The 54565-nt window shown below is 39.5% G+C and carries 67 protein-coding genes and 1 riboswitch (2 of these 68 only partly in view); of the genes, 42 read left to right on the top strand and 25 right to left on the bottom strand.

Features of this window, described 5'->3' with window-relative positions; genetic code table 11:
• On the bottom strand, positions 1-327 hold the 5' portion of the coding sequence (locus ACRPLQ_RS03215) for a winged helix-turn-helix transcriptional regulator (protein ID WP_013084552.1). Its footprint begins 42 nt before the window's first position; the window shows 327 of its 369 coding nt (coding positions 1-327); the start codon lies at positions 325-327; the stop codon falls past the left edge of the window.
• A 242-nt stretch (positions 328-569) separates the two neighbouring features.
• Here ACRPLQ_RS03215 and ACRPLQ_RS03220 point away from each other — a divergent pair, with 242 nt between their 5' ends.
• The 4 genes from ACRPLQ_RS03220 (at position 570) to ACRPLQ_RS03235 (ending at position 4898) form a co-directional block, all read left to right on the top strand.
• The gene (locus ACRPLQ_RS03220; RefSeq protein WP_224980486.1) at positions 570-1085 is read left to right on the top strand and encodes an enoyl-CoA hydratase/isomerase family protein; all 516 of its coding nucleotides are present in this window, start codon (positions 570-572) and stop codon (positions 1083-1085) included.
• Between the two features lie 139 nt (positions 1086-1224).
• Positions 1225-1350: a hypothetical protein gene (locus ACRPLQ_RS03225; RefSeq protein WP_016765178.1), complete on the top strand. Its 126-nt coding sequence runs from the start codon at positions 1225-1227 to the stop codon at positions 1348-1350.
• A gap of 243 nt (positions 1351-1593) precedes the next feature.
• A complete protein-coding gene (gene helD / locus ACRPLQ_RS03230) occupies positions 1594-3912 on the top strand; it encodes an RNA polymerase recycling motor HelD (protein ID WP_049166018.1) in 2319 nt (772 codons plus the stop codon).
• 395 nt (positions 3913-4307) lie between these two features.
• The gene (locus ACRPLQ_RS03235) at positions 4308-4898 is read left to right on the top strand and encodes a CPBP family intramembrane glutamic endopeptidase (protein WP_028414990.1); all 591 of its coding nucleotides are present in this window, start codon (positions 4308-4310) and stop codon (positions 4896-4898) included.
• Positions 4899-4999: 101 nt separating this feature from the next.
• On the opposite strand, the gene comJ is transcribed toward ACRPLQ_RS03235, so the two are convergent.
• Both comJ and ACRPLQ_RS03245 read right to left on the bottom strand, forming a co-directional pair.
• Positions 5000-5407 carry a competence protein ComJ gene (gene comJ / locus ACRPLQ_RS03240; protein WP_224980481.1) on the bottom strand — a complete coding sequence of 136 codons (408 nt, stop codon included), beginning with the start codon at positions 5405-5407 and terminating at the stop codon, positions 5000-5002.
• A 35-nt stretch (positions 5408-5442) separates the two neighbouring features.
• Positions 5443-5883, bottom strand: coding sequence for a NucA/NucB deoxyribonuclease domain-containing protein (locus tag ACRPLQ_RS03245; protein ID WP_028414988.1), 441 nt, complete (start codon positions 5881-5883; stop codon positions 5443-5445).
• 378 nt (positions 5884-6261) lie between these two features.
• On the opposite strand from ACRPLQ_RS03245, the gene ACRPLQ_RS03250 reads away from it, so the two are divergent.
• Positions 6262-6522 carry a metal-sensitive transcriptional regulator gene (locus ACRPLQ_RS03250; RefSeq protein WP_013058561.1) on the top strand — a complete coding sequence of 87 codons (261 nt, stop codon included), beginning with the start codon at positions 6262-6264 and terminating at the stop codon, positions 6520-6522.
• A 156-nt stretch (positions 6523-6678) separates the two neighbouring features.
• On the top strand, positions 6679-8628 hold the full coding sequence (locus ACRPLQ_RS03255) for an FUSC family protein (RefSeq protein WP_367076886.1): 1950 nt from the start codon (positions 6679-6681) through the stop codon (positions 8626-8628).
• 35 nt (positions 8629-8663) lie between these two features.
• Here the strand turns inward: ACRPLQ_RS03255 and ACRPLQ_RS03260 are convergent, their stop codons facing one another.
• Positions 8664-9482: a squalene/phytoene synthase family protein gene (locus ACRPLQ_RS03260; protein WP_033579942.1), complete on the bottom strand. Its 819-nt coding sequence runs from the start codon at positions 9480-9482 to the stop codon at positions 8664-8666.
• Between the two features lie 325 nt (positions 9483-9807).
• On the opposite strand from ACRPLQ_RS03260, the gene ACRPLQ_RS03265 reads away from it, so the two are divergent.
• The 6 genes from ACRPLQ_RS03265 to ACRPLQ_RS03290 all read left to right on the top strand — a co-directional run bounded on the left by ACRPLQ_RS03265 (position 9808) and on the right by ACRPLQ_RS03290 (position 15681).
• Complete coding sequence (locus tag ACRPLQ_RS03265) at positions 9808-10479, top strand: response regulator transcription factor (RefSeq protein WP_034263850.1); 672 nt, start codon at positions 9808-9810, stop codon at positions 10477-10479.
• Between the two features lies 1 nt (position 10480).
• A complete protein-coding gene (locus ACRPLQ_RS03270) occupies positions 10481-11515 on the top strand; it encodes a sensor histidine kinase (protein WP_033579944.1) in 1035 nt (344 codons plus the stop codon).
• Between the two features lie 87 nt (positions 11516-11602).
• Positions 11603-11959, top strand: coding sequence for a YxeA family protein (locus tag ACRPLQ_RS03275; protein WP_034263848.1), 357 nt, complete (start codon positions 11603-11605; stop codon positions 11957-11959).
• Positions 11956-12723, top strand: a complete 768-nt coding sequence (locus ACRPLQ_RS03280; protein WP_165636157.1) for an ABC transporter ATP-binding protein — start codon at positions 11956-11958, stop codon at positions 12721-12723. The genes ACRPLQ_RS03275 and ACRPLQ_RS03280 overlap by 4 nt, the downstream gene beginning before the upstream one ends.
• Positions 12710-14620 carry an ABC transporter permease gene (locus tag ACRPLQ_RS03285; protein ID WP_165636158.1) on the top strand — a complete coding sequence of 637 codons (1911 nt, stop codon included), beginning with the start codon at positions 12710-12712 and terminating at the stop codon, positions 14618-14620. The genes ACRPLQ_RS03280 and ACRPLQ_RS03285 overlap by 14 nt, the downstream gene beginning before the upstream one ends.
• A 128-nt stretch (positions 14621-14748) precedes the next feature.
• Positions 14749-15681: a patatin-like phospholipase family protein gene (locus tag ACRPLQ_RS03290; RefSeq protein WP_116739290.1), complete on the top strand. Its 933-nt coding sequence runs from the start codon at positions 14749-14751 to the stop codon at positions 15679-15681.
• Positions 15682-15692: 11 nt separating this feature from the next.
• On the opposite strand, the gene ACRPLQ_RS03295 is transcribed toward ACRPLQ_RS03290, so the two are convergent.
• On the bottom strand, positions 15693-16058 hold the full coding sequence (locus ACRPLQ_RS03295) for a DUF3221 domain-containing protein (protein WP_432235665.1): 366 nt from the start codon (positions 16056-16058) through the stop codon (positions 15693-15695).
• A 173-nt stretch (positions 16059-16231) separates the two neighbouring features.
• On the opposite strand from ACRPLQ_RS03295, the gene ACRPLQ_RS03300 reads away from it, so the two are divergent.
• The 3 genes from ACRPLQ_RS03300 (at position 16232) to ACRPLQ_RS03310 (ending at position 17823) form a co-directional block, all read left to right on the top strand.
• Positions 16232-16840 (top strand): hypothetical protein, encoded by a 609-nt coding sequence (locus ACRPLQ_RS03300; protein ID WP_115654713.1) that lies wholly within the window; start codon positions 16232-16234, stop codon positions 16838-16840.
• Positions 16841-16976: 136 nt separating this feature from the next.
• Positions 16977-17237: a hypothetical protein gene (locus tag ACRPLQ_RS03305; protein WP_165636159.1), complete on the top strand. Its 261-nt coding sequence runs from the start codon at positions 16977-16979 to the stop codon at positions 17235-17237.
• Between the two features lie 247 nt (positions 17238-17484).
• The gene (locus ACRPLQ_RS03310; protein WP_042991966.1) at positions 17485-17823 is read left to right on the top strand and encodes a hypothetical protein; all 339 of its coding nucleotides are present in this window, start codon (positions 17485-17487) and stop codon (positions 17821-17823) included.
• 43 nt (positions 17824-17866) lie between these two features.
• On the opposite strand, the gene ACRPLQ_RS03315 is transcribed toward ACRPLQ_RS03310, so the two are convergent.
• The gene (locus ACRPLQ_RS03315; RefSeq protein ID WP_013058548.1) at positions 17867-18340 is read right to left on the bottom strand and encodes a YtxH domain-containing protein; all 474 of its coding nucleotides are present in this window, start codon (positions 18338-18340) and stop codon (positions 17867-17869) included.
• A gap of 327 nt (positions 18341-18667) precedes the next feature.
• On the opposite strand from ACRPLQ_RS03315, the gene ACRPLQ_RS03320 reads away from it, so the two are divergent.
• Positions 18668-20143, top strand: a complete 1476-nt coding sequence (locus ACRPLQ_RS03320; RefSeq protein ID WP_432235666.1) for a glycoside hydrolase family 32 protein — start codon at positions 18668-18670, stop codon at positions 20141-20143.
• Between the two features lie 50 nt (positions 20144-20193).
• Here ACRPLQ_RS03320 and ACRPLQ_RS03325 read toward each other — a convergent pair whose 3' ends face one another.
• The 3 genes from ACRPLQ_RS03325 to ACRPLQ_RS03335 form a co-directional block, all read right to left on the bottom strand.
• Positions 20194-20475 carry a hypothetical protein gene (locus tag ACRPLQ_RS03325; protein WP_028414975.1) on the bottom strand — a complete coding sequence of 94 codons (282 nt, stop codon included), beginning with the start codon at positions 20473-20475 and terminating at the stop codon, positions 20194-20196.
• A gap of 199 nt (positions 20476-20674) precedes the next feature.
• On the bottom strand, positions 20675-21919 hold the full coding sequence (locus ACRPLQ_RS03330) for an MFS transporter (RefSeq protein WP_321201979.1): 1245 nt from the start codon (positions 21917-21919) through the stop codon (positions 20675-20677).
• Positions 21916-22653, bottom strand: a complete 738-nt coding sequence (locus ACRPLQ_RS03335; protein ID WP_328173300.1) for a MerR family transcriptional regulator — start codon at positions 22651-22653, stop codon at positions 21916-21918. Before ACRPLQ_RS03335 ends, ACRPLQ_RS03330 begins: the two co-directional genes overlap by 4 nt.
• 83 nt (positions 22654-22736) lie before the next feature.
• Here ACRPLQ_RS03335 and ACRPLQ_RS03340 point away from each other — a divergent pair, with 83 nt between their 5' ends.
• A complete protein-coding gene (locus tag ACRPLQ_RS03340; protein ID WP_098113599.1) occupies positions 22737-23417 on the top strand; it encodes a CPBP family intramembrane glutamic endopeptidase in 681 nt (226 codons plus the stop codon).
• Positions 23418-23644: 227 nt separating this feature from the next.
• On the top strand, positions 23645-24607 hold the full coding sequence (locus ACRPLQ_RS03345) for an aldo/keto reductase (RefSeq protein WP_432235667.1): 963 nt from the start codon (positions 23645-23647) through the stop codon (positions 24605-24607).
• Positions 24608-24643: 36 nt separating this feature from the next.
• Here the strand turns inward: ACRPLQ_RS03345 and ACRPLQ_RS03350 are convergent, their stop codons facing one another.
• Positions 24644-25030, bottom strand: a complete 387-nt coding sequence (locus tag ACRPLQ_RS03350) for a MerR family transcriptional regulator (RefSeq protein WP_033579956.1) — start codon at positions 25028-25030, stop codon at positions 24644-24646.
• Positions 25031-25216: 186 nt separating this feature from the next.
• Here ACRPLQ_RS03350 and ACRPLQ_RS03355 point away from each other — a divergent pair, with 186 nt between their 5' ends.
• Positions 25217-25387, top strand: a complete 171-nt coding sequence (locus ACRPLQ_RS03355; RefSeq protein ID WP_165573631.1) for a hypothetical protein — start codon at positions 25217-25219, stop codon at positions 25385-25387.
• 62 nt (positions 25388-25449) lie between these two features.
• Complete coding sequence (locus tag ACRPLQ_RS03360) at positions 25450-25608, top strand: hypothetical protein (RefSeq protein WP_162200723.1); 159 nt, start codon at positions 25450-25452, stop codon at positions 25606-25608.
• Between the two features lie 18 nt (positions 25609-25626).
• Here ACRPLQ_RS03360 and ACRPLQ_RS03365 read toward each other — a convergent pair whose 3' ends face one another.
• Complete coding sequence (locus tag ACRPLQ_RS03365) at positions 25627-25821, bottom strand: hypothetical protein (protein ID WP_367076887.1); 195 nt, start codon at positions 25819-25821, stop codon at positions 25627-25629.
• A gap of 250 nt (positions 25822-26071) precedes the next feature.
• On the opposite strand from ACRPLQ_RS03365, the gene ACRPLQ_RS03370 reads away from it, so the two are divergent.
• The 4 genes from ACRPLQ_RS03370 (at position 26072) to ACRPLQ_RS03385 (ending at position 27788) form a co-directional block, all read left to right on the top strand.
• On the top strand, positions 26072-26572 hold the full coding sequence (locus ACRPLQ_RS03370) for a hypothetical protein (RefSeq protein WP_432235842.1): 501 nt from the start codon (positions 26072-26074) through the stop codon (positions 26570-26572).
• A gap of 61 nt (positions 26573-26633) precedes the next feature.
• Entirely contained in the window at positions 26634-27152 is a 519-nt protein-coding gene (locus tag ACRPLQ_RS03375) for a GNAT family N-acetyltransferase (RefSeq protein WP_165636165.1), read from the top strand.
• A 2-nt stretch (positions 27153-27154) separates the two neighbouring features.
• Positions 27155-27637, top strand: a complete 483-nt coding sequence (locus ACRPLQ_RS03380; RefSeq protein ID WP_325075048.1) for a DinB family protein — start codon at positions 27155-27157, stop codon at positions 27635-27637.
• On the top strand, positions 27621-27788 hold the full coding sequence (locus ACRPLQ_RS03385) for a hypothetical protein (protein ID WP_432235668.1): 168 nt from the start codon (positions 27621-27623) through the stop codon (positions 27786-27788). Before ACRPLQ_RS03380 ends, ACRPLQ_RS03385 begins: the two co-directional genes overlap by 17 nt.
• An 11-nt stretch (positions 27789-27799) precedes the next feature.
• Here ACRPLQ_RS03385 and ACRPLQ_RS03390 read toward each other — a convergent pair whose 3' ends face one another.
• A complete protein-coding gene (locus tag ACRPLQ_RS03390) occupies positions 27800-28441 on the bottom strand; it encodes a pyridoxamine 5'-phosphate oxidase family protein (RefSeq protein WP_432235669.1) in 642 nt (213 codons plus the stop codon).
• A 123-nt stretch (positions 28442-28564) separates the two neighbouring features.
• Positions 28565-28810 (bottom strand): hypothetical protein, encoded by a 246-nt coding sequence (locus ACRPLQ_RS03395; RefSeq protein WP_014458723.1) that lies wholly within the window; start codon positions 28808-28810, stop codon positions 28565-28567.
• 286 nt (positions 28811-29096) lie between these two features.
• On the opposite strand from ACRPLQ_RS03395, the gene ACRPLQ_RS03400 reads away from it, so the two are divergent.
• From ACRPLQ_RS03400 to ACRPLQ_RS03410, 3 genes are all read left to right on the top strand, one after another.
• A complete protein-coding gene (locus tag ACRPLQ_RS03400) occupies positions 29097-30107 on the top strand; it encodes an aldo/keto reductase (protein ID WP_028414966.1) in 1011 nt (336 codons plus the stop codon).
• A gap of 199 nt (positions 30108-30306) precedes the next feature.
• Positions 30307-30474: a hypothetical protein gene (locus ACRPLQ_RS03405; protein WP_432235670.1), complete on the top strand. Its 168-nt coding sequence runs from the start codon at positions 30307-30309 to the stop codon at positions 30472-30474.
• 113 nt (positions 30475-30587) lie between these two features.
• A riboswitch (purine riboswitch) is annotated at positions 30588-30691 on the top strand.
• 156 nt (positions 30692-30847) lie between these two features.
• A complete protein-coding gene (locus tag ACRPLQ_RS03410) occupies positions 30848-31726 on the top strand; it encodes a 5'-methylthioadenosine/S-adenosylhomocysteine nucleosidase (RefSeq protein ID WP_049166003.1) in 879 nt (292 codons plus the stop codon).
• Between the two features lie 139 nt (positions 31727-31865).
• On the opposite strand, the gene ACRPLQ_RS03415 is transcribed toward ACRPLQ_RS03410, so the two are convergent.
• The 5 genes from ACRPLQ_RS03415 to ACRPLQ_RS03435 form a co-directional block, all read right to left on the bottom strand.
• Entirely contained in the window at positions 31866-32600 is a 735-nt protein-coding gene (locus ACRPLQ_RS03415) for a class I SAM-dependent DNA methyltransferase (protein WP_165636168.1), read from the bottom strand.
• Between the two features lie 249 nt (positions 32601-32849).
• Positions 32850-33575 (bottom strand): AbrB/MazE/SpoVT family DNA-binding domain-containing protein, encoded by a 726-nt coding sequence (locus ACRPLQ_RS03420; protein WP_165636169.1) that lies wholly within the window; start codon positions 33573-33575, stop codon positions 32850-32852.
• Between the two features lie 475 nt (positions 33576-34050).
• Positions 34051-34206 (bottom strand): hypothetical protein, encoded by a 156-nt coding sequence (locus ACRPLQ_RS03425; protein ID WP_014458731.1) that lies wholly within the window; start codon positions 34204-34206, stop codon positions 34051-34053.
• Positions 34207-34348: 142 nt separating this feature from the next.
• Positions 34349-34549, bottom strand: a complete 201-nt coding sequence (locus ACRPLQ_RS03430) for a hypothetical protein (protein WP_014458732.1) — start codon at positions 34547-34549, stop codon at positions 34349-34351.
• Positions 34550-34571: 22 nt separating this feature from the next.
• Positions 34572-35093, bottom strand: coding sequence for a ferritin (locus ACRPLQ_RS03435; protein WP_014458733.1), 522 nt, complete (start codon positions 35091-35093; stop codon positions 34572-34574).
• A 293-nt stretch (positions 35094-35386) separates the two neighbouring features.
• On the opposite strand from ACRPLQ_RS03435, the gene pgaC reads away from it, so the two are divergent.
• From pgaC to ACRPLQ_RS03455, 4 genes are all read left to right on the top strand, one after another.
• Positions 35387-36643, top strand: coding sequence for a poly-beta-1,6-N-acetyl-D-glucosamine synthase (pgaC, locus tag ACRPLQ_RS03440; protein WP_033579968.1), 1257 nt, complete (start codon positions 35387-35389; stop codon positions 36641-36643).
• Positions 36601-37062, top strand: coding sequence for a poly-beta-1,6-N-acetyl-D-glucosamine biosynthesis protein PgaD (gene pgaD, locus ACRPLQ_RS03445; protein WP_165636170.1), 462 nt, complete (start codon positions 36601-36603; stop codon positions 37060-37062). The genes pgaC and pgaD overlap by 43 nt, the downstream gene beginning before the upstream one ends.
• The gene (gene icaB / locus ACRPLQ_RS03450; RefSeq protein ID WP_028414957.1) at positions 37059-37925 is read left to right on the top strand and encodes an intercellular adhesin biosynthesis polysaccharide N-deacetylase; all 867 of its coding nucleotides are present in this window, start codon (positions 37059-37061) and stop codon (positions 37923-37925) included. Before pgaD ends, icaB begins: the two co-directional genes overlap by 4 nt.
• A 380-nt stretch (positions 37926-38305) precedes the next feature.
• Entirely contained in the window at positions 38306-40021 is a 1716-nt protein-coding gene (locus ACRPLQ_RS03455) for a putative bifunctional diguanylate cyclase/phosphodiesterase (protein WP_165636171.1), read from the top strand.
• A 256-nt stretch (positions 40022-40277) separates the two neighbouring features.
• Here ACRPLQ_RS03455 and spoIIP read toward each other — a convergent pair whose 3' ends face one another.
• Positions 40278-41462 carry a stage II sporulation protein P gene (gene spoIIP, locus ACRPLQ_RS03460; protein WP_034271278.1) on the bottom strand — a complete coding sequence of 395 codons (1185 nt, stop codon included), beginning with the start codon at positions 41460-41462 and terminating at the stop codon, positions 40278-40280.
• A 189-nt stretch (positions 41463-41651) separates the two neighbouring features.
• Between spoIIP and ACRPLQ_RS03465 the strand changes: the two genes are divergently transcribed.
• On the top strand, positions 41652-41804 hold the full coding sequence (locus ACRPLQ_RS03465; protein WP_165636172.1) for a hypothetical protein: 153 nt from the start codon (positions 41652-41654) through the stop codon (positions 41802-41804).
• A 26-nt stretch (positions 41805-41830) separates the two neighbouring features.
• Here the strand turns inward: ACRPLQ_RS03465 and ACRPLQ_RS03470 are convergent, their stop codons facing one another.
• A complete protein-coding gene (locus ACRPLQ_RS03470; RefSeq protein WP_165636173.1) occupies positions 41831-42217 on the bottom strand; it encodes a glyoxalase in 387 nt (128 codons plus the stop codon).
• A gap of 172 nt (positions 42218-42389) precedes the next feature.
• On the opposite strand from ACRPLQ_RS03470, the gene ACRPLQ_RS03475 reads away from it, so the two are divergent.
• Complete coding sequence (locus tag ACRPLQ_RS03475) at positions 42390-42917, top strand: YcxB family protein (protein WP_034271281.1); 528 nt, start codon at positions 42390-42392, stop codon at positions 42915-42917.
• Between the two features lie 62 nt (positions 42918-42979).
• Here the strand turns inward: ACRPLQ_RS03475 and ACRPLQ_RS03480 are convergent, their stop codons facing one another.
• The 3 genes from ACRPLQ_RS03480 to pruA all read right to left on the bottom strand — a co-directional run bounded on the left by ACRPLQ_RS03480 (position 42980) and on the right by pruA (position 46511).
• Entirely contained in the window at positions 42980-43783 is an 804-nt protein-coding gene (locus ACRPLQ_RS03480; RefSeq protein ID WP_165636175.1) for a YwqG family protein, read from the bottom strand.
• Between the two features lie 172 nt (positions 43784-43955).
• Positions 43956-44870, bottom strand: coding sequence for a proline dehydrogenase family protein (locus tag ACRPLQ_RS03485; RefSeq protein ID WP_033579975.1), 915 nt, complete (start codon positions 44868-44870; stop codon positions 43956-43958).
• 72 nt (positions 44871-44942) lie between these two features.
• Complete coding sequence (gene pruA, locus ACRPLQ_RS03490) at positions 44943-46511, bottom strand: L-glutamate gamma-semialdehyde dehydrogenase (RefSeq protein WP_165636176.1); 1569 nt, start codon at positions 46509-46511, stop codon at positions 44943-44945.
• Positions 46512-47039: 528 nt separating this feature from the next.
• On the opposite strand from pruA, the gene ACRPLQ_RS03495 reads away from it, so the two are divergent.
• From ACRPLQ_RS03495 to ACRPLQ_RS03505, 3 genes are all read left to right on the top strand, one after another.
• Positions 47040-48434: an amino acid permease gene (locus ACRPLQ_RS03495; protein WP_028414950.1), complete on the top strand. Its 1395-nt coding sequence runs from the start codon at positions 47040-47042 to the stop codon at positions 48432-48434.
• Between the two features lie 40 nt (positions 48435-48474).
• Entirely contained in the window at positions 48475-49863 is a 1389-nt protein-coding gene (locus ACRPLQ_RS03500; RefSeq protein ID WP_033579977.1) for an amino acid permease, read from the top strand.
• Positions 49864-50052: 189 nt separating this feature from the next.
• Entirely contained in the window at positions 50053-50166 is a 114-nt protein-coding gene (locus ACRPLQ_RS03505) for a YjcZ family sporulation protein (RefSeq protein WP_080754474.1), read from the top strand.
• A gap of 41 nt (positions 50167-50207) precedes the next feature.
• On the opposite strand, the gene ACRPLQ_RS03510 is transcribed toward ACRPLQ_RS03505, so the two are convergent.
• Positions 50208-50882 (bottom strand): hypothetical protein, encoded by a 675-nt coding sequence (locus ACRPLQ_RS03510; protein WP_165636177.1) that lies wholly within the window; start codon positions 50880-50882, stop codon positions 50208-50210.
• A 97-nt stretch (positions 50883-50979) separates the two neighbouring features.
• On the opposite strand from ACRPLQ_RS03510, the gene ACRPLQ_RS03515 reads away from it, so the two are divergent.
• The 5 genes from ACRPLQ_RS03515 to ACRPLQ_RS03535 all read left to right on the top strand — a co-directional run bounded on the left by ACRPLQ_RS03515 (position 50980) and on the right by ACRPLQ_RS03535 (position 53865).
• On the top strand, positions 50980-51540 hold the full coding sequence (locus ACRPLQ_RS03515) for a histidine phosphatase family protein (protein ID WP_034271290.1): 561 nt from the start codon (positions 50980-50982) through the stop codon (positions 51538-51540).
• Between the two features lie 327 nt (positions 51541-51867).
• Positions 51868-52068, top strand: coding sequence for a cold-shock protein (locus tag ACRPLQ_RS03520; protein WP_013058502.1), 201 nt, complete (start codon positions 51868-51870; stop codon positions 52066-52068).
• Positions 52069-52145: 77 nt separating this feature from the next.
• Positions 52146-52301: a DUF3934 family protein gene (locus ACRPLQ_RS03525; protein WP_162837669.1), complete on the top strand. Its 156-nt coding sequence runs from the start codon at positions 52146-52148 to the stop codon at positions 52299-52301.
• Between the two features lie 386 nt (positions 52302-52687).
• Positions 52688-53338 carry an RNA polymerase sporulation sigma factor SigH gene (gene sigH, locus ACRPLQ_RS03530; RefSeq protein WP_013058500.1) on the top strand — a complete coding sequence of 217 codons (651 nt, stop codon included), beginning with the start codon at positions 52688-52690 and terminating at the stop codon, positions 53336-53338.
• A gap of 149 nt (positions 53339-53487) precedes the next feature.
• Positions 53488-53865, top strand: coding sequence for a hypothetical protein (locus ACRPLQ_RS03535; protein ID WP_033579980.1), 378 nt, complete (start codon positions 53488-53490; stop codon positions 53863-53865).
• Between the two features lie 14 nt (positions 53866-53879).
• Here ACRPLQ_RS03535 and ACRPLQ_RS03540 read toward each other — a convergent pair whose 3' ends face one another.
• Positions 53880-54308, bottom strand: coding sequence for a hypothetical protein (locus tag ACRPLQ_RS03540; protein WP_432235671.1), 429 nt, complete (start codon positions 54306-54308; stop codon positions 53880-53882).
• Positions 54309-54561: 253 nt separating this feature from the next.
• Here ACRPLQ_RS03540 and ACRPLQ_RS03545 point away from each other — a divergent pair, with 253 nt between their 5' ends.
• On the top strand, positions 54562-54565 hold the beginning of the coding sequence (locus ACRPLQ_RS03545; RefSeq protein ID WP_013058498.1) for a MarR family winged helix-turn-helix transcriptional regulator. It continues 449 nt past the right edge of the window; the window shows 4 of its 453 coding nt (coding positions 1-4); the start codon lies at positions 54562-54564; its stop codon lies beyond the right edge, outside the window.

Raw genomic sequence — 54565 nt, forward strand, 5'->3', positions numbered from 1 at the left:
CGTATGATCATATCCCCATTTAAACATCAGCTCGATAATAGGAATGAGAGTTTCTCCAAAAGGCGTTAAATAATATTCTACTTTAGGCGGAACTTGTTTGTAGACTTCGCGGTGGATAATTCCGTCGCGCTCAAGTTCGCGAAGCTGCAGCGTCAGCATTCGCTGCGTCACGCCTGGAATGAGTCTGCGCAGTTCATTAAAGCGCCGGCGTTCCTTCGATAATTGATATAAAATGACGCTTTTCCATTTGCCTCCGACTACATCAACGGCTGCTTCCACAGGGCAAGAATAGCCGTGAGGCTCCCATTTTGTTAAGTCGTATTTCATAGTGATTACTCCTTTTATCCGTGAGTTCAGCTGCATTTGTGCTGTTTATACTATAGCACGTCTTATTTGATAAAAACATGGAAATGATTCATGGAATTATTGACGGAAAATTAAAAAAGTAATGGAAATAATTATGAGTTTGTTGTATGATAAAACTATGAAAATAACTTTTCTATTAAAAGGCGAAATATTTTGAAAGCGCTTTATTTATAAAGAACGACAGGGGAAAGGGCGGAGGAACGATGAAAAGATTTATCAAAGTAGAAAAAAGAAATCACGTGGCGGTTGTACGAATGAATCAGTCGATGCTTAATCGTTTGAACAGTGAAGTTATGTATGAGCTGCAAGAAACGATGAATGAGCTGCAGCACGATGCGTCGGTTGGATCTATTGTATTTATGGGAGAGTACTATAAAATGAACGGCGATCATAGAACAACTTCTTTCCTACGTGAAGAAACAGGAAGGCTTTATCAGCCGATTCATGCAGTAACAGCTCGAGCGATTTTTCAGCGCATTTCATGCAGCTCCAAACAAACGATTGCGCTTCTTACAAACTTTACGTTTGGCGGAGGGTATGAGTTAGCTTTAGCATGCGACGTACGAATTGCAGAAGAACCTGTGCAGCTGAAGTTAACAAACGGCATGACCGTTTGTGCGCAAGAAGCATGCAACATGGGTAAAGTGCAGCATATTGTGCAAAAAGGAAAAGGGTTGGACTATTCGCTTGCGCTGAACGCATTAGAAAAGGAAGCTTAAAAAACGCTTTCACTTTATTTTTATAAAGTGAAAGCGTTTTTATTTTATTTTGTTGATAAAAAGGTATTGAAAATTCTGAAAAAAGGAGTAGAATGATAACAAATCTACTTATTTTAAATAAGCAAAGGAGCTGGTATCAATGCCATTCATTTTTAAAGAAGCGGTAGTCGGATTGTTTACAGCGGCAGCAGCAGGTTTACTGGCGTTTCAAGGGGTAGAAGTGGTGTCAGCCATCATTCATCTGCTAACTTTTTGGAAACAGTAATAGCTAATAAGTAGAGAAACAACTTATAAAGATAAGGGGCTTGAGACTTTCTCAGCCCTTTTTGTTTTGGAGCTCATTATTTTTCAGTATACTAACGGTGGAAATTAAGACATAATATGGTTACATAGCAGGGATTTACGAACTCAGTAGGGAAGTATGTAGACTCTGAAAAAATAAACAATGATCGCTTTTACCCGGTAACAAGTTTTGTTATCGGGTAACGTGTGTAAGGGGTGTGGATAAGTGAAAGATAAAAATTTAACAGAAGAACAGCAGCGAGTTGATTGGGTAGTCGAAGAAATCAGCCAAAAAGCTGAAAAAATAGGCAAAAGCGTAGGAAGCGTAAAAGGCGAAATTGTCGATTTGCGAAGCACGTTTTGGGACGATGTCACGGTTAATATGGATGAGCCGGATGACGTGATTGAGACATTTACGAGCATTAAGCAGCAGGCAGAACTTTTAGCTGAACGTGAAATTACCCATAGACAAGCGTATGATCAATTAAAAACATTAAAAAAGCTAACGCAATCCCCTTATTTTGGACGTTTTGATTTTATAGAGAATGGTGAAAAAGAAGCGGAAGCTATTTATGTGGGCGTGGGCTCTTTAATGGATCAAAAAGATGAAGAGTTTTTAATTTATGATTGGCGTGCGCCTATTTCGAGTCTTTATTATGATTATTCACCGGGAAAAGCGCAGTACGAAACGCCAGGTGAAGCGATAAAAGGCGAGATGAAGCTAAAGCGTCAGTTTATTATCGAAAATAGCGTAATTAAAAGCATGTTTGATACAGGAATTACCATTCGAGACGAGCTGCTTCAAGAAGTGCTCGGACACAACGCAAGCAGTCAAATGAAAAGTATTGTAGCGACCATTCAAAAAGAACAAAACCAAATTATTCGAAATGAAAAAAATAAAGTGCTGATCGTCCAAGGAGTAGCAGGGAGCGGTAAAACGTCTGCAGCTCTTCAGCGGGTGGCTTATCTTCTCTATCATCATCGAAAGCAGCTGACTGCAGAAAACATGATGCTGTTTTCGCCAAATCCGCTTTTTAACAGCTACGTCTCAACTGTTCTTCCGGAGCTTGGAGAAGACAATATGAAACAAACAACGTTTCAGCAATATGCCGACGGACGGTTAGGAAACGAGTTTGACGTGGAGGATTTGTTTGTTCAAATTGAATATTTACTAACGGAAAAAGATGCTGCGGCAAAAAAACAAAAAATGCAGGAAATCCGCTACAAAGCAAGCCGTGAATTTAAAAAGCAGGTAGATGCGTATATCGAAGAGCTGTCTACTAAAGACATCATTTTTAAAAATATTAAGTTTCGCGGCGAAATCGTGTTATCTGCTCGGCGTTTGTTATCTTATTTCTATTCGCTTGATAAGGGAATTTCCATTCCTAACAGAATGCAGCTCGTAGCCGAGTGGGCGCTTAAGCTCATCAACCAGCTTGAAAAACTTGAACGTAAAAAAGATTGGGTTCAAGAAGAAATTCAGCTTTTAGAAAAAGAAGATTATGTCGAGGCCTATCAGCATCTGCAGAAAAAGGAAGGCTATACGGAAAGCTCATTTGATGACTTTGACCGGGAACAAGCGTATTTAGCCAAAGCCGTTGTAGCTAAGAAAATGAAATTTATTAAGCAGGCCATCAAACAGCTTAAATTTATCGATATTCGCCGTATCTATATGCAGCTGTTTGAAAGACATCACCTTTTTTCACATGTAGAAGGATGGGACGAAACAGCTAAAAACACGGTGGAAAGAGTTATGAACATGAGGCTGTCTTATGAAGATGTAACGCCTTACTTGTATATAAAAGATCAAATTGAAGGGCGAAAAGCCAATCCTGTCATTCGCTATTTGTTTATTGATGAAGCACAAGATTATTCACCGTTTCAGCTAGCGTTTTTAAAAGAGCTGTTTCCGCATGCTAGAATGACGCTGCTTGGAGACTTGAATCAAGCGATTTATGCGCACGCCTTGAACGCACCGACCATTCTTTCAAGCGAACTGTACGAAGAGAAAGAAGCAGAAACGCTGACTCTTACAAGAAGCTATCGATCAACGCGTCAAATTGTCGAGTTTTCAAGGGATATGGTGGCAAACGGCCATTTAATCGATCCGTTTAATCGAGACGGAGCGAAGCCGACCGTGACGGCTGCAGGTAACGTCAAAGATCTGCATGAGGCAATTATACACAAAATTAATGAATTGAAGCAGCAAAACTATAAAACAATTGCTGTGATTGCCAAAACTGCTGAAGAAAGCCGAGAAGCATTCAAAGCACTGCCTGATTCGATGTCTGCAAGGCTGCTGACAAAAGAAACAAGTTCATTTGAAAAAGGCATGCTTGTCCTGCCAGCCTACTTAGCAAAAGGAATTGAGTTTGATGCAGTCATCATTTACAATGCCTCGAGTGAATGTTATCAGGATGAATATGAGAGAAATTTATTTTATACAGCATGTACAAGAGCGATGCATGAGCTGCACTTGTTCTCACTTGGTGAAATCAGCCCGTTTATATCAAATAAAGAAACTTATGAATACCAAGCACAATAAAAAGAGAACGGCCAGTGGCTTGAGTATCTGAGAAAGTGGAGAAGTAGTAGTACGGAAAATCGAGGGTGAAATCGCAAAGGTTTTCCCCTCGATTTTTTATTTATATGGATTCAGCTCCTGTTCATTGCCAAAATAAAAATTGTTTGATTAAGTTTCCACTACTATAAAACGAATTAGAAAGACAGTGAAAGGAGGATTTTTATATCCAATATTTACGAATAAATGTATTACTCATCTTTATAATAAGTTTATTTTTCTCGGGTATTATTCTTTTTTCTTATAAGTTATTTGCTGCGGGACTGTTGCCTATCATAGGCTTGCTTTTTATCTATGCTTTAACCTTTAAATATCGTTCAACGGTTTCTCTGTTTCTATTCTTTTTAGTAGGGACATGTATGTTTCAAGTAGGAAGCAATTATTTCATTGAATGGGATCTATCTAAAGAGATGAAAATCATTGTAAACAGAGTTTTACTTTTGTTTATCATAGGTGGACTATTGCTTTCAATTTTATTGTCCAAGCAAAAGGTATTTCTTTTTGCATCATTACCAGACTGGCAGAAACGTATAGTGATGCCACATCATTCAATTAAGCTAACGTATTTTTTACTGTTTGGTCTAATTGGTTCGGCTACAATTTTTGTACCTTTACTATTCGCTGAAGATATAAGCTATACAAAATCATTCGTCATATACGGTATAGTATTCTCAATCATAAACGCTATTTTAGAAGAGGTGCTTTGGAGAGGGATCATGTTATCTCAATTAAAAAGTAATCTATCAACTTTTTACGCTGTTTTTATTACGAGTATTGGATTTGGTCTCTTGCACATATCAATAGGAATTCCTGTGGTAACAAGTTTACTTTTTTCTTTTGGTGGACTTTTCTATGCATTTGTCGTTTTAAAGACGAAAAGCATATACCCAGCCGTAGTTTTTCATTTTATTATTAATTTAGGCATGGTCTTTAACGGATGGATATTTTAGTATCTTGCACCAAAAAGCTCAGAGCTATATATCGCTCTGAGCTTTTTATGAGTTATTAGTATTGTATATTACCTGAACTGTCTACAGTAGGTCGTCTTTTTTTATTGACTTTCAAAATGCAGCAAATACTTCACTAAGTAAAGGCCTGAGTTTGTTTTTTCTTGAAGAGGAATGGTCAGGCATGTAACGTAATAATATCCTTTTGGAATATCATAGCTTAAGGCTTCAGATAGGACGCTTTTGATTTCAATCCCATCGCTTTCGACGTGAAAAGGAAGGCGAGTGGTCTTTTCAGCCTTTGATGCGTCTGGAGTTTCGTTTACCCACACTTCGACAATGGCTTTTGTGTTCGACACGGCTTCAAATGAAATAGCTTTATCGTCTGCGACATATCCTTTTTGAATATCTTCATCACTCCAGTCGTGATGGGGCTTTGGCTGTCCTTTTTGAAACAGCGTAAACTGATGATATGACATTGTTAGCTCTTGTTCTTTCCATTTTGTTTTCATGATTTCACCTCTTCAAAGTAAAGCTTGTTCAGCTATTATTGCACGATAAATTGTACGCGTGTACCATCTGGGTACTGTTCTAACTGATTTCCAACCCATGAGCCGGCTCCGCGGTTATCAGAAGGTGAAATATAGCGAATATCAGCTCCTGCTCCGCCCTCTTCGCACATAGCCATTGGCCATTCATCACGGTCATATCCTGTTTTTGTTGGGTATCCTTTCAGCGATTCTTCTCGGTTTGCTTCAGCACCATCGCGATCAATTGTGCAAACGGAAGAGTGACCAGCAGTAATTGCGTCGCGAATATGATCGCCGGTTTCAGGATATCGGTCCAGTGGAAAATAAAGCGTTGCATCATAGTTTGCTTCGGCTTCCGTTTTTTCAGGAGCTAAAAACGCCGCATGTCCTATAAACCCTAAAACGCATGCAATGATAATGAATAGACTTGCCATTAATTTTTTCCCGTATGTACTCATCTCAAACCTCCAGTGTAGTCGTTTTTACAGCTTAACTATACTCTCAGATTGCTAAGTTTAGATTACAGGACAATAAATACGGTGTAAACAAGTATTAACAATTATGTAAAAATGATCATTTTGTCTTGTCTGTAAGATGTAAAAAGCCCCCATAATATTCTGAGAGTTATACTTTCTGATGTTTATCTACTTACGATTCAGATTAAATGGAGTGTGAAGTGTCTATTTGCATGTGGGTGAGTCCTAGGTGAAAAAAAGAGTCAATTTCCTTTACTTGACATCATACCCTAATAGGTATAAAGTTGTGTATACATTTACTTCTTGCGTATAGCTTAAAAGCAAGAAACGCAATCATGCATGAGCGGAGGTAGTAGTATGATGGAATATGATAAGCAAGTTAAAAATCGCTTGAAACGAATTGAAGGTCAGTTAAAAGGCGTCTTGAATATGATGGAACAAGGAAAAGACTGCCGCGACATTGTGACACAGCTCTCAGCAGCCAGAAGCGCAATTGATCGCACGATGGGTGTTATTGTCAGCACAAACCTTGAACAATGCGTAAGAGAAAGCATTGAAAAAGGCGAGAATACGGAAAACTTAGTAAAAGAAGCAGTAGAGTTGTTAGTAAAAAGCAGATGAGACATTCGTTTCATCTGCTTTTTGTTTTTTCTGTACGCTGCTTAAAAGGATAAAAAGCGCTGTTCCTAAACACAATACGGATAGGAACAGCGCTTTTTTAGGTTTATCTCGTTTTAAGAACAGGAAAGATATATGAAGAGAAAGGAGGAGGGCAAGGTGAATGATGACAAAAAGTCACCAACATATAATCATACGGAAATTCATCATAAAATTGAAGCTTCTCCAAAAGCGCCGGGAATCAAAGCTGCTTTTCGCTTTAACCACGCTTCTTCTCCGTGGGTAAGAGGAATCAGCTCGGGCTTGTCTTCAAGTTTGCCGATTTTAATAGGCATTTTGTTTGGTCATTTGCAGTACGGACTCATTGCAAGTATTGGCGCCTTTACATATTTGTATACAAAAGATGAACCTTACGCGCAGCGTGCCGTTAAGTTATTTTTAGCTTTGCTTGGCGTTACGCTGTGCTTTACACTCGGCTCTTTATTTGCTGACGTGGAGTGGATGAAAACTATTTTATTTGGTGTGATTGGAGCCGTATCGGTTTATATCTTCGGAGCTTTAAAAATTCCGGGACCTTCCGCGATGTTTTTTGTCCTTTCATTTGCAGTGAGTACAAGCATTCCAGCTCCGAATTTACAGGCAGTTTTTTTGCATGCAGGCCTCGTTTTTTTAGGAGGAGCACTATCTTGGTGTATTAGCATGAGCGGCTGGCTTATTAATCCGCGAGGGCCTGAAACGGCCGCTGTGGCGAAAGCTTATAGGCAGCTAGCTTCATTTGTTGGATCACTTGGCACGGAATCGTTTCACGCTGAGCAGCACAAAACGGTTGTAGAGCTTCGGGCAGCGGAAACAGCGATGAAGCAAGCGAAAATTAATGGAAAAAAATCATCGTTTTCTCACCGGCTGTTTTTATTAAACCAAAAAGCTGAAGGGCTGTTTATTTTTGTGATGGCCGCTGCGAATGATTTTAATCCGGCTGTTTCGAAAAAAGCACAAGCGGTAATTGAAACGTTCGCATCCGAAATGGCCACGTTAAAAAAACATAAAAAAATTCGAGACGTGCGAGAAGAAATTGAAGAGCTGTCCATCAAAGAAGAGCTGCGCACATTATTACTAGATGTAAACGACGTTCTTCAAATGAAGGAATTAAAAGAAACGGAGTATATTCAATTTTCACAAGGCAGCGTAAAAGCACGGTTAAAAGCTGCTTTTCACAAACGTTCGTATGTACTTAAAAACGCTTTGCGCTACGGAATTATTATGATTATCGCCGCAGCTGTTGCCTACACGACAGACATTCCAAGGTCTTACTGGATTCCTCTCACGTGTGCAGGAGTGATGCTTGGGGCAACCGTTCGTGCAACGGTTCAGCGAGGTATTCAACGCTCTGTCGGAACCATTTTAGGTATTTTAATTGGAACCGGGATTCTCATGCTTGAACCAACGGGAATTGTCATTGCGCTCATTGTCTTTGTGCTTCAGTCAACGATTGAAATTGTGATTGTTAAAAACTACGCGCTCGGTACGCTTTTTATCACACCGAATGCTCTTTTAATTGCTGAAAGCGGTCATCCGGACAAAGCGATTAGCTACTTTACGTCCGCTCGGGTGATTGATATTGTTATTGGTTCTGTTATTGGAGTGGTCGGTACGGTATTAGTTTTTAAACGAGCTTCTTCGCTTCGTCTGCCGTATTTACTTGGAGATGTCATTCGAAAAGAAGGACAATTTTTAGAAATGCTAAGCACTGAACAAGATGAAGAAAGAATTAAACAAGAAAGAAATAAGCTTCAAGGGGAACTAGTTAATCTTCGGGCGCTTTATGATAATGTGATTGGAGAATATTCTAAAACGGCCGTCAAGCTTGAAGGACTGTGGCCGGCAGTTGTCGCTACGCAGCAGTTAGGTTATATGCTTCTTGCGTCGTATGAAGGATATGAGCTGTCAGAAACGGAAAAGCGAGAGCTTCAAGAAACGTTTGCTCAGCTAGCCGCAGCAGCAGAGCAAAAGCGAGCGCCAAAGCTTTCAAGTGTTCCGACCCTGAAACGCTACCCCATTATTCAAGGGGAAATAACTGCTTTATATGAAAGTCTGCAGGTAGAAATATAAAAAGCACGGAACCACTGGGCTCCGTGCTTTTGCTTTTACATATCCACAACTTCACTTACCGTTTTATTTACATCGTCACGCGTCATTTTTTCTTTTCCTTTCATTAAGGCGTTTAACGTTCCATCGGCAAGCGCTAACGGAATTTTACAGAAATGAAGAATCGGAAGCGATTTGACATCTTCTAAATATTTCTTTCCTAGTGACAGATTGCGGCGAGCATAGGCAAACATATCTTCTCTGCTCCAGTTGTTAGGGAAGAAGCTGACTCCACGCTCTGAATCTTCCGAGGTATTGCGCAGAATATTTACAGACTGCAAGCCGCGTCCAAATGCAATGGCTAATTCTTTGTCTGTCTCCGTGCCGTCATACCATTTCCAAATGTCGTTAAGCATCACGCCTACTAGACCAGCTACATAGAACGTATAGTCATCTAAATCCGCTTCATTTTGAATATGCCAGTCTTTTTCTACCCAATCGGCCATTCCTTTGGCCATAATAGAAGTTGCATCTAATACTTGATCTGCAACTCCAGTCGGACAAAGCGCAATCCAGTTGCCGAGCTGAAGCGTTACGTCAGGTAAATCAGCTTGATAAGGACCTACTAATGCCATGTAGTCGTCTTCGTTAAAAGACTTTTTTAACAGGTCACTAATGGCGTAAAGCAAGCGGCTTTTTACACCGGCTTCTAGCTCAGGGTGATCTTCAATTTCATCAATTGCCCTCATACATAAGTAAGCAGATCCTACTGCATCTTGCAATTCTGCCGGCAAGTGGCTAATTGGAATAAAAAATGTTCGGCTTGTCTCTTTTAACATCACCATTGCGTTGTCGCGTAATTTGTTGGGTACACTCATTGATAACTAGCTCCTTTTTACATATCCACATGTCAAATTAGTTTAAGTTTTCATCTTATATACTATAGTAACAAAAAATGAGCATTTAATGGAGTTTAAAGATTACTTATTAACGATATTGTCATTATTTTGTAGTATTTAAACAGAGATACTTGTATCATGCACAAGTTTACACTACGATAATACTCGTTCATTCTTCATTTTACAGACATAAAAAGTTTATTTTTAAGAAAATTGCCGTCATGCTAATGGGTTAGATGAACTTTTAAGAAAACCCTCAACAGTCGGGTATACATAATACATAGGAGAATACAGAGGTGAAGGTATGAAAGTTTTAATTGTAGAAGACGATAGCAAAATATATGAATTAGTGAAAGAAAAATTCGAACAGTGGTCATTTGAAGTGGCTGGAGTAGAAGATTTTCAAAAGGTAATGGAAGTATTTATTGGGGAAAGCCCAGAATTGGTCATTTTAGACGTGAATTTACCTGTATATGACGGGTTTTACTGGTGTCAGCAAATACGTACAGTTTCAAAAACTCCTATCGTATTTCTGTCGTCTCGTGAACATCCAATGGACATTGTTATGGCAATGAATGTTGGGGCGGATGACTATATCCAAAAGCCGTTTAACTTGGATGTTCTTATTGCTAAAGTGCAGGCACTTCTGCGCAGAACGTATTCGTATGGAGACACGATTTCAGACGTTATCGAGTGGAACGGCGCGGTGCTAGACTTAAAAAAAGGAAGTTTGCATTATAACGATCGAGAAGTTCATTTAACGAAAAATGAATTTTTTATTTTACGGCTTCTTTTGGAAGAGCGAGGCAAGATTGTATCGCGAGAAGAGCTTATGCGAAGATTATGGGAAGATGAGAAATTTGTAAGTGACAATACGCTTTCAGTCAACATCACACGCATTCGTACCAAGCTGGAAGAAATCGGGCTGAATGATCAAATCGTGACCAAAAAAGGTCAAGGATATCTGGTGAATTAAAATGTGGAAAAGTTTTTTAAGAGAAAGGCTAAGCTGGATTCTATTCGTTCTTCTATGGCTGAGTGTAATCGATGCTCTGCTGCTTCTCGAGTATGATATTAAGGTATCGTCTACTTCGTTTTGGTACTTGAATCTTTTAACGCTGTGTATGCTAATTCTGTTTCTTTTATGGAGAGGAGTAAAAGAAAGAAGATTTATAAAAAGATTAAGTTTAATGCTGCAGAATGACGCGTACGATTTACAAGAAATGCATTCATACGTGCGAACGAAAGCAGATGAAGACATGCTGAGTCTGCTGCAGCGTATAGATCGTGTCTATCGCAGACAAACTCACGCTCTTCACGTACAGCAGCGAGAGCAAGAGGAATATATAACGACGTGGGTTCATGAAATCAAAACGCCGCTTACTGCTATGAAGCTGCTTATTAACGCTCGTCGTACAGAGCTTTATAAATGGCCTTGGCTTAAGGATATTGAAGATGAATGGATGAAAATTGATGGGTTAGTAGATCAGAATTTATATGCCGCACGTCTGCGTCACTTAGAAAAAGATTACCAGGTGCAGGCAGTGTCGCTAAGCGAACTTGTTTTTCCAAACGTTGCGTATTTCTCGAAATGGTGTATTGAGAAAAGACTGCATATTGATGAAAAGAATCTAGATACGTTAGTGCACACTGACCCAAAGTGGATGCAGTTTGTTGTGAGGCAAGTGTTATCCAATGCAATTAAATATAGCCCTCTAGAAGGAAAGCTTTCTTTTTTTAGTGAAGAAACGCCGAAGTATGTGAAGTTATTTATCGTTGACCAAGGGGAGGGCATTCCACCACAAGACCTTCCGCGCGTATTTGAAAAAGGATTTACAGGAAATGTCGGAAGAAAATCGAAAGGAGCTACGGGGCTAGGGCTGTATTTTTCAAAAAAAATTACAGATGCTCTTGGCCATCGAATAGAGGTACATTCACTTTTACACGAAGGAACCACGGTAATTTTGACCTTCTACAAACCGAATTCTTTTGATAACCTTTCAAAAATGTAAGATTGAAAGCCGAGATTGTCATCTGCTTCAAACGAATCTTTCCTTGTTACGAAGTAAGATAGAGCTATACACAAGGAGGGAACGTACATGAAGCGAAAGTGGATTAGCCTTTTAGCCCTGATTTTTATTGTGGGAGCATGTATAGGAGGAATAAAGATTTATCAAAACGCCGCAACGGAGCATCAATACGGGATCATCCCAAAAGAAGCAAAAAAAGTGGACGACTATGGACGAGTTCAATATACCATTTCAGTAATAAACGAAAAAGGACAAACAACGTTTCAAACGTTTACGACGATTAAACAGTTAAAAGAAGGAACGGTTATTGACCTTTTTGTTCGAGGTAACGAAGTTCGGAAATATGACATTATAACAAAAAATGAGCTGCCGCAGCGGGTGAAAAGCGTGTGGCCTACAAAAGAACGAAAGGAGGAAGGGAAATGAGCATTGTCCTTGAAGGGAAAAATGTAACCAAAACGTTTGGATCAAGAGGAAACGTATACGAAGCGCTAAAAGGAATTGATTTTACAATCGAAGAAGGAGAGTTTGTCGGTATTATGGGACCATCTGGAGCGGGAAAAACGACGCTGATGAACATTCTTTCAACGATTGACCGTCCCACCGATGGCGAGGTATGGATTCAAGGAGAAAACGTAGCGCTCATGAAAGATAAGAAGCTGTCTGCTTTCAGACGCAATCATCTAGGATTTATTTTTCAAGATTATAATTTACTGGATACGTTAACAGTAAAAGAAAATATTCTTCTGCCGCTTACGGTTACAAAAATGTCTAAGAAAGAAATGGAAGCGAAGCTGAAAGACACCGCAACGCGACTAGGCATCTATGAGCTGGCGGGTAAGTACCCGTATGAGATTTCTGGTGGACAAAAACAGCGCGTTGCAGCAGCGAGAGCAATGATTACGAATCCAGCCGTTATTTTCGCCGATGAACCTACCGGAGCTCTTGATTCTAAGGCCGCTTCAAGCCTGCTTGAAAAGCTGTCCCAGTTAAATCAAGAAGACCGTGCCACCATTATTATGGTGACGCATGATCCGCTGGCTTCAAGCTACTGCAGCCGCGTGCTGTTTATTAAAGACGGACAAATTTACACGGAGCTGTTTAAAGGCGAACAAACGAGACAAGAATTTTTCAAACGAATTATGAACATTCAAGGCGCATTAGGCGGTGAAGGCTATGACCGTATTTGATCTTGTTAAAAAGAATATGCGCAAAAATATTAGTCGGTACAGCCTTTATTTCTTTTCAATGATTTTTAGTATTGTTGTGTACTATGTGTTTGCTACGCTTCAGTACGACCAATCGATTTCAAAAGTGATTGGAGAAGAGATGAGGCTGCAGGGCATTTTTAATGCTTCAAATTACGTTTTGCTTACTTTTATTGTTGTCTTTATTTGGTACACAAACTCATTTTTTATCAGACAGCGTAAGAGAGAGCTTGGACTGTATCATTTAGTCGGTATTGAAAAACGTACGATTGGGAAAATGATTTTCTACGAGAATATGCTGCTGGGGATTTTTTCTTTGGTGGTCGGTATTTTACTAGGTACCGTGTTTTCAAGGCTGTTTGTGCTGTTTTTACTAAAGCTTATGGGACTGTCGCTTTCTATTACGCTCACATTTTCTCTTCAAGCGGTTTTAAAAACAGCCGTAGTGTTTTTGATTGTTACCATTTTTATCTCGTTTCAAGGCTATTTTATTATGTACCGCTATACGCTATTAGATCTGTTTCAAGCAGAAAGCAAAAGTGAACGCGTAAATAAAATGAATTCGAAACGCTCAATTGCAGTGGGAGTACTGGGTATCTTACTCGTTGGCTATGGGTACTACCTTTCATCGGGAAACATTGTGACGCCTAATTTTTTTCTAATTGTAGCCGTTGTACTGTTCTCGGTCATTTTCGGTACATTTTTACTTTTTAAAGCCACAATTGAGTGGCTGATGGGACTTTACCGAGAGCATGCAAGCCGATATTATTCGTTTGCAAATATGCTAAGCGTTTCTACGATGATGTATCGCATTAAAGCAAATGCACGAGTGTTAACCTTAATTACGATTTTGTCGGCTACTACACTTGTAGCAGTTGGTGTGACGTATTCCTCGTACTATAACACAAAAGCCGATGCCAGAAGCATGCAGCCTTATGACTATACGCTGCATAGTAAAAACGCAGCGCAAGGCTTTATGGATGTACTGCGTGAGTTAGATATCCAATCAAATCAGTATGTCTATCATATCGTGAAGCATTCCGCTGATTTATCGGATTTTCGATTTATTACGTCGGGCTACTATAAAGATAGGGAACAAATCAGCTTTTTAGATGAAGAAGAAGTGCGGAAAAATGGCGTTTCGGTTCCTGCGCTAAGCGCAAACGAAACCGTTATTTTTGATTCAATGGCAAAAGGAAAAGTGTTTAAGCCTAGTACAGGTAAAACCGCAGCTGTGCAGCTGAACAAATCAGAAGAGCTTGCTTTAAAAGTCGTTAAATCCGAACCTTTGCTCATTCTTGATTCTGACAGTGCCGGCTATCAGTTTGTAGTCAACCACGACACGTTTATCAAACTTTTAAAATCTGGACAAAAGCAAGCGGTGTACGTATTTAATACCGATGATGGAAACAAACAAAATGAACTTACTAAGAACTATCATCAAATCGCAAAAGAAGCTGGCGAAAGCCGTACTTCATACTATGATGTGTTTCAGGCAGGCTTAATGAGTAAAGGATTGTTTATTTTTATTGGAGGATTTTTAGGGCTCGTCTTTTTGATGGCGACGGGCAGTATTATTTATTTTAAGCAAATCTCCGAAGCGGAACAAGAGCGCAAAAGATTTGAAGTACTGCGCAAGCTTGGGTTTTCAGTATCTCAAATGATGAGCGCTGTTCGAAAACAGCAGCTGTTTACGTTTGGTTTGCCTTTAGTAATTGGCATCTTGCACAGTCTATTTGCGCTGAAGGTCATTACGAATCTAACTGGTGAAAGTCTAATAGTCCCTGTTTTAATAGCGGATGCAGTATACGGGGTTATTTATTTCATTTTCTACTGGCTGACAATGAATTACTACCGAATGGTAATAAAGCGACTGTAAAAAAAAGACTGTTTCGATAAATGAAACAGTCTTTTTTTTGTTTGGAAAATAAAAGGTATGGAGTAGCGAAAATCTGAATATAAAAAAGGGTATATAAAAACTAGAGAGTTGTATAGGAGGGGAAAAATGTGAAAGCAGATGCTGTGTTTGAAGGGGGAGGCGTTCGAGGAATTGCATTCACGGGTGCAATTGAAGCAATGGAAGAAAGCAATGTAGAATGGCAGCGTCTAGCAGGTACGTCGGCCGGAGCACTGATTGCGGCTCTTTTGGCAAGCGGCTATAAAAGTGGCGAAATTCGCAAGGAGCTTCAAAACATGGACTATGCTAAGTTTCGCGGAAAAACGATCATTAATCGAATTCCCCTGATTGGGAACTTGATAGAACTGATGGTTCATTTAGGTTTTTATAAAAATGATTATTTGGAAAAGTGGGTGTACGGTCTGCTGCGTGAAAAAGGAATCGAAACGTTTGCAGATTTGCCGGCAGATAAGCTGAAAATTATTGCCTCAGACATTTCGAACGGACAGATGCTTGTGCTGCCTGACGACTTGCCTCGCTACGGAATGCAGCCGAGCGATATGAAGATTTCACAAGCTGTGATGATGAGCGCGTCCATTCCTTTTTTCTTTCGTCCTGTCATTTGGAAATCCAAAGGTTTCAAGAGGTCATACATTGTCGATGGAGCGCTTTTAAGCAATTTTCCGATTTGGCTGTTTGATACGGAGCATCCGCGTTTCCCGACGTTTGGTTTTCGATTTGTAAAAGAAGAAATTGATACAGCTGCTATTATTCCGACGCCGGTCCATTTATTTAAAAGTATGTTTACAACGATGCTGCAAGCTCACGATTTGCGGTATTTGAACGCGGAGACAAAAGAACGAACGGTGCAAATTCCAACGGGTGTGATTACGGCAACGGATTTTGCCTTAAAGGAAGAAGAAATCGAGTTTTTATATGAATCTGGTTATATATCAGCAAAGCGCTTTTTAGAAAAGTGGGATTTTGAACAGCATAAAATGAATCGAACCGAACGTCCGCTCACGCGAAGAAAGCTCCCGTAACAGGAGCTTTTCTACGGCTGTTTTAAAATGTTGACTTCCACAGCCTCGCCTTTTGCCGGAACGGAATATTGAACGCTTTTGTCTTTTTTAAGCCATACTTTGACAAGCTGTCCTTTTTTGTATGTTTGATTATCCGAAATTTTTACATAGATAGGCTGTACATCGCTAGAACCAAGTATTTCTTTTGTTGTATAGTCAAGCGCGGTATCTCGCGGAATGACGTTTGCAATAAGAATTTCATTCTGTTTCACTTCTAAAATGCGCCCTTGAACCAAATAGCCGGCCGGCTTTTTTGACTGCTCGGCGTTATCCGAACACCCGCTTAAACAAATAAAAAAGAGAAGAAAAAGTGCAGTTGATTGAACGGTAAACTTCATAAAATCTCCTTTCCGTTTCAACATGACTACCATTATAGCGCGTTTGACCATTTCTTTTCCAGTTTTCGGAGAAAGCAAGAGGTAATCATTGACGTTATTTCAGCGCGCGTGATATGTTTTAACTCATAAACGCTAGATTACTAGAAGCTATGCTTAGTACGGGAGGTCCTTGTATGGATGTTACCTTTTTAACCAATGTGATTCGACATATATTAGAACGAGATAATTTTGTCATAGATTTTGAAGAATCAGACGAACAAAATATTCATTTTTGGCATCGAGACGAGCCGTTTCGCCTTTTTATTTCAGAACAAACGGAGAACTATTTAGTATGGACCGTGTTTGAAAATGAAAAAGAACAGTGGAGCGGCAAGACATTTCTTCAAGAAGTGACGAATACGTGTAAAGACTGCAGTGAGCCAATCGCGCACTGGATTTATAAAGACGGAGGCAAAGAAGGGTATTGCGATCGTTGTCTTCAAACGTTTGGAAATGCGTATTTTACCAATGCTGATGATATCAAGCAAAACCTTCATTTAATTGACGGTTCCATTTGTTTTATTACCGATGAAACCGGGAGCGACTGGTGGATTGCATATGAAGGATTCAAACGAGTAATTGCAAGACTAGAAGAAAACCCCGATCAGAAAGTTGAAATGTACAAGCCTGAATATCCCGTCTTTAAATGGGAAATACATTTTCTAGAGGAAAACAATTCTGCTAGCTTTAAGTTCAAAGATGACTTTGCATCTGGAATTGTACCGAAGGGAAGAATACTCTAACATCCTTGTTATAAGGGTGTTTTTTCTTATAATGGGAAGTTTTTTTGAAAAAATTAATTAATTTAGGTTAAAAAGAAGGAATTAAAGGGTAAAGAGTAGAAGATATATCACTATAGGAAGAATGGGGGAAATAATTATGACAACAACAACAAATTTAACACTGGGGTACAAAATGTACACGATTGATTTCAGCCGTCCAACGCAGTCTAACGAGGCACTGCTTGATTTCTTTAAAGATGTGCAGCAAAGACAGGGAAATAACGCAGAAAGCTTTTCTGAAACATTAAATGAAATTGAAGAAATCAAAACAAAATATGTAGATCATGAAATTGTCCTGCTGGCTAAATCGCTTGAACAGCAAATAAGCCGCTCAAATGCAGAAAAACTTGAGGTCTGATAATCACCAGAAATGGTCGATTTATCAGACCTTTTTTATTTCTATCGACGTAGCTCTATGCGGAAGTTGCCTTCCCTTGCGGGCTGCCAACTTCCGCATAGGTGGACCTTTTGGGGAGAATTCAAGAGGGCAGGGAATCTGGTAGTATAGGTTTTTGGTCGAGGATAAAGTTCTGTACGTGTCTCAGGACGTTTGATTTTATCAAAAGTTGTGGATGAATAGACTATCAAGTCGTTGGAGGCGTTATATGGTTGGAATTTGCAGCTGGAAGTGTGCAGTGAGTGGAATAAGTATTGCGAGTGTCTACAGTAAGCAGCCATCGTGGCAGCGGGAGTGTTATTTGGTGACACCTGGTAAAGTTTATTATGAGTCGTGCTACCAAGGGTACGGAGAGTTTGCGGGAATGGATATTTTTTGTTTGATGAGAGAAAGCGGAGCGGAGAAAGAAGACAGTGAAGGGATAGCGGCTTTTAAGCCTAAGATTGTGCTAGCGAAGTATTACAGCGGACAGCGTTATGAAGAACTGCCGGAATCAGAGCCGTGTCCGTACGGAGGCTATTTTTTTGAAGGGTGGAAGGAAGGATAGCGAATATACATAAAAGCTGTAGAGATATCTCTACAGCTTGTTATTAACGTCTTGTTTCATCGACAGATTGTTCTAAGTCACTTACTTCTTGCGTAATTGTATTTAATTCTTCTTGCACCGCTTCAGCTTCAAGAACAGGATCTTGAACGATTTCTGTCGTTTCAAGCTCTTCTGCTGCAGCCGTTTCTGCAAGCGGCTGTTCTTTAGCAGTGCGCAGAGACTTCACTTTGTTGACAACTTGCGAAGATTGTTCGGAGACTTTTTGTGAAAGACGAGCCGTGCGCTGTTTGAGGTCTTGGCCTTTTGCATATACCGTTTCTTTCACTTGACCTGTTTTAGCAAGTGCTTGATTCGCTCCGTCTTGAATAGAAGCACGCAGCTCTTTTCCTGACTTTGGCGCTACTAGTAAAGCTGTTGTTACACCCACTACGCTACCTACTAACGTGCCGACTAATAACTCTTTGCTTCCACCTTTTGTTTCTTTACCCACTGTTTCTTTTACGTTTTCTTTTGTCATGACATTTCCTCCTTTTATAATATGTAATATGAAGGGTTTACCATTTTGTTGAATACTTCCTGCAAAACGCAAATGATTCGCTAAAAAAATCTGCAAGTGCCGTCGGACGCTCGTACAGGCTGGTGAAATTTGATTGTATATAGTATTCAACCATCTGACAGAAAAACCTTCTTTTCTGCTATAAAAACAGAAAAAAACTTATCTATAAAATCCGACACAAGAAAACGACAACATTCGTTCTTTGGTAGCATTTTCACTTGAAATTTTATATCATAGAGGGCAAGGGGAATACGTTCTCTTTTTTAAAATGCTGGAGGGATTGAAGAAATGGCTGAATCGAAGTACAGAACGATTTTAGAAGCAAAATCTGGAGAATTAGAAGCATTAAAAGACAAAGCAATCAAAGACAGCTGGCAGCCGATTTATCATATTCATCCACAGTACGGGCTGATGAATGATCCAAACGGATTGATTCAATTAAACGGTGAATATCACGTGTTTTATCAGTGGTATCCGTACGGTGCGATGCATGGAATGAAGCACTGGGCTCATGTGAAATCTACGGATTTAGTAACGTGGGAACGCCTTCCGGTTGCGTTAACGCCAACGGAAGAATATGAATCGCACGGCGCATACTCAGGCGGCGCGATTGAAAAAGATGGTCAAGGGCTGCTGTTTTATACGGGGAATGTAAAATACGAAGACGGCTCACGCTCAGCTAATCAGTGTATCGCGATGCTAAACAGGGATGGAAGTGTAGAAAAATACACGCATAATCCAGCGGTACGAGGCGTTCCTGATGGGTATACAGGACATGTGCGCGATCCGAAAGTATGGAAAGAAAATGATACATATTATATGCTGCTGGGCGCTCAGCGTGAAAACGAAACGGGCGCATTAATTGTGTATGAATCAAGCGATGCGCTTCAGTGGTCATTTAAAGGCGAAGTTCAAACATCGCTTCCTGACTTTGGCTATATGTGGGAGTGCCCGGATTACTTTAAACTGGACGGAAAAGATGTGTTTGTCTTTTCACCGCAGGGAATTAAAGCGGACAGCCACGATTTTCATAATATTTATAATGTGATTTACGCGGTGGGAACCTTTGATGTGGAAAGTTTAACGTTTGAAATGGAGTATTACCGTGAAATTGATAAAGGATTTGACTTTTATGCACCGCAAACGTTTCAAGATGAAAGCGGACGTCGCTTGCTATTTGCATGGATTGGAAACCCGGACGTTGACTATCCATCAGACGAATACGGATGGGCCCATGCATTAACGCTTCCTCGTGAGCTTTCCCTTGAAGGTAATGAACTTGTTCAAAAGCCTGTAGAAGAGTTAAATAAGCTTCGAGATCAAGCGGTTCATTTTAGAGGAACGCTAAAAAATGAAGAAGTGATTATTGATGAAGCAACAAACAATGCCTATGAAATCAATATGACGTTCCGCGAGATAGGGGCCAAACAGTTTGGTTTAGAGCTGTTTAATAGTAAAGAAGAAGAGCTTCGCCTCGTGTTTGATACAGAAAAGCAAGAAGTGAGACTCGACCGCTCTTCATTCCACCATCAATATGCAACGGAATACGGTGTCGTTCGCTCTGAAAAATGGACGGCGTCAAATGAAGTCGATGTTCGCGTATTTGTCGACAAAAGCATTGTCGAAATTTATATAAACGGCGGTAAAATTGTCTTCACTTCCCGCGTTTTCCCGAAAAAAGATTCCAAATCAGCTGTAAATGTATTTGCAGAAGGATCTGTGGACTACCGCATTGATTATTACGGTATGTCGCGCGGTATTTAATATAATAAATAAGAAAAGCCAATGAAGATCATTCATTGGCTTTTTGGTTTCTATAAAAATAAGATACAAATACATGAAGCAACTAAATGGGGAACAGCTGCAATAATAAAACGTTTCATCCATTCTGTATCCTCTCGCTGCCGGACCGGGGTAAAGTAAGGTCCTCTCGTTTCAAATCGAAATGTATCCAGTAAGGTTACGAGTGCAATTGCCGTAAGTAATATCCCAAGAGGGCCTGAAATATAGTAAATATACTGCCAGTTGCCTGCTGTAATAGAAATGATAATCACAATAATTAAAGATATAATGCCAGATATTAATCCCGTTTTCAAACTAAAAATCTCCTTACATCCAGTTTTTGCTTATCTATTTTACCATAACCGAATGAAGGTTTGTATATACGGCTCCGGACTGATATTTACTTTTTGGCTGTTCTTCTATGTAAGTATCTTCTCGTATAAAAAGAGTTTCCTAGCAAAAGCAGTGTCCCTAAAATCCAGCCAGCTGCAGGGGAATAAGGAAAGATATTTTTTATGCGTCAATCTGAACGTTTCTTTCCGGTTTATCACGCAGCGGCATCACCATACTCACAAATCCAACGACTACTACGATGATTGCCGCCGTTAAAAAAGTCGTCTGAGCACCTGCAAGCTTTACGACCATGCCTCCAAGAACAGGAGCAGTAAGTAAAACGGCGCTCGTTAAGGTGTTAATGAATCCGTACACTTTCCCTAGGTGCTCTTTGTCACTGTACTTTTGAACGATATAGTTAAACAGCAGCAAATTAAGTCCAACTCCGGCGCCACCGATAGGTGCAGCAATCAAAATAAAATAGCGCGACATAACGGCTGGGTTAAAGCAGCTAATAAAAAATAAAGAACCTCCAAATAGAAGCAGTCCAAGTGATAAAAGTCTAAATGGATGGTGAACCTGTTTTTTTCGATTAAGATACACTCCTGTTGCTAGCGCTCCCAGCCCGATTCCAGAAAGCAGCCAGCCGAGCATTTCCGGGTTATGAGGGAGCACATCTCGAAGAAAGATGCTAATTTGAGCATCAACAAGCATGATGACAAAGTATGAAACGTGAAACAAAACAACGACACGTAAAAGAATCGGGTGCTGAAAAACGAGTTTCCAGCCGTTTGAGTACGTTTCTTTCGGTTGATGGGAAGAACGAGCAGCTTGCCCTTGAATATTTTTACCTGCTTTTTTAAGTGAAAACAGCACGCCGATAGAAATCATACAAGCTGCGGCGTTAACTAAAATACATGCTTTAGGTGTTGTAAACGTCAGCGCGGCGGCTCCGAGAAACGGTCCCACAACTTTGGCAATTTGAAACATAATGTTTTGTAAAGCAGAGGCCTGCAGCAGCTGGTCTTCTTTGACCACTTCTCGAACGTAAGCGAGCTGTGCGGGCACTTTCATAACAGAACTCATAGAGCGCAGCGTCAGCACCCCTAGTGCCAAAAGCGGTTCATTTGTGAAAAATAACAGACATGTAAACAGAAGACGGACTAGTTCAGACAGAAACATCAGCTGTACTTTATTGTAGCGGTCTGCTAAATTTCCAGCTGCTTGACTTAGCAGGATGCTAGGCAAAGCGTACGCGACAGGAATAAGCGTAATCCAGAGGGAATTTGCGTGCCACACGTATGTAAAAAGCGTCATCACCGCAAACATATCAAATAAATCTCCGAAGCTTGCCGCAGTACTTGAAATAAATAATTTTTTATAAGAAGAATTAGCAAACAGCTTTTCTTTTTTCAATACTTTCATTCCTTTATGTGTTGTTCGTAAAAAATAATCGCATCTTCAATAAATTGAAGGACTTCGCTGTCAATAGGATAGAGATTAAGTGAACTGGATGCCTCAGGAGATTTGCGAATATCCCAAAAGGCTTTCTCTAAATCGGTATGAGGGCCAAATAGCTCACTTGATAAAAGCAGTATATCCGCCGCAATCAGCTGGCCATCTTCAGACTGTGGTGAACGCTGATGCTTTAAACACAGCTGAATTCGTTTAATGATGCTGATCCATTTATCAGCACTCTCATTCTCCAGTTTAGGTATATCACGCTGCAGAATCTCACTTTCTTCTATTGAAAGCAGATCAGTCCAGCTGCTTTGTGTAGTAGGCTGATTGTGAACTAAAGGAAGGAGCTGCTTCCAGTTTAGTTCACCTTCTATTTTTATACTGTTGCGAAGAGTGTGGGTGTGTTCTAAAGCTCGCTGAATTTCTGAAGCTTTTTGCTGAAGTTTTTGCTGATGAATCGCTAAAAGTTCATCAATACTTACTTGATGAAGAATAAGTTCAATATCTCGCAAAGGAACGGCTAAGTTTTTTAACAGGGTAATTTTCTCTAGTGTGACTAAGTCCGTTTCTGAGTAGGAGCGTTTTCCATTTTCGGCTTTTGACGATGGATGAAGCAATCCGATTTGATCGTAGTAACGAAGCGTACGCACCGTGAGCCCTAATTTTTTAGCGGCTTGCCCCGTAGAAAAATAAATCATGTTTAATCCCTCCAAAAAAATGCTTGCAGGTAACGTTACGTCACCTTTTACACTGAATATAGGTAAAAGGGAGGCGAAGTAAATTGAAACAACAAAATCAAGGATTATGGACAATAAAATCATTTGTAATTATGCTAGTCGTTACGTTTATTGGTGTTCCTGTTTTCATTGAAGGAGCATTGCAGCACGTTTTCCAGTCGCTATTTAAAAGTGAGCTCTATGCTGGAACAGCTACTGGATTTGTTATGGCAACTGTGTTTTTATCAGCTCTGTATTGGCTGATGGTGCAGGATGGTGATAGAAAAATTGGTTTTCAATCGTTTTCAAAACGTCACTGGCCGCTCATTCTTTTTTGGCTTTTTGTGCTGATCTTAGGAAGTGTGGCAATTGTTGTACTCATGGAATGGTTTGGTATGACGTATGAAAATAAAAAAACAGCCAGTTTACAGCATGACCTGTCGCTGTTTTCATTTATACTTGCTTTTGTTTCAGCCGCTGTGATCTCACCTTTTTATGAAGAGATTATTTACCGAGGTTTTTTTTATACGTGGCTGAAACGTAAAGGAGGGATTGTATTTGGATTGGCGGGAAGTTCGTTTATCTTTATGCTGGTGCATATTCCAACGTACAATACCTTGCCCGTTAACTTTTTTTCAGGTCTCGTATTCGCTTGGGTGTACGAAAAAACAAAGTCGTTGCTTCCTAGTATGATCATTCACGCTTGTTTTAATGGAATTGCCGTGATTTTAACGGCGGCAGCTTAATGTAGTTTCGATAATGGGTAAGCTATGATTTATCTTACCATATTATGTCTAATGAAGAAGCGAATTGTAAAAAAATAAGCGGGAAATGAACCAAAAAACTGCTAGAAGCACTGCCTGTTCCTAACAGTTTTTTGTATATGCACGCACGCTCAAGGCTTGTCTTAAAGTGCACATTAAGGTGTATGATAATAGTGACTATAAACAGAAATAAAAAGGAGAGGGTATCGATGCAATATCGAAAGCTTGGAACAACAGGTCTGGAAGTATCAAATTTATGTCTAGGTACCATGGCGTTTGGACGATGGATTGACGAAAAAGCGTCGGCAGCTATTTTACATAGCGCCATTGAAAACGGAATTAACTTCATTGACACAGCCAACTATTACGGAAAAGGGCAGGATGAAGAGTTTAGATATGGCACAGGGGAATCTGAAGAAATTATTGGACGCGCGTTAAAAGGAAAACGAGATGATGTTGTGCTTGCAACAAAAATCGGCATTGCCGTAGGAAAAGGCAAAAATGATAAAGGTCTTTCACGCACACATATTATGAGAGAAGTTGATAATCAGCTGCGACGACTGCAGACGGACTACATCGATCTTTATCAAGTTCATCTTTTTGATCACCATACACCTATGGAAGAAACGCTTCGCACGCTAGATGATTTAGTTCGTCAAGGCAAAGTTCGTTATATTGGCTGCTCCAATTATGCCGCGTGGCAAATCGCAAAGTCTCATCATATTAGTGACAACATGAATCTTGAAAAATTTATTTCCGTTCAGCCTCAGTACAATCTTCTCTCTCGTGAAATTGAACAAGAGCTGCTGCCGTTTAGTCAATCCGAAGGTGTAGGCGTTATGGTATACAGTCCGTTAGCGCGCGGCATGCTTTCAGGCAAATATAAAACACCAAATGACGTGCCGCCAGAAAGCCGTGCTGCACATGGTGAAAAGCTGCTGCGAAACTACTTTACTGACCGAAACTTTCAGCTGGTGGAGCAGTATCGCAAGTTAGCAGAACAACATGAAGTAAGCTTGTCTCAGTTTGCTCTTTCATGGGTGCTAAATCAGCCCGCTGTGACATCAAGCATTATCGGAGCTAGTAAATTGCACCACGTAACAGATGCAGTTGAAATCAGCGATTGGACATGGTCAGAAGAACTGCTAAACACCGTAAATTCACTGTATTAATAAAAAGTCCGCAGGTGCACCTGCGGACTTTTGTGTTTATATTTTAATTTCTTTTTGCTCTAACCTTGCTTCTAGTGAGTCGTACAAAGCTAACTTGTAGTTAATTTGCTCGAGGTATTTAAAAGTTTTGGCCATTTCTTCTTCTACCGCTTCTTTGTGCTGAAGCATCATGTTTTTTCGTTCTTTAATCGTGCTTTCCCCTTGTTTATAGAGCTCTACATAGCGCTTTATTTCTGCAAGCGGCATGCCAGTTGAGCGCAGAGCTAAGATAAAACGGATCCACTCAATATTCGTATCGTTATAGAGGCGCTTTCCATTCTCATCACGTTCTACAAAAGGAAGGATTCCTTCTTTTTCATAATAGCGCAAAGTCGGTGCGGAAAGCCCGGTTTTTTCATTCATTTCTTTCATGCTATAAGACAAGATTGTTCACTCCCACTTATGAATCGTAAAGCTTACTTTAAGGTATATGATAATCGATAGTTGAACGTTTTATCAAATTCTTTTTCGGTTATTTTTTAAAAAATGGAACTTTTATACATTTTGTCCGTAATAACAAGTAGACAATAAGAAACTTACTGTAAAAGGTTAAGTAAAGGGGATAGAGTAATGAAAAAAATAAAATGGATTAGTTTTATACTGCTGCTGATTTCAAGCGGAGTGTTTTTTATCAATCATCAGTACGCCATTTTACTAGCGGCTTGGACCGCTTACGGAATGGCTTTATCAGTCCTGGTTTATTTCTTTTCATACGGCATGAGTGATTCAAATCAAGAATAAAAACCGTATGCGCGTTTCTTATTGTCTTCAAAATAAAAGCAAAAAATGAAAGGGTGGAAGAAATGGGAGAACTTTTTTGGATGATTTTTTTCGGAGCGTGTATTTGGGTTCCACTAATTTGGAATAAAATTGCGATTGGCAAGCGCATCGCTTACGAAGAAAAGAAAGCAGGACGTGATTTAACAGGAGAAATCAATCCGTTTACTGGAGGAAGAATGTAAATAGAGATTAAGACATCTCTAAATTACTCCCATTGAAAGACGAACAAATAGGATAAATGAGCTCATATGAATTGTTTGTGACACCGCTGTTAAATTCCGTGCAAGGCTTCGCTTTCCGCGGGCGGCCGGTGAGCCTCCTCGTCGCTTACGCTTCTGCGGGGTCTCACCTGTTCCGCTTTTCCCGCAGGAGTCTTCGCCTTGCCCTCCAATCAACAGCTAGAAGCAGCTACCTACATAAAACTTACATTCAGCCTATCCATAAAAAATCCGAACGAATTTAATTCTCTACCAAGAATCTCAATGCATCGTTCAAATTTCCCTACTACTAATAAAATACGTTTGTTTCAGCCTCTTCATTAGTAAAGAAAACAATAGTTTAATTTTGTGATAAATAGTATAATTAACCATATTTATTTTAGACAGAAAGGCTGATGAAAAGGTGTCAACATTCTTTTTGGCCGGCATGATACTTGTGCTGGTGATGATTATTTTTTCGCGTACGCTGTGGGTTCCCAGCGGAGTGGTAGAACGTCTCAGCAAGAAAAAGTGGTTTCAAAACCACTGGCTGAGCGGAGGCTATTTATTTGGCATTAATGCTTTATATTTTGGCACTACGATATTTTTACTCTATCTTCTTATGTTTACAGATATCCCTTATTTACATCTTGTTCTTATGTTTTTAGCGACGATTGTAAGTATTCTCACGTGGAGCGCTTTTAGTACAGCGTGGACAGGGTCATTTAAAAACCGTCTTAAAATGGCTTTAACAGGAAGCAGCTTTTACTTGATCGTAGCATTGATCATGGTAATTCAGTGGCTAGGCGTTAAACCTCTGTATCCCAATGAAGATACGTTTATGCGAGCTTTAGGATGGATGCTTGGCTTTTTCGTTTCAGCCGTTGCTTTTAGTATATGTTTTATCTTCACTGCGTTTCTTGGAAAACGTTCACCGCGTGTGTCATGATATCATCCGCTTTTTAACGTTTTTTTCTAGTTAACTACTATTGACGAAAGCAGGGGTAAACGTGATTCGAGAAATTTTAGCTTCCGATGCATCCGCTTTTTTAGCGTTAAATAAAGAGCTTGATAAAGAAACCGCCTATATGCTGTACGAGGAAAATGAGCGTGCGACCACGCTTGAACAGCAGAAAAAAATGATTACAACTTTTTTAAAGATGCCGAACTCAACCATTTTAGTGGCGGAACAAGAAGGACAGCTCGTTGGTCATTTATCTGTGATTGGCGGAAGCGTTAACCGAAAAAAACACAGTGCATACTTAGCTGTTGGGGTGCTTCAATCTTACGGAAACCGAGGCATCGGCACTTCGTTGTTTAAAGAAATGGAGAAATGGGCAGCGCAGAGCGGCATTAAACGAGTAGAGCTAACGGTGATGACCCACAATGAACCGGCCATTTCGCTGTATAAAAAGATGGGTTTTGAAATAGAAGGGAAAAAAGTATGTTCACTCGTTGTAGATGAAAAATCAGTCGATGAATATTATATGGGGAAGGTTTTTGAAAAAACGTGCTTAAAGGAGAAATGAACATGGAAACGACGATTGTTAAGTTAAACGAATGGGTGGTAAAGCTTCCTAAAAAGCTTGAAGTACTCTCTGAAGCAGAGGCGTCAAACCGTCCTGCTCCTAAGAAATGGTCACCAAAAGAAATTGTCGGCCACTTATGTGACTCAGCCATTCACAATTTACAGCGCTTTATCAACGTGCAGCATGAAAAAAATCCTTGTGTACTGACGCCTTACAAACAAGATGAATGGGTAGAACTGCAGCACTATCAAGATACGTCCATGAAAGAAGTAGTTGCCCTATGGAGCAGCTTAAATAAGCAAATTGCTTCCGTTCTTTTGCATATACCAATAGAAAAGCATACGTATCAATTCGAACTAGGAGATGGAAAGTTCGTTTCGCTTGAATGGTTGGCTAAAGATTATATCGCTCATTTGGAGCATCATATCAAGCAAATCGACGCTCAAATGCCGCTAGGAGGCAAAGAGGATGAAAAAAGAACATAAAAAAGAAGAATCTCAGGTGAAAGTCGATTTGAGAGCAGACCGCGCCTATGGTGACCATGAATACATAGGAGCTTCGAAAAAGGGCGTGCTTCTTGCTTTGTTACCCGTTCTGATCATTGCTGGAGGTATATTTTTTTTGATGGTAAAATGATAAAAGCCGCATTATAGCGGCTTTTTTTCATAAAGGTGCTGGGTTTTGCTTCCTTCGGGATTGTTGAGGCTTTCTAGGGTGGAAAAGCCTGCGTGTTCTGCGACTATTTTAGCTGCAGAAGGAAGCGTTTCGACTCTTTCCCAAGATTCTGGATTCCACAGCTTTGATCGCTTGAATGCTTTGCTACAGTGGAGAAAGCATTCTTGTACTTCGACGCCGATAGCGAGCAGCGGAGCTGTATTGTGAACCGCCATTGTTTCAAGCAGCGCTTTTTCTTTTACAATGCAAGCTTTGCCGTTAATCCGCAGCGTTTCTTCTATGCCTGGAATCAAAAAAAGCAGTCCGATTTGAGGATTAGATAAAATATTTTCCAATGAATCTACTTTTTGATTGCCGCGCCTCTCTGGAATCAACAGCCTTTTCTCATCGACGACTTGTACAAAACCAGGGTGATCACCCCGCGGAGAGCTGTCGCAAATTCCTTTATAATCAGCTGTAGCAATGATAACAAAAGGGGAATGTTTAATAAATTCCCGGCAGTGTCGATCTAAATAAGGAATTATTTTTTGATGCGCCAATTTGTTAGGCGTGCCGACTATACGGCGAAGCTCTTCTTTCGTTTTTACTTGTTCTTTAAAGTGACCGTTTTTCATTCCTCTTTTCACTCCTACTGTATGCGTATACTGAAAATACCATTTTTATATATGAAATACTATATTTTTATATTAAAAAACAGAAAAATCAGTATATTTAAATGAAGTAGAAGTGTTATAACGCTAGCTTCGGTCTTTTTTTAAATTTTTGATTGCGTTATCAAATATGTCATTAACCGTTCTCATATGTTCGCTGACAAGATGATTCGAGTCTTTTTCTCGCTGGCGCATGTCTTTTAACAAATCATCCATATCATCTAGCAAACTTTGAAAATACTCATCTTTTTGTTCTTCTTTCATTGTGGAATCGTCCATTTCATCAAGCTTATCGAGCTTATCTTCAATTTTTTTGAAGTATTCATCTCTCAAGAGTCTCACCTCATTTATAAAGTAGCTTTCTGCTTATTGTATGCAAAATGTTTGTTTGCATGAGTAAGAAGTAGAAAGGGTATAAAGAAAAAAGAGTCTAAAAAGCTCATTTGCATCTTAGTAGGTTACTTTTTAGTTCCCATATTACTTTAAAGTGCGTACTTTTTTTTCGTGTTTCCATGCTTCATAATAAATTTTGTCAGGGAATAATAAGACATTTAATAAATTGATTATACGAATCAAATTCTAAAATAGAGGTATAAAAATTTCAGGAGGTTTTATTCATATGAGAGAGATACTGCAAGGAAAACTAGGTTTTGGAACAGCACCACTAGGCAATATGTATCGCAATATTCCAGAAGAAGAGGCCATCGCAACGGTTGATGCTGCTTGGGAAAGCGGCATCCGCTACTTTGACGCAGCCCCTCTTTACGGAGCTGGCTTAGCAGAAATGCGCCTTGGTGAAGCACTATCAAAAAGAAACCGCGATGAGTATGTGCTAAGTACAAAGGTAGGTCGCGTCATTTCAGATGAATTGGAAGATACATCTTCACGTGATATGGGAGAAAAAGGCGGGCTTTTTGAATTCGGCCGTAAAAATAAAATTATTAATGACTATAGCGCTGATGCAACTCTTCGTTCAATTGAGCAAAGCTTAAACCGTTTAAAAACAGATCGCTTAGACTTTGTGTATATTCATGATGTTGCGCAAGATTTTTATGGAGATGAGTGGGTAGGACAATTTGAATCTGCTCGAACGGGCGCATTTCGTGTGCTTACACGTTTGCGCGAAGAAGGAGTTATAAAAGGATGGGGACTTGGAGTAAACCGAGTGGAACCAATCGAAATTATGCTGGAATTGGAAGAAGCAAAGCCCGATGTATCGCTGCTAGCTGGCCGATACACGCTGTTAGATCATGAACGTGCGCTGCAGCGAGTGATGCCCGAAGCTGTAAAGCATAATATGGACATCGTTGTCGGCGGACCATACAGCTCAGGCGTTCTTGCTGGAGGTACACACTTTGAATATCAAAAAGCGTCTTCAGACATTATGGCAAAAGTAGAAAAAATCAAAGCCATTGCAGATCGTCATCAGATCAGCATTAAGGCTGCTGCTGTACAGTTCTCGCTTGCTAATCCAGCGGTTGCTGCCGTTATTCCTGGCGCCAGTCGTCCAGAGCGTATTGCAGAAGACAAAGCGGCATTAAACACGGTAATTCCGGCAGCCTTCTGGGAAGAAATGCGTGAACAGCAGCTTGTAGCGTCTCATGCACCGCTGCCAATAAACGTTAAATGAAGGTAGAACGGTAAATAGTAAGTAGAAAAAGAGGCTGAGGCAAAAGTATTTTAGACGAAGTGAAAAACGAACCATTGATCAAAATTTTTGATTAGTGGTTCGTTTTTTTTGTTAGGTGAACGTAGGTTTCATCTGTTTAAATCCTTCTAGCAGTTTATTGAAGGGCAAGACGAAGACTCCTGCGGGGAAAGCGGAACAGGTGAGACCCCGCAGGAACGCAAGTGACGAGGAGGCTCAGCGGCCTCCCGCGGAAAGCGAAGTCTTGCATGGAAATCAACTATCACAAGCGGTTCAGCTCATGTATGCCATTTGTGCGTCTTTAAATTGGATTCATCTTGTTATGTCTCAGCCTCTTTTTTTGTTTTGAGATAGGGATTTGTCATATATTTAGTAAGAATTGGTTAAATACGAACAATTTAAATGAATAATATTAAAATATTCGCTTTTTATATTGAATAACCATTTTGTATTTGATACATTTAGAAAGTGAAAAATATTGCTCGTATATGCTTGGAAATATGGTCTAAGTGTCTCTACCTGGTTCCCATTCAAAGAACTGGACTACGAGTTAAAGTATAAAAATGTTCGGTTTACCCAGACAGAAGCTGTATTCCGTACTTAATTTCTTATACTTTGACTCTAAAAAACCTAGACCATGAAACATGCTCTAGGTTTTTTTCTTTTGTCCAATCATCGAGTGTATGAAACAGCAAAACGAAATGGAGTGAAAGTAACGATCTATGAAAAACAAGATGTTAAAAACAGGTGCTTTATTTACTATTGGTATGGTTTTACTGCTATCTATACTTGCCGGGTGTAATTCAGCTTCAAAAAAAGAAGCCGGAGATAAACAGAAGCAGCAGCCTATTATTGTGCAAGGGCCGATGCCGATAGAAGCGCAGAAATTCGCTAAAAAATTAGAAAATGTAAAAGAAGAAAAGTCAGGGAATTTTGTTTTTTACAAAGGAACTGTCGACAATTATCCGGTCATTGTGGTTAAAACGGGAAAAGGAATGGAAAACACGGCAGCTGCTACAGCGATAGCTATAGAAAAATACCATCCTAAAGCAATTATCAACCAAGGAACATCGGGCGGGCATGATGAAAACCTGAACGTGTTTGATATTGTATTAGGAAAGCGAACAACGAATATAGGCTCTTTAAAAACAGAAGATAAAAAAGAAGGCGAAGGAATGGATCCTACTGCTTGGAAGCCGATGGATTTAATGGCTTCTGAAGGAAGCGCTGGAGAAGATCCTGATGCTGAAAAAGCTCGCTATTATGAAGGAGATAAGAAGTTACTTGCGGCTGCAAATGCAGTAAAAGATACATATAAAAAAGGTAAAGTGGTTGAAGGAACGATAGGATCAGCAGACACGTGGAATAACGAAGTGGATCGAATTAAGTGGTTCCATACTAAGTATGGGACGTCTGTAGAAGAAATGGAAGGCGCAGCGGCAGCGCAAATTGCAGGAAGCTATGACGTTCCATTCTTAGGTATCAGAGTGTTATCTAACAACAAAGTAAACAATGGAAAATATAATCCAAATACAGCAGCCGCTTGCCAAGACTACGTTTATGAAGTAATTAAACATTATATCAGCACAAACGCTAAGTAAATCTTTCTTTAAAAAAGCACCAGACCCTTTGTTTCCTTAACAAAGGGTCTGGTGCTTTTTTGGTCAAATAATTGAAAACGACTACGTATGGATTCTACCTATAGAAAGACTAGTTAAGATCTTTTTTAGTATTTTTAGTTTATCTATTCTTCACGCCGCTCATCAGTAAAAACAAAGGAATACGCATTCGACGCTCGTAAGTTTCAGCGCTGTCGAAATGTTCTTTTTGAGGACATGCTTCTTTTAAATTTGTAATGGTGAATCCACTTTGCTGCATCAAAGAAAAGTACTCTTCAAGCGTGCGATGATACTTTTGAACGTATCCACCCATCCAGTGCTGCTGACGGAATCCCATGAAGAAATAGTTGTCCACGGTCCAGTTTGTGCGGAGAGCGGAAGGCTGAAGAGTAGACGTAATAACTGGATGTTCAACGGAAAAAATAAACCTTCCTTCAGGTTTGAGTGCTTGATTTACTTTAGTGAAAATGGAAGCTAAGTCTTCTATATAGTGAAGAGACAGTCTTGCGGTAACTAAATCATATTTGTCACGGGGCGGAGTATAGTGCTCCATCGGTTCATGGATCACTTCTGCATTTGGATAGTTTGAAAGCTGTTGCTGAGCTGCATTTATCATATTGATCGAGCCGTCTACTCCGGTATAAGAGAAACAGCCTTGTGCAAGAAGCTCCGCACCAAATTCAGCGTTTCCACACCCTAAGTCTAAAATGTTTGCATCTGTAACATCACCTAGAAGCTGTAGAATAGCTGGTTTTTCAATCGTATCATTCGCATTTTCTTTTTGCTGCCGGCGTTTTGTATAGGCCAAAAACGTCTCGTCATTATCGTAAAATTCAGCTCCTGTTGAGATCTTCAACTAAATCAGCCTCCTCTATGCAAAGTATCTTATTATAATCATATATTCAAATTATTTACAATGATTTTGATGGATATGGAAATAGCGTTTTATTTTGGAGAAGTGCTATCATGTGGAGTAACAAACTTGTACACGTCTATGGAAGATAAGTCTAAAAGCTAAGAGTTGAGTATAGAAAGGGTCAGTCTATGCATAACTCTTAGCTTTTGCTTTGAAGTCGTAAGGAACCATTTGTTTTTGGCGTCGGTCTTATTTCGGTAACTTTTCAACAATTGCTGCGTCTATTTGCTGAGATAATGCGCTGCTAATCTCTTTTTCATGCTCTACTTTTTCTAAAATGAGCTGCTTATTACCTGTCTTGATTTTTAACATCGTACCTGAGTGGATGGAGAAATCATCTCGCAGCTTTTTAGGAATGGTAAGTCGAAAACGTTCATCAATTTTTCTAGATTGAGCCGTAAATATTAAAGTCGTTTTTTCACCGAAATTCATTTCGTATTTTTGAATCACAATGTTATTTTCTTTGTTAATAAAAAATTGAACCTCCATGTTTGCATCCAATTCGACTGACGTTAAAAGTTCAGAAGTGAGCTGAATCTGCCGTCCGGTTAATGTTGCATAATAAGGAGGAGGCGCCCCAGGTTTTTTTGAAAGCGCTATCGTTTTTTCGTCTCTTTTTTTCATAACAATTTGCTGTTCTACTACGTATAGTTCTACATAATCAAATGGCTTAAGTTCATAGTCATCTCGCAGGGATCTTGGAATGACTATTCTACCCATATGGTCAATTGTTCGAATGAAGATATGAGAAGGAACGGGGACATTTTCATCATGATGATCAATAATAATCCAATCATCACAGCTCCGTAAAAGAACTTTGTCGTTCGTCTCGAGTTTCGTTATTTGCATAAACAAAGAAGGAAGGGATACTCTTCCCATTTCATCAATTATACACTCTTCTTTTTTTGTACGCATCTTGCTACTTAATCCTTTCTAAAAACAGTTTAGATGGGGTATGTTACTTAAATTACACAGCATTTATTTCTTTGTCAAATGAAGCAAATGAGTATTTATTCATCCTACAGATTGCGAAATACAGGAAGTTTAACCGGGTTCAGTAGATGTACATGTGTCTCGTGTAAAGAATAATAATCTGAAGAAAACAGCTAATCTATTAATTAAAAAAAACATAGAAATAGAAGTGTTTTTCTTTCTTTTGGTTTTATTGTAGGAAAAAAAACCTTAAAAAGAGGTAGTATCTTTTTTAAAAAGAGTAGATAGAGGTTTTTAAACAAAAAAATACAGCGGAATTCAGTCTGAATAATGAATAGATTTATGCATATTAAGCCAAGAAAAAAATTTCACGCAATGCTTTTTTTACGCCTTTTGGGCTCAAGTCATAGTTAAAGGATAAAGAAAAAAGCTCAATGTAATGAGCTTTGAGCTAATTTTATCGTTTTTCAACCAGCAGTAAGATGAAGGTAGCAAGCGGTCCTAAAGCAAGAGATAATAAGAACCAGTTCAGACCGGTTCGATTTTTACCTTGCGCTAATCCGGCATTAATTAGAGCCAGCGTTCCCCATCCTACAACGTATTGATTATCCATATGACACCCCGCTAATATTATTTCTTTATATGATTAACAAATTTTATATTAGCATAAATATCCATATTTTTGATTGGAATTCCTGAATTAGGTGGAAAAGCGGTGAATTTCTTCATGAAACAAAATTCCTGTTTTCCTCCACTCAGTGAAGGTAGTAGTGAATAAGAGAAGGGTGCACGTAGTACACGTGAACGTACTGAGGACGATGATAGTGAAGCTGATGCATATATTGATTCATAAGCCTTTGAATGGCGTCGTACACATTGGGCGGATAGCCGTAATAGCCGTGATGAATCCCAACTCGAAGCAAGGAAACGGGAGGCGTGTTATTGTTTTTGTACATTGTTCGGTGCTCTTCTGCGCGTTTAACCTTGCGCAGCTGCTCCGCCCGCCGCCGGCGCAGCTTTTCGCTGTCCTAGTTCTTGATCGAGTATAAAAATAGCTGCAGGGTTATTTTGAGCAATTTTTAAGCGGTCTACAATTGTCTGAGCCTGAGCTTCTTCATCGACTTGTTCTCTCAAAAAGTCCTGCACGATGACTAGGGTTTGAGGATCGTTCGCTTGACTGATAAATTGAAACGCTTGACGATAAGAATTTGTGACGAACTTTTCATGCTCCAATACTTTTTGAAACGTTTCTAACGGTGTCCCAAACTCACTTGGCTGAGCAGGTAAAGAACTTAATTCAACCGTTCCGCCGCGGTCAACTAAGTAGTCAATAAGTTTTAGCATATGAGTGCGTTCTTCTTCAGACTGCAGGCGTAGCCAGCTGCCCATTCCTTTATAGTTTAATCGATTCATATAGTTAGACATAGCTAGGTACAAAGTTGAAGAGACGTGTTCAAGTTGAATTAAGTTATTGAGCAGTTTTTGAATTTGTTCGTTCATATTTGTTATTCCTCCTTAGGGAAAGAATTTCTTTCATATACTAGCTGCAACCCTCACGTTTTTTATGGTGAAAGAAATCTACAGTGATACTATATGTCACTTCTTTAAGTAGGTAACTTGCCCATCCTTTATTGGTGCTTCTTACTTACATAAAGGGGTTGTATAATATAGGAATAAACGTAGTTTAAAAGACTCTTTTTTTAGATGGTTAAAATTACTATGTTCTATTTAACCAATTTAATGATAAAATTGTCACTCTGTGCAATTTTAATTGGTATGAAGGAGTCAGAAAAATGAATATGCAACACGTATTAATACCTGGATTTGAAAAGCTCGCGAGCTTTGTTTTCTGGTATCCATTTATTATGTCTTTATTTTGGATTGCGGGCACGCTTATTTACATACGCTATCGCGACCGAGATCCTAAAGTTGATTTTTCAACAGTTGATTGGCCGTTAGTGAGCTTTTTAGTGCCTTGCTATAATGAAGAAGAAACGATTGAAGAAACGCTTAAGCACCTTTTGGCGTTAGATTATCCGTCTAAAGAAATCATCCTTATTAACGATGGAAGCACCGATGGAACAGCTGATATTTTAAAGGAAATCAGCAGGAATCACCCTGAAGTTCGTGTGATTCAGCTTTATGAAAATAAAGGAAAAGCCAACGCGTTGCATTTAGGTGCGCACGCATCTAAAGCTGAGTTTTTAATCTGCTTAGATTCAGACGCTATTTTAGATCAAGACGCTCCGTATTATCTAATCCATCATTTTCTTCATAAAGGGGAACGGCTGGGAGCCGTTACCGGAAATCCGCGCATTCGAAACCGTAATACGCTGCTGAGTCGCATTCAGCTAGTTGAGTATTCTTCTATTATCGGTTCTATTAAACGAACACAGCGAATTTTAGGAAAAGTAATGACGGTCTCAGGCGTAGTAGTGGCTTTTCGAAAGAAAGCACTTGTGGACGTCGGGCTGTGGGATCGTGACATGATTACGGAAGATATCGCCGTAAGCTGGAAGCTGCAGCAGCGCTTTTGGGATATCCGCTATGAACCGCGGGCATTGTGCTGGATGCTTGTGCCCGAAACCTTAAAAGGAATTTGGAAGCAGCGAGTACGTTGGGCTCAAGGTGGGCAAGAGGTAATGCTTCGCCACTGGAAAGTGTTATTAAAATGGAAGCAGCGCAGAATTTGGATTGTATACCTAGAGCAGTGGATCAGTACTCTTTGGTCATTCGCATGGCTGTTTGTGACGATCATGCTGCTTGTTACCGCGAGCAGTCCTCAAGACATACTGTTTTGGTTTACGTTTACGTCATTTTCCCTTGTATTTATGAGCTTAATTCAGCTGTTTATTGCGCTGAAAATTGATTCGAAATACGACAACGTGAAGCGGTATTACGTCTGGGCTGCATGGTACCCAGCGCTTTACTGGATTGTGAATACGATTGTGGTAGTGGGCGCATTTCCTCGTGCTATCAGATCTAGAGTGAAAGGAGGCTATGCCACATGGAGCAGTCCAGACCGCGGCTTAACGAAGAGCAAATCATGATTCAAGCCAAGCAGCCTCTTGCTCGATTCGTGATAAGCATCATTGTTTCATCTGTTTTTTGGCTGTATTGTGCCATTGTTCTTTGGTTTTTCCTTTCAGCTGTTATCGGCGTAAATGACCGTTACAGCGGGATATTAAAAATTGCGTTCAAAACGACGAACGGCGAAATTCGAACGTTTTTAGTAATTGGACTCGCTATTTTTTGCTTCTTTTTCCTGGCTCTGTTTTTATGGAGATTCTACAACAAAAAGAGATTTGGAAGCTTAAACCGACGAAAAGAGCCGGCGTATACGAGTATTAAAGATTTAGAGCGTCTTGAGCTTTTATCGAAGGATCAAATTCAAGAGCTTCAGCGTGCACAGTACATCGAGTTTGATGTTAATCCGTTAAAACATACTGAGGAGAGGAAGCACGCATGAAGAAATATGTATTCTTTCTTTTAATTGCGGCAGCGGTAGTTGGCTTTATTTTCTTTAAAGTAGTGAACTGGGAAGATAAGGCGAAAGCAACAACGACCGTGGAGCCAGCGCTTGAGACGAACGGATGCTTAGGCTTAAATTATCATCGCGTGCGCAAGCATAATTGGTTTAATCGAATTGTCAGCTCAGTTACAAAGTCTGACGAACTGACAGAGTACAGCGTCTACAGCAATGATTTTGAACAACAGTTAAAAAAGCTGAAGGAACTTGACGCTACGTTTGTTACGCCAAAAGATATTGAAACGTATCAGCAAAAAGGCACGTTTCCAAAACGCTGCGTATGGATTTCATTTGACGATATTGACCGTACCGTGTATCAAAACGCTTTTCCAATTTTGAAAAAGGAAAACATTCCGTTTACGCTATATGTAATCGCAGGACAAGTGGGAGCAGAGGACTTTCAAAATTTAAATATGGCTTCATGGAGTCAGCTAAAAGAAATGAAAGACAGCGGCCTTGCGACAATCGGTTCGCATACATATGATATGCACCGTTTAGAAGAAGACAAGCCTTTATTTCTGACGCCTGCTAAATACAGCGCGTTCGCTCGTGATTTACGAAAAAGCAAAGAAACGATTAAGAACCATTTAGGAATAGACCCCGTTTACTTTGCCTATCCATACGGCAATACAAATGATGACGTAGCTAAGATTGTGAAAGATGCTGGTTTTCACCAAGCAGCTATTTTAGCCCCTCATGTTATTACAAAAGACAACGATCCGTATTATCTTAACCGGATTGTTGTGTACAACAAAACCTTTCAATATCTTATTCTTCCGTGGCTGACGCGTACGAGCTCATGAGAAGAAAGTGAAAAAAGCCTCTGTCTAAAGCAGAGGCTTTTTTCTGTTTACCATCAAAAGGTATGTCAATTACGTGAAGAAAGTACACTTTCATTTCTATAAAAATCATTTTAATGTTACCATAGAAAAGTTGTGATAACAGATATGGATAAACGAAACTATCTATCAATCCTTTTACAAACTGTGTGTAAGAAGTTTGTAAAGGTGTAAAGAGGAAAAGCGGCAATTGTACGCTTACTATTTTACGAATGTAAGGCAATCGGACAAACTAATTCGCTGTCCATTGCTAATTAAATTGTATTCATTATTCACGATTCCTCTCTATCATTTCGTCATGGGTTTTGTTTTATCGTTAAAATTTTGATAAAGGTGTATAGGATATGGAAAACAGGCATTTTGAATATAAATTTAAAGAAGCGCTGAAAAAACTAAATGATATTGAACTTGCGTTAAATGAATCATCGATTGTAGCGATTACAGATAGTCGCGGATTCATCAATCACGTGAACGATAAATTCTGTGAAATTTCTAAGTATGAAAGACATGAGCTTCTCGGTCAAGATCATCGTATTATTAATTCGAAACATCACTCAAAACGGTTTTTTAAAGAGTTATGGAGTACGATCAGCTCAGGTAAGGTCTGGCACGGAGAAATAAAAAACAAGGCAAAAGACGGTTCGTATTACTGGGTGGATACAACCATTGTTCCATTTTTAGATGAACGAGGAAAACCGTATCAGTACGTATCAATTCGCAATGATATTACAAAGCGAAAAGCATATGAAGAAAAAATTAAGCAAATGGCTTATTATGATCCGTTAACTAATTTACCTAACCGCTACTGGTTAAACAAGCAGCTGAAAAAGCTGCTTTTAGATGGACAATCTCCAGAACTGCTGGCTATTTTATTTTTAGATTTAGACCGCTTCAAATCAATAAATGATACGCTTGGCCATCATCACGGCGATGTGCTGCTGAGGCGCGTAGCAGAAAGATTAAAAAAATGTATTCCGTCCTCTGATTTTATCTCGCGGCACGGGGGCGATGAGTTTATTTTAGTGCTTCATACACTAAAAACTGTTGAGGAAATTGAAGAAATGACCGAGCAGATTGTAAAAGAAATGTCGCTTCCTTTTTATATAGACGGAGATAAAGTGCTAACCTCTACAAGCGTTGGCATCAGCCTATTTTCAAAGGAATGTCAGCAGCATATTATTCCAAAAGACGCAGATGAACTAATTGACAGGTTAATTAAGCAAGCAGATATTGCGATGTATGTAGCAAAACGAAATGGGCGAAACACATATGAAATGAGTTCTTCTTCATCAAATGAAAAAATCATTAAAACGATTAGCATGGAGAATGAGTTAAAGTATGCGTTAGAAAGAAATGAGTTTCAGCTCGTTTATCAGCCGTTAATCGATTTGAAAACGTCTGATGTCATAGGGGCAGAAGCGCTTATCCGCTGGAATAGCGCAAAATTTGGTACTGTCTATCCAAATGAATTTTTGCCCATTTTAGAAGAAGTTGGTTTGATTGTACCGGTTGGCAAATGGGTATTAGAAGAAGCATGTCAGCAAATGAAAGCATGGACGGAGATAAATTTAAAAGCGAGTAAAATAGGGGTGAACGTGTCACCTATTCAGCTGAAGTCCTCACGATTTGTAACGGACATGGAACAAATTTTGAAGAAAACGGGTCTTGAGCCGCACTTTCTAGAACTTGAAATCACCGAAAGCGTTATTCAAAACAGTCAAGAATCGAAAAAAGTGCTAAACCGCCTGCGGAGTCTAGGGATAAAAGTGGCGATGGATGATTTCGGAACGTGCTACTCTTCTCTCAGCTATCTTAAACACTTGCCAATCAATACGTTAAAAATTGATAAATCATTTATTGACGACTTAGATGAAGTTGGAAAAGTGCTGGTGGAAACGATTATTCAAATGGGGAAAAAACTTAATTTTGCCCTAACCGCAGAAGGAATCGAAAACGAAGAACAGCTGCAGTTTGTGACGGAACAAGGCTGTCATATCGGTCAAGGCTATCTATTTGATAAGCCGCTTTCTCCTGAGGAAATGAGCCGTTTGTTGAAATGAAGGAAAATCCTATGTACGGAAAGAAGCTCTTTAATAGAGCTTTTTTTATGGTTTTTAATCGTATGTAAGGAGTGAGAAAGTCGTGAAAGAGTACGTTGGAATCTGCACGATATGTCAAAAGAACGTGTACTGTTTAGAGGGATTTTTGAACGGTGTGGTTGTTGAAGGGAAGCTTGTCTGCTTTGCGTGTGAAGAAAAGGAGAAGCGTGACTCTCATAAAAACAAAAACTAGCTACCTGGGGTAGCTAGTTTTTGTTTACTGCGCATTCACTTTTTCAGCTTGCCAGTAATACTCGCTGAACACATCAGAAAAGGCTTTGACGGTATTTGTGAGTTCTTCCATATTGTTATCGACGCCGCCTACTTCAATTAAAATGGAGCGATCGGATAAGTCTTGATTATACAGGCCGTTATTGCCGCTTGTTTTCTTTTTACTTAACACTCCGCGGCTAAGGCCTGGATATTTTTCCTCTAGCTTTTCATGAATCGCTTTAGCCATTTTTACATTTTCATCAAATTTCGGGTTGGCTTCACCTAATACAATCATTATTTTAGCGTACGATTTGCCGTTGATAGTAGCCGTTGTTTTTTCTTGACGTAGTGAATCACGATGAATATCAATTAAATAATCGACGTCTTGGTTTTGCTGAAGAGCTGTTTCCACCACGCTTCGAGACATCGCATAGGCTCGTCCTGTACCCCAGCCTTTTTCATTCAGCTTTTGCGTCATGTTGGTTGTATCTACTTCCGATCCGATTCCGTCTGCTTTTAATTCCATTCCTAGCATTTGACCAACGAGCGTGATGTTGGTTTTGTTATCTACTGCTTTATTTTCGTTCGCTTCACCTGGCATACCAAGTAAAGGGAAATAAGATTCCCAGCTGTGCGTGTGGTAGATGTACACAACTTTTCTGTCTCCCGTGCTTTGCTTAGCCTGTGTTTGAGACTGTTTTTTGCTTTCTTCGTACGTTTTGCTTTCAGCAGGATCCAAATCACGCTCTCCAGAAATGCTTTCGAGAGGAGGAGCCGATTCATGAGGAATCGTGGTATAATCCGTTCCTTCACCGGCTAACAGAATATGAGAATCAAAAATAGAAAAGCCGGGCAGTTCTGATCCAAATAGACTTCTTGTATCCGCCACGCGAATATTCGTTGCAAGCTGCAGGGCGACAGAAGAAAGAGGAGGCGGGGAGAAGTCTTCTTCAAAGGCATGAGAGAAATGATGGTTTTCCGTATGCATGAAGTAGAACAAGCTTTGAGCTTTATAATTTGATAGCGCTTGATAGACAACGTTCGAGCGCAGCGTATGCTGAAGAGTTGAATACGTGACGGTAAAAATAGCGGCAGATGTTAACAGAACAAATAGTATAGCGATAATTAATGATTTATAAGAAAGAATCCAAAAAAGCTTTTTAGGCTTTTCAGTGAACTTTTTTTTCATAGAGTAAACCTCCTCTAATAAAATTTGAAATCAGCGAATAAGAACTCTAAGAGGAGAATGTTATGTATCTACTATTTACTCTATTAAAAAGAAAAAGAAATATGATAGAAACCATGATATTTAACACAATATAAAAAAGGTTATAGTAGGGCATACTATAAAAAAACGGTGCGTATTGGAGCTGGTTAGATGAACGATTCATGGGTTTATCATCATTTTATTAATACACTGTTATTTCCTTTAACGATGTTTGGCGTGGCATTTTGTGTACTAGGGCTGTTGGTGTACATGCTGTGGAAAGAAAAGCAAAAAGAAGGACCAAAAGAAAACAAGAGCTCTTAAATAAGAGCTCTTGTTTTGTCGAACACTCAGTTAGAAAAAGGGAGATTCACTTTCTCTAAGAACTCAATTCGGTTGTCAAAAGGATCAGCCACGTAAATTCTTTCGACGCCGGGAATGTTTTTGTCTTCTATAAAAGAAATACCGAAGCTAGTCAGATGATCTTTGAACGCAGGTAGATTTTTAACGTGAAAGCCTGGATGCGCTTTTTTAGCGGGTGAAAAGGCAGGTTCCACACCAATATGCAGCTGATAAGAACCGAATTCAAACCACACGCCGCCGCGTTTTTTAAGACTTTCCGGCTTTTCAATTTCTGTTAAGCCAAGAACAGTTCCGAAAAAGTGTCGTGCTTTGCTTTCTGAATGCGGTGGTGCAGCTAGCTGAATATGATCAATATGCGTCAGTGTAAAAGTCATAAACATTCCCCCTTAACTAGTAGAGTACTAGTTAAGTTTACGTGATGTATCACTGTAAATAAATGATAAAAAGTTGATGTGTTTCATAAGAAAAGCTTATTATTTTATATACATATAACACCAAATGAGGTATATTTTATTTTGTTGTTATTTAGAAGAATTGGAGATTAATATGGAATATCACTATACGTTAACAAAAGATGATTATGTGGCTTTTAATATGCATCATGCTCAACATTCGGAAAGAGTACAAAAAGTGCTGAAAGTTCAGCGATGGATGTCGCTTATTTTTCTTCTTATTCCTTTGCTTGTTTCGTGGGTTGAAGGAGAGTTTTTACTTGGCATGTTCGTAGCATTTGCGCTGCTTGCGGTTCTTTGGTTTTTATTTTATCCGAAGTATTTTTACGGAAGTATTAAAAAGAACATTATAAAGGTAATAAATGAAGGAGATAACAGCAGTCTGACAGGTGAGCATACTATGATGGTTACGGAAGATGGCTTGGTAGAGAAAAGCTTAAAAGGAGAAGTGAAGACTCCTTGGTCAAGCATCACTCAAATTAGAGAAACCGATGAACATATCTTTATTCTTGTTAGTGCAATGAGCGGATACGTTATTCCTACAAGCGCATTTGCAGATGTAAAAGCGCTACAGCAGTTTAAAGAAACGCTGAATGCTGCAAGGGCTGGAAAAACAGGCTGAGTAGTAAATAATAATAATGTAAAAAAACGCCCTCCTAGATACTTTTCTAAGAGGGTGTTTTTTTAACAGCAGTCCCAGTTGTACAAAACATCTTTAAAGTTACGGTTGCGAAGGTCTTCTTCTTTAATGAAGAAATTGGCCACTCCCGCATCACCAAACATAATATCCGCTTCGTCGTCCATGGCGAATTGAAGAAGCAGAACGTTATATGCGCGCAGCGCTTCATCGTAGTCTCGAGGATCGCTTTGAGTGAAAAAAGCGTATCCGCCCATTTTATGATACTCGCCCGTAAGCTCATCCCAGTAGATCTCTTCCATTTCTTCATCATCAAATAAATCTGATTCCATATCATTATATCGATAGTCAGTAGGAGACACGGGTTCGCTTTTTATTTCAAACTGTAGGCCTACTTCTTGAGGAATAGGGAACATATCTCGGTCAACGTCTTCTAGATACGTAAAATCGGTTATTAACTTGTTTTCGTCGGTTGTTATGTCTTCATAAAAAACGACGCGAAAGTCTTTTTGAGACGTGGGTTGGTCAAAATCCAGACCATACACATCACCGGTGTTTTTGTTATCAGCTCCGCAAATGAAAAATTGAAGCATGCCTTGAGAAGGTATATTTTCATAGGAAGGCACGTCAGAAAAATTGATTTGTGCCATCATTAACATAGGCTTGCCCTCGGAGTCGAGAGGATGATTTGCTTCTAGAGGCAGGTAAGGGTTGCCGCCGAACTTGCTGTCATATAATTTGGGACTATTCCTGACCGTATGGATGTGGATATAAGGTTTACATGTTTTTTCGATTTCTTTTCGGTAAGGTTCTAGCTTGAGAGGCAGTGCTAATTTTGATAGAGGATTCATATGTACTCTCCTTTTTGTTTATAATAAAAAGAACGTTTGTTCGTATTTGTATTTTATCGTAATACATACGAAAAGGGAAGAGAATCGTATAAAAAACCCCTTTGCAGAAGCATCCGCAAAGGGCACAAAGAAATGATAGCGTTTTCATTACGAACCTTACTAAACGAACTGCTTATTTAGAAAAGAATCCTTTTAAAGCAAATGCGACGTTTTGCGGTCTTTCCGCTAAGCGGCGCATAAAGTAGCCAAACCAGTCGTTGCCAAAGGGAACGTATACGCGCATTGTATAGCCTTCTTTTGCAAGGCTAAGCTGCATATCTGTTCGGAATCCGTATAGCATTTGAAATTCAAACTGCGTGCGCGGGATGTTATTTTTGTGAGCGAACTCTTTTACTTTTGCAATAATATTGTGGTCGTGAGATGCAATAGCCGTGTATGTTCCACTGAGCAAATGCTCTTCGATAATTCGCATATAGTTCTCATCAATTTGGGCTTTGTCTTGAAACGCCACGGTTGGTGATTCTTGATACGCGCCTTTTACCAATCGAAGAGGAATGCCTTTTAGCTCTTTTACATCTTGTTCAGCGCGGAATAGGTAAGCTTGAATAACCGTTCCAACATTATCAAACGTCTCGCGAAGCTCTCGTAAAATATCTAGCGTCATTTGACAGTGAGCATAGTCTTCCATGTCGATTCGAACAAAGTTATCGTATTTTTTCGCCGTTTCAAGAATGCGGCGCATGTTCTCAACGCAAAAGCTGCGGTCAATATCCAAACCAAGCTGCGTCATTTTGACAGATAAGTTGCACGTTACACCGGCTTGGCCCATAGCTTCTAGTGTTCTGATGTTATATTGAGTTGCTTCGATAGCTTCTTCTCTGCTTGAAACAAATTCCCCTAAATGATCAAGCGTACAAACAAGCCCTTTTTCATTCAATTCCCGTACTTTTTTGATCGCATGTTCAATTGTGTCGCCAGCTACCACTTGAGCTGCACCAAAGCGAAGACCCCATTTTTTCGCCGCTTTGTTTAGCGCTTTATTTTGGGAAGCGTGAAGAAACACATTTTTAGATACCTCTGCTAACATAAATATCTCCCCCTATAGAAAAAATCCCTTGTTGTTTTAAGATAGAGCAGCCTAGGGCTGCTCTACTGAGTATTAAAGCGTTGTGCTTGTTGTTTTTGCTTGCAGGTGCAGAATCAAGTAATCAGGACCGCCAGCTTTTGAATCTGTTCCTGACATATTAAATCCGCCAAACGGCTGGTACCCAACGATGGCACCTGTACAACCGCGGTTGAAATAAAGGTTTCCAACGTGGAACTCTTCTTTCGCACGCTCAATGTGTTCAGGCGTATTTGAAAGAAGGGCACCTGTTAAACCGTAGTCAGTGTTGTTCGCAATTTCCATCATATGATCGAAGTCGCGCGCTTTGCAGAATGCTACGACTGGGCCGAAGATTTCTTCTTGCATTAAACGTGCTTTTTCATCTACATCTGCAATAATCGTAGGCTGGATGAAGTAGCCTTTTGAATCATCTGCTTCTCCGCCCGTCATTAAACAGCCTTCTTCTTTACCGATTTCAATGTACTTTGTAATTTTGTTGAAAGAAGCTTGATCAATAACAGGTCCCATATACGTGTTTACATCTTCAGGGCTGCCCATTGTTAATGTTTTTGTCAGCGCAACTGCTTTTTCAAGAACGATATCGTATACGTCTTGATGAACAACTGCACGAGAGCCCGCTGAACACTTTTGTCCAGAGAAGCCAAACGCTGAATACACAATAGAAGAAGCAGCTAAATCTAAATCAGCATCTTTATCTACAACAACCGTGTCTTTTCCGCCCATTTCAGCAATAACGCGTTTTAGCCAGATTTGACCAGGCTGTACTTTTGCTGCGCGTTCATAGATGCGGCAGCCTACTTCACGAGAACCTGTAAATGAAACGAATCGTGTTTTTGGATGATCTACTAAATAGTCGCCAATTTCGCTTCCGCTTCCCGGCACGTAGTTCAGTACACCGTCTGGAAGGCCAGCTTCTTTCATTACTTCTACAAATTTTGCTGCGATAACCGGCGTGTTATTAGCAGGTTTTAATAGAACCGTATTTCCTGCTACGATTGCTGCTGCAGCTGTTCCAGCCATGATCGCTAGCGGGAAGTTAAACGGTGAAATAATAACGCCGACACCAAGCGGAATGTAGTTAAATTTATTTTCTTCACCTTCGCGGCTCTCAACAGGCGCGCCGTCTTTTAGCTGCACCATTTGGCGAGCGTAATATTCAAGGAAGTCAATTGCTTCTGCTGTATCAGCATCTGCTTCATTCCACGGCTTTCCTGCTTCTTTTACAAGGTAAGCTGAAAATTCATGTTTGCGGCGGCGAATGATGTCCGCTGCGCGGAAAAGAATGTCAGCGCGAGCTTCTGGCGCTTCTTTTTTCCATGTATTAAATGTAGAAAGTGCTGCTTGCATTGCTTTTTCAGCCAGGTCTTGATCTGCTTTTGACACGCGTCCGATAACTTCTGCTTTATTTGCTGGGTTAATGGACTGAATTTGATCTTCTGTTGTAATGAATTCTCCGCCAATTACAAGAGGATAGTCCTTTCCAAGCTCTGATTGTACAAGTTCTAATGCAGATTCAAACGCATCTTTGTTTTCAGCAACCGTAAAGTCCGTGAAAGGCTCGTGTTTGTATTGTTTGATTTCGTTAATATTCATTGTGTTCATTTTCATTACCCCTTTTTTAGAAAATTTACAACATAATTAATATTCCAACACCCTATACCTGTATTATAATCACCTTATTCTCGTTTTGTACATAGTTTTTTAACAAAAATGTTCAAAAATTTTTAAAATAAACACTTTTGTTTAAAAAGCCAATAAAACGATGTTTTTTATAGTGATTTTGAACAAAAAGAAAAGAAAGGGATATGAGTAAGTAGATGAAAAGATATTTTGAAGTGAAGAATTACGATAAAAGAAAGAGTTTATCGATAGTAAGGTAAAATACTTTTTCGATCAAAAAACAATAGACAAAGTTGTTCAAAATAAATTATCATATAATTCGAAAAGTAATTTTGTCGAATGAAGCTGACTTTTGCGTTAAGTGAAAGTTTCATTTGCATGCACAGATAGAAGGAGGGTAGGAAAACGGCAGTTATTTGTCCACGATATTGTAAGGGCTTACATATTTAACGCGCGATGCGAAGAACGTGTAATTCTTTAAATGACGGTTTCTATGAGGAGGATTTTAATATGAGTCATCAACCGCCTGAGTTAAAAAAAGAATTAAAAATTCGACACATAACCATGATTTCTTTAGGAGGAATCATTGGTGCCGGTTTGTTCATTGGAAGCGGATCGCTTATTAACGCAGCAGGTCCTGGTTCCATCTTTTCGTACGCGTTTGCCGGTTTGCTGGTGATCTTAGTTATGCGAATGCTGGGGGAAATGTCTACGGCTAATCCTTCAAGCGGTTCGTTCGCGACCTATGCCAGAGAAGCGCTTGGACCGTGGGCTGGCTACACAATCGGCTGGCTGTACTGGTTTTTCTGGGTAATTGTTATTGCTGTTGAAGCGATTGCTGGTTCAACGATTATTCAATACTGGTTTCCGTCTTTACCGTCTTGGGGTGTGAGTCTGCTCCTGACATTTTTATTAACGTTAACGAACTTATACTCTGTTAAATCATTTGGTGAATTTGAATACTGGTTTTCACTTATTAAAGTAGTTAGTTTAGTGCTGTTTTTACTTTTAGGAGGAGCGATCATCCTCGGTTTAATACCAGGAGTAGAGTCTCCGGGAGCGTCGAACCTTCTTCATAGAGGAGGATTTCTTCCAAATGGAATCAGCTCCGTCTTTTTAGGAGTGGCGATTGTCATGTTTTCCTTTATGGGAACAGAAATTGTCGCAACAGCGGCTGGAGAATCGGCTCAGCCTGAGCGAGCGATCACCATCGCAACAAATACCGTTATTTATCGTATTTTAATTTTTTATCTTGGGTCTATTTTAATCTTAGTAACGATCCTTCCGTGGGATTCTTCAAGCTTGATGAAAAGTCCGTTTGTTTCGATATTAGAGCTGGTAAACGTTCCGGCAGCTGCTCAAATCATGAACTTTATCGTACTGACTGCCGTTCTTTCTTGCTTAAATTCAGGTCTATATACGAGTTCTCGTATGCTGTACTCAATGGCGCAAAAAGGAGACGCGCCGCGTATGTTTTTGAAAGTGAATAAAAAAGGCATTCCGTTTAATGCCATTGTAGGATGTACCGTGATTTCTTACATCAGCGTTGGGTTTAACTATCTTTCACCTGATAAAATCTTTTTATTTTTAGTAAATGCATCGGGAGGCGTAGCGCTTCTTGTGTACCTTGTTATTGCTTTTTCACAGCTTCGCATGAGAAAGAAATACGAAAAAGAAAAGCCAGAAGCTTTAAAGATCAGAATGTGGCTGTTTCCTTATTTAACGTATGGAACAATTGCGGCGATCACAAGCATCTTTATTGCGATGGCATTTATTGATTCGCTTCGCACTCAGTTTTATCTCACGCTGCTGATTGCTGTATTTGTGGTATGTTCGTACTTCTTTATGAAAAAGAAAAAAGATGATCATTCCCTATCAGGACAGGGGAATAAAAGAATCTCTTAATAGAAGAGAAAATCATCACGAGGGGCTAGGGGGAAGTAAATTGGCAAACAAAGAGTTAAAAAGAGGGCTTGAATCTCGTCATATTCAAATGATTGCTCTTGGAGGAACGATCGGGGTAGGGTTATTTATGGGTTCAGCAAGCACCATTAAATGGACGGGGCCATCCGTCCTGCTTGCGTATGCTATTTGCGGCGTTTTTATTTTCTTTATTATGCGTGCAATGGGTGAAATGCTTTACTTAGAGCCAAGTACGGGTTCATTTGCGACATTTGGTCATAAATATATTCACCCGTTAGCTGGCTACATTACGGCTTGGAGCAACTGGTTTCAGTGGGTGATTGTCGGCATGGCAGAAATTATTGCCGTCGGAGCTTATATGCAGTACTGGTTCCCGCATTTGCCGGCGTGGGTTCCGGGAATTATCGCCATGATCATTCTCGGTGCGGCAAATTTAATCTCAGTAAAATCTTTTGGAGAGTTTGAATTTTGGTTTGCAATGATTAAAATCGTGACGATTGTTCTCATGATTATTGCCGGTCTTGGCCTTGTTTTCTTCGGTCTTGGAAACGGGGGAGAAGCGCTTGGACTATCGAATTTGTGGGCAAACGGCGGTTTCTTTACAGGCGGATGGTCCGGCTTTTTCTTTGCGCTGTCGCTTGTGATTGCTGCCTATCAAGGAGTAGAGCTTATTGGAATTACAGCAGGAGAAGCCAAAGATCCTAAAAAAACGTTAACAAGCGCGATTCAAAGCTTGATTTGGCGTATATTAATCTTTTATATCGGTGCCATCTTTATCATTGTAACGGTATATCCGTGGAACGAGCTGGACTCACTCGGCAGTCCGTTTGTTTCTACATTTGCGAAAGTAGGGATTACGGCAGCTGCGGGAATCATTAACTTTGTGGTCATTACAGCGGCAATGTCTGGATGTAACAGCGGAATTTTCAGCGCAGGACGCATGCTTTATACATTAGGCGTAAACGGACAGGCTCCAGCGTTTTTTACAAAGGTTTCTCGAAACGGTGTACCTATTTATAGTACCGTTGCGGTAATGATTGGGTTAGCTGCGGGCGTTGTCTTAAATTATATTGCTCCGCCAAATGTTTTTGTGTACGTGTACAGCGCGAGCGTGCTTCCAGGTATGATTCCATGGTTTGTCATTCTTATTAGTCAAATTCGTTTTCGAAAAGCAAAAGGAGCGGCGATGGATCAGCATCCATTTAAAATGCCTTTTGCTCCTGTGACGAACTACGTAACCATCGCGTTTTTACTTATGGTGCTTGTAGGCATGTGGTTTAATGATGAAACGCGCATATCGCTGATTGTCGGGCTTATCTTTTTAGCTATTGTCGTGCTGAGCTACTATGTACTAGGTATCGGTAAACGCACGGAAGTACGGTCTTCTGAAAGACGTAAGCTAGTGAAATAAATGATTTTGTAAGAGAGGCTGAAAAGCATTTTCTTTTTTTACTAATGAGGTGCATGGCAAGAAGGAAAAAGAAAAAAGAAAAAACCAGAGTCAAATCGGCGTGTTCAGGCATAAGATAATCCAACTCAAGCGAAATGCAAGCGGCGTTTTTCTTGAGGAAAGAGTAACTAAAGAAAAGGAAGTGTTCGTATGTCTGGAAACGCTGGATGTGGATATGGATCTGGTTTTGCTTTATTAGTTGTATTATTTATTTTATTAGTAATCATCGGCTGCAGCTGCTACGGCGGAGGCCTTGGCTGGTAATTCACTCATTTAAAAAGCCCTATAAGGGCTTTTTTCAATGCTTATAAATAACGTTTTTTCCCGTTTTGATAAATGTTTACGTGAAAGCCGTTTACTTCATCCATAAAGATTTTAGAAGGAAAGTCGGCTGTTTTGACAGATGAAGTGATTTCGACAGTTTGATACGCCTTTGGTTCCAACGTAACAGTATGAAGCCTAGGCTTATTCATCATAAGTAAAAAAGGGGTATCTTCTTTAAAATAGAAGCGTTCATCCAGTGCTACTTCAAACGTAACGGGTTTTGAACTGTGATTTTCAAATGAAAGGTCACAGGTACCCGTTAATACGGTTTCTTTTTTATTTCTCTCAAATGTACAAATGCTGTTTTCCACATCGTAAGAAATGGCATACATACCTGGTAATACGGTCTTTTGCATCGCTTCAACTATATGACCAGGACCCGATATGACAATAAACGCAGCTAAAATCGTTAATTTTAAACGGTGACGATTTAAACTTTTGTAAAGTGCAAAAAGACCAAGTAAAAGTATAATTCCCCACGCATTGCTGGCATATTGAATTCCTGTCATTGTTTCTTCATCTCCATAGAGGGGAAGACCTAAAAAAGAAAAGACAGAATGACTGAGCGGTGTTGAATTAGGGAAAGGGATGTTTAAAATAAAAACAATCAGTAAAAAAATGAGTCCCTTTGTAAAAAGTGATCGTTCACGAATCATGTTGTTCCTCCTTAGCTATAAATCACGTATCATTATATACTATTATTATCTTTTTTTGTAATTAATGGTTATTTTTCTATGTGTGGAGGGAAGATGAATGAAAACTTTGTTATTAGTTAGGCATTGTGAAGCAGAAGGGCAAGAAGCAAAAGCATCATTGACGGAACAAGGCATACAGCAGGCCCAGCAGTTAATAGGTTATTTGAACAAGCTGAGTTATCCCATTGATAAAATTATTTCAAGTCCGTACAAACGAGCCGTTCAAACAATTGAACCTTATGCAAAAGATACTGGTCTCCCTCTTCATATAGATACAAGGCTAGAAGAAAGGCGTTTAAGCGGACAGCCTCTGTTCAACTGGATAGAAGTATTGAAAAGAACTTTTGATGACATAGACTTTAAGGTAGACGGAGGAGAATCGACGAAAGAAGCCACGGTACGTTCTTTAGAGCTGTTTAAAGAAGTAATGAATGAAAAACAGAAAACGACTCTGTTTGTTACGCATGGCAATTTGATGACGTTAATTCTTAGATATTTTGATCCGAAGTTTGGGTTTAGCGAATGGTCGCGTCTAACAAATCCAGATATATATCAAATCGATCTCGAAAAGAAGAGCGTTTCCATTACAAGGCTTTGGAATGAGCAGAAAACAAATTGATGAAATAAAAGATTTTTTGTGCATTTGTGCAGACGATAAGTTTAGCTCAATATAAAAACCTTCTGCCGCATCACAATTCAGAAATGTTGGTAACCTCAAAGCTGCCCCGTAGGCTTTTAGCAGATACATAATTAGGATAAAGCCTGTCTTAGAACAGAGACTTGCTATTTCTAAATTGATATGTTACACTAAGTTTAATTATTTTTGTTCGGTATGAAATTGAAAGAAGAGAAATATTCTTCAAAAGAAATTTTTATCTGGAAATAGTACGATTGAGCAAGGGTAGTAATATATGCGTGGAGTAATTCCACCACTGGAGGAAATAGTATGACTGAAGGTACAGTAAAATGGTTTAATGCAGAAAAAGGTTTCGGTTTCATCGAAATTGAAGGCGGAGAAGATGTATTCGTACATTTCAGCGCAATTCAAGGCGACGGATTCAAATCTTTAGACGAAGGTCAAAAAGTGACTTTCGACATCGAGCAAGGTCAACGCGGTGCACAAGCTGCTAACGTTGTAAAAGCATAATTTTATGCAATCCAAAAAAGACTCCGACTTTGGACGGGGTCTTTTTTTATTGTAGCAAACACGCAGGTAACGGAGGAATACGTATGAGTAAAGCAAAAGGTAAAGGCGGCACGGGGCGAGGCACCGGCAAAAAAGGATGGAACCGCTGGCAGGCGAGTGCAAAAAAGAAGAAAAATGCAAAGCCTTATAAAAGTAAGGGAACAAAAAATGCTGATAAGCCGGAAGGCAACTAATCCTATATGCGCAGTATCATCTGCAACTTCGACTTACTCTGCTTGAGTAAGTTTATTTCATATTGGAAGTATTTTTTTATTGCTTTTTTGACAGTTTGCTGTCACTATATGAAATAATAAAGTGATTTGTGTGAATTTTCTATAAAAATTGATTTTTTTTGCAAACACTTTCATATTTCGACAACCTTTTTGATTTTTATCGGTTATACTTCTTTATAATAGATTATAGAAAGATGCAGGGGAGCATAAAGTGAGAGAGGAAAGCGACAGTTTACTCTGTACGCTTTTTACGTTTCTGGACCGTATTGCAGTAGCGTCGTAACAAGTAGATCATGCATCAGTTTAGAACACATCAAAACTCAACTAAGTGTAACGGGGGGATATGAGTGAGCGTAGGCATCGTAATTGAAAAAGTTCAAAATTATGCTATGTTAGAAGATCATGTTTTGGTTGAAATGGTTCACAGCGGAGACGAAAAATCATTGGAGTATTTAATCAATAAGTATCAAAATCTTGTAAGGGGAAAAGCAAGAAAATACTTTTTGATTGGTGCTGAAAAAGAAGACATCGTCCAAGAAGGAATGATTGGACTGTACAAAGCAATTCGCGACTTTAACGAAGACAAGCTAACATCTTTTAAAGGGTTTGCGGAGTTATGTATCACAAGACAAATTATTACGGCGATTAAAACGGCTACTCGTCAAAAGCACGGTCCGTTAAATTCGTACATTTCATTGGACAAGCCTCTGTATGATGAAGAATCAAACTATACGCTGATGGATATGATTCCTGGCGATCAAATTGCTAATCCGGAAGCGGTGCTGATTCATCAAGAAAAAGTGGAAGACCGCGAGTTAAAAATTGCGGAAACACTTAGTGAATTGGAAAGAAAAGCATTGACGCTGTATATGGACGGCCATTCATACGCTGAAATTTCGAAAGAATTAAACACGCACGTCAAGTCAATTGACAACGCGCTGCAGCGTATCAAAAGAAAGTTAGGTCGAGACGTAGAAAGCAGACAAGCTATTTCATAATAGGTAAAGAGGACCTTATTGGATAATAAGGTTCTTTTTTTATTGAATAGGTGTCTATTCTGCACTGAAATATTTAACAAATTTAGGTTTTTACCATAATTTCCTTTATGTGTTAAACTAATAGCACGTTAATTTCGAAGGAGGATTTTATGTTTTTCTTTCTAGACAAGCATCATGACAAGCTAACGTGGATGATTGTAGGAATCGGACTTATTCTTTTTTTCGTAAGGCGAGATATGCTTACATTTGTATTGACCCTCTACATATGCTTACAGGGAATTCAACATCGCAGGCTTATTAAAAAGAAAATAAAAGCTACCTCTTGGGGTAAGCGTATTTTATACGTACTGTGTTTTTTACTATTAATTGTTGTATTGGCTTATTCTACGACTCATATGCTTGCTTGGGCACATACGCATCATGTGTTCATTGTTTTTCAATTCATTATGATTTACCTGCTGATTCTTTTAGGTAGGTTTTTACTGTCTCACGTCATTCCAAAAGTGATGAATAAGCTACATGAATAGAAAAGGGCCGGACCTCAAAGGGGTTTCGGCTCTTTTTCACGATGTTTTAAAATGTCTTGAATAATTTCAATATGAACAGAAGCCCACGATTGTTCACGGAAATGAAGAAACACGCTTGGAATGAGAATAAAAACATACAGCACGACAAAAATAATCCAAAGCCAGCTGCCGTCTTTAAATAAAAATTGCTGCAGCCGCTGCGAAAATAAAAAAAAGAGCCAGGGCAAGGCAGAAACAAGGATAGGGATGACGCCGGAGCCGTTTTTTTCTTTGGTCATTCGGTAATACACTTTTCGTAAAATAGCGCTGTCGAGCGTAAGGTAAAGCTGCCGAATTTCTTCCATTTCCGCTAATTCATCAATATCTTCTGCGTTTTGGTTTTGATGAGCCGCTTTTTTCAGTTTAAGGTAGACTTTATGAGCATCGCCGCGCAGTGAAAACATATACCAGCCTCCCGCATATTGTTTCGTCTTCTTTAACAGAGTTTGCAGGTGCATGTAAATCTATACAAAAAGTTTCGTGATACGAAATAATAAGAAAACAGAAGTGTAAGCGTAAATCATTAGTAGAAAATGAGAGAAAACAGCTGATTTTTACTCTTTTTGGCCGCCTTTACACATCAACTAGCAGCACATATACTAATAAAAGAGCAATTAGTTACCTAGGTAAATAAAATGAAAAGGTGAGGTGGGAAAAGTGA

Origin of the sequence: Priestia sp. TRN 1309 (assembly GCF_050846875.1) — a bacterium.
GTDB lineage: Bacteria > Bacillota > Bacilli > Bacillales > Bacillaceae_H > Priestia > Priestia zanthoxyli.

Excerpts from the sequence above, each read along its gene's own strand:
- ACRPLQ_RS03220 (WP_224980486.1), top strand. The coding sequence starts at position 570 with ATGAAAAGATTTATCAAAGTAGAAAAAAGAAATCACGTGGCGGTTGTA.
- ACRPLQ_RS03225 (WP_016765178.1), top strand. The coding sequence starts at position 1,225 with ATGCCATTCATTTTTAAAGAAGCGGTAGTCGGATTGTTTACAGCGGCA.
- ACRPLQ_RS03235 (WP_028414990.1), top strand. The coding sequence starts at position 4,308 with ATGTTTCAAGTAGGAAGCAATTATTTCATTGAATGGGATCTATCTAAA.
- comJ (WP_224980481.1), bottom strand. The coding sequence starts at position 5,407 with ATGAAAACAAAATGGAAAGAACAAGAGCTAACAATGTCATATCATCAG.
- ACRPLQ_RS03245 (WP_028414988.1), bottom strand. The coding sequence starts at position 5,883 with ATGAGTACATACGGGAAAAAATTAATGGCAAGTCTATTCATTATCATT.
- ACRPLQ_RS03250 (WP_013058561.1), top strand. The coding sequence starts at position 6,262 with ATGGAATATGATAAGCAAGTTAAAAATCGCTTGAAACGAATTGAAGGT.
- ACRPLQ_RS03260 (WP_033579942.1), bottom strand. The coding sequence starts at position 9,482 with ATGAGTGTACCCAACAAATTACGCGACAACGCAATGGTGATGTTAAAA.
- ACRPLQ_RS03265 (WP_034263850.1), top strand. The coding sequence starts at position 9,808 with ATGAAAGTTTTAATTGTAGAAGACGATAGCAAAATATATGAATTAGTG.
- ACRPLQ_RS03270 (WP_033579944.1), top strand. The coding sequence starts at position 10,481 with ATGTGGAAAAGTTTTTTAAGAGAAAGGCTAAGCTGGATTCTATTCGTT.
- ACRPLQ_RS03275 (WP_034263848.1), top strand. The coding sequence starts at position 11,603 with ATGAAGCGAAAGTGGATTAGCCTTTTAGCCCTGATTTTTATTGTGGGA.
- ACRPLQ_RS03280 (WP_165636157.1), top strand. The coding sequence starts at position 11,956 with ATGAGCATTGTCCTTGAAGGGAAAAATGTAACCAAAACGTTTGGATCA.
- ACRPLQ_RS03285 (WP_165636158.1), top strand. The coding sequence starts at position 12,710 with ATGACCGTATTTGATCTTGTTAAAAAGAATATGCGCAAAAATATTAGT.
- ACRPLQ_RS03295 (WP_432235665.1), bottom strand. The coding sequence starts at position 16,058 with ATGAAGTTTACCGTTCAATCAACTGCACTTTTTCTTCTCTTTTTTATT.
- ACRPLQ_RS03300 (WP_115654713.1), top strand. The coding sequence starts at position 16,232 with ATGGATGTTACCTTTTTAACCAATGTGATTCGACATATATTAGAACGA.
- ACRPLQ_RS03305 (WP_165636159.1), top strand. The coding sequence starts at position 16,977 with ATGACAACAACAACAAATTTAACACTGGGGTACAAAATGTACACGATT.
- ACRPLQ_RS03310 (WP_042991966.1), top strand. The coding sequence starts at position 17,485 with ATGGTTGGAATTTGCAGCTGGAAGTGTGCAGTGAGTGGAATAAGTATT.
- ACRPLQ_RS03315 (WP_013058548.1), bottom strand. The coding sequence starts at position 18,340 with ATGACAAAAGAAAACGTAAAAGAAACAGTGGGTAAAGAAACAAAAGGT.
- ACRPLQ_RS03320 (WP_432235666.1), top strand. The coding sequence starts at position 18,668 with ATGGCTGAATCGAAGTACAGAACGATTTTAGAAGCAAAATCTGGAGAA.
- ACRPLQ_RS03330 (WP_321201979.1), bottom strand. The coding sequence starts at position 21,919 with ATGAAAGTATTGAAAAAAGAAAAGCTGTTTGCTAATTCTTCTTATAAA.
- ACRPLQ_RS03335 (WP_328173300.1), bottom strand. The coding sequence starts at position 22,653 with ATGATTTATTTTTCTACGGGGCAAGCCGCTAAAAAATTAGGGCTCACG.
- ACRPLQ_RS03345 (WP_432235667.1), top strand. The coding sequence starts at position 23,645 with ATGCAATATCGAAAGCTTGGAACAACAGGTCTGGAAGTATCAAATTTA.
- ACRPLQ_RS03355 (WP_165573631.1), top strand. The coding sequence starts at position 25,217 with ATGAAAAAAATAAAATGGATTAGTTTTATACTGCTGCTGATTTCAAGC.
- ACRPLQ_RS03360 (WP_162200723.1), top strand. The coding sequence starts at position 25,450 with ATGGGAGAACTTTTTTGGATGATTTTTTTCGGAGCGTGTATTTGGGTT.
- ACRPLQ_RS03370 (WP_432235842.1), top strand. The coding sequence starts at position 26,072 with ATGATACTTGTGCTGGTGATGATTATTTTTTCGCGTACGCTGTGGGTT.
- ACRPLQ_RS03380 (WP_325075048.1), top strand. The coding sequence starts at position 27,155 with ATGGAAACGACGATTGTTAAGTTAAACGAATGGGTGGTAAAGCTTCCT.
- ACRPLQ_RS03385 (WP_432235668.1), top strand. The coding sequence starts at position 27,621 with ATGAAAAAAGAACATAAAAAAGAAGAATCTCAGGTGAAAGTCGATTTG.
- ACRPLQ_RS03390 (WP_432235669.1), bottom strand. The coding sequence starts at position 28,441 with ATGAAAAACGGTCACTTTAAAGAACAAGTAAAAACGAAAGAAGAGCTT.
- ACRPLQ_RS03400 (WP_028414966.1), top strand. The coding sequence starts at position 29,097 with ATGAGAGAGATACTGCAAGGAAAACTAGGTTTTGGAACAGCACCACTA.
- ACRPLQ_RS03410 (WP_049166003.1), top strand. The coding sequence starts at position 30,848 with ATGAAAAACAAGATGTTAAAAACAGGTGCTTTATTTACTATTGGTATG.
- ACRPLQ_RS03420 (WP_165636169.1), bottom strand. The coding sequence starts at position 33,575 with ATGCGTACAAAAAAAGAAGAGTGTATAATTGATGAAATGGGAAGAGTA.
- ACRPLQ_RS03425 (WP_014458731.1), bottom strand. The coding sequence starts at position 34,206 with ATGGATAATCAATACGTTGTAGGATGGGGAACGCTGGCTCTAATTAAT.
- ACRPLQ_RS03430 (WP_014458732.1), bottom strand. The coding sequence starts at position 34,549 with ATGTACAAAAACAATAACACGCCTCCCGTTTCCTTGCTTCGAGTTGGG.
- ACRPLQ_RS03435 (WP_014458733.1), bottom strand. The coding sequence starts at position 35,093 with ATGAACGAACAAATTCAAAAACTGCTCAATAACTTAATTCAACTTGAA.
- pgaC (WP_033579968.1), top strand. The coding sequence starts at position 35,387 with ATGAATATGCAACACGTATTAATACCTGGATTTGAAAAGCTCGCGAGC.
- pgaD (WP_165636170.1), top strand. The coding sequence starts at position 36,601 with ATGGAGCAGTCCAGACCGCGGCTTAACGAAGAGCAAATCATGATTCAA.
- icaB (WP_028414957.1), top strand. The coding sequence starts at position 37,059 with ATGAAGAAATATGTATTCTTTCTTTTAATTGCGGCAGCGGTAGTTGGC.
- ACRPLQ_RS03455 (WP_165636171.1), top strand. The coding sequence starts at position 38,306 with ATGGAAAACAGGCATTTTGAATATAAATTTAAAGAAGCGCTGAAAAAA.
- spoIIP (WP_034271278.1), bottom strand. The coding sequence starts at position 41,462 with ATGAAAAAAAAGTTCACTGAAAAGCCTAAAAAGCTTTTTTGGATTCTT.
- ACRPLQ_RS03465 (WP_165636172.1), top strand. The coding sequence starts at position 41,652 with ATGAACGATTCATGGGTTTATCATCATTTTATTAATACACTGTTATTT.
- ACRPLQ_RS03470 (WP_165636173.1), bottom strand. The coding sequence starts at position 42,217 with ATGACTTTTACACTGACGCATATTGATCATATTCAGCTAGCTGCACCA.
- ACRPLQ_RS03475 (WP_034271281.1), top strand. The coding sequence starts at position 42,390 with ATGGAATATCACTATACGTTAACAAAAGATGATTATGTGGCTTTTAAT.
- ACRPLQ_RS03480 (WP_165636175.1), bottom strand. The coding sequence starts at position 43,783 with ATGAATCCTCTATCAAAATTAGCACTGCCTCTCAAGCTAGAACCTTAC.
- ACRPLQ_RS03485 (WP_033579975.1), bottom strand. The coding sequence starts at position 44,870 with ATGTTAGCAGAGGTATCTAAAAATGTGTTTCTTCACGCTTCCCAAAAT.
- pruA (WP_165636176.1), bottom strand. The coding sequence starts at position 46,511 with ATGAACACAATGAATATTAACGAAATCAAACAATACAAACACGAGCCT.
- ACRPLQ_RS03495 (WP_028414950.1), top strand. The coding sequence starts at position 47,040 with ATGAGTCATCAACCGCCTGAGTTAAAAAAAGAATTAAAAATTCGACAC.
- ACRPLQ_RS03505 (WP_080754474.1), top strand. The coding sequence starts at position 50,053 with ATGTCTGGAAACGCTGGATGTGGATATGGATCTGGTTTTGCTTTATTA.
- ACRPLQ_RS03510 (WP_165636177.1), bottom strand. The coding sequence starts at position 50,882 with ATGATTCGTGAACGATCACTTTTTACAAAGGGACTCATTTTTTTACTG.
- ACRPLQ_RS03515 (WP_034271290.1), top strand. The coding sequence starts at position 50,980 with ATGAAAACTTTGTTATTAGTTAGGCATTGTGAAGCAGAAGGGCAAGAA.
- ACRPLQ_RS03520 (WP_013058502.1), top strand. The coding sequence starts at position 51,868 with ATGACTGAAGGTACAGTAAAATGGTTTAATGCAGAAAAAGGTTTCGGT.
- ACRPLQ_RS03535 (WP_033579980.1), top strand. The coding sequence starts at position 53,488 with ATGTTTTTCTTTCTAGACAAGCATCATGACAAGCTAACGTGGATGATT.
- ACRPLQ_RS03540 (WP_432235671.1), bottom strand. The coding sequence starts at position 54,308 with ATGTTTTCACTGCGCGGCGATGCTCATAAAGTCTACCTTAAACTGAAA.